54 protein-coding genes (1 of these 54 only partly in view) are annotated in these 56,689 nt (G+C 63.5%); 21 read left to right on the top strand and 33 right to left on the bottom strand.

Annotated elements, in window-relative coordinates; all coding sequences use genetic code 11:
- The first annotated feature begins 249 nt into the window (after positions 1-249).
- Both HCN50_RS13525 and HCN50_RS13520 read left to right on the top strand, forming a co-directional pair.
- Positions 250-831, top strand: coding sequence for an alpha-ketoglutarate-dependent dioxygenase AlkB (locus HCN50_RS13525; protein ID WP_171710162.1), 582 nt, complete (start codon positions 250-252; stop codon positions 829-831).
- Between the two features lie 55 nt (positions 832-886).
- Entirely contained in the window at positions 887-2,125 is a 1,239-nt protein-coding gene (locus HCN50_RS13520; protein WP_171710161.1) for a DUF763 domain-containing protein, read from the top strand.
- A gap of 146 nt (positions 2,126-2,271) precedes the next feature.
- On the opposite strand, the gene HCN50_RS13515 is transcribed toward HCN50_RS13520, so the two are convergent.
- The 11 genes from HCN50_RS13515 to HCN50_RS13465 form a co-directional block, all read right to left on the bottom strand.
- Positions 2,272-3,939, bottom strand: a complete 1,668-nt coding sequence (locus HCN50_RS13515) for a mucoidy inhibitor MuiA family protein (protein ID WP_171710160.1) — start codon at positions 3,937-3,939, stop codon at positions 2,272-2,274.
- A gap of 245 nt (positions 3,940-4,184) precedes the next feature.
- Complete coding sequence (gene serA / locus HCN50_RS13510) at positions 4,185-5,774, bottom strand: phosphoglycerate dehydrogenase (protein WP_171710159.1); 1,590 nt, start codon at positions 5,772-5,774, stop codon at positions 4,185-4,187.
- Positions 5,775-5,938: 164 nt separating this feature from the next.
- Entirely contained in the window at positions 5,939-7,111 is a 1,173-nt protein-coding gene (locus HCN50_RS13505) for a phosphoserine transaminase (protein WP_171710158.1), read from the bottom strand.
- A gap of 79 nt (positions 7,112-7,190) precedes the next feature.
- Entirely contained in the window at positions 7,191-7,385 is a 195-nt protein-coding gene (locus HCN50_RS13500; protein ID WP_171710157.1) for a hypothetical protein, read from the bottom strand.
- 228 nt (positions 7,386-7,613) lie between these two features.
- Positions 7,614-8,084: a GNAT family N-acetyltransferase gene (locus HCN50_RS13495; RefSeq protein WP_171710156.1), complete on the bottom strand. Its 471-nt coding sequence runs from the start codon at positions 8,082-8,084 to the stop codon at positions 7,614-7,616.
- Between the two features lie 17 nt (positions 8,085-8,101).
- Complete coding sequence (locus tag HCN50_RS13490; protein ID WP_171710155.1) at positions 8,102-8,692, bottom strand: glutathione S-transferase family protein; 591 nt, start codon at positions 8,690-8,692, stop codon at positions 8,102-8,104.
- Between the two features lie 84 nt (positions 8,693-8,776).
- Positions 8,777-9,604: an outer membrane protein gene (locus HCN50_RS13485; RefSeq protein WP_171710154.1), complete on the bottom strand. Its 828-nt coding sequence runs from the start codon at positions 9,602-9,604 to the stop codon at positions 8,777-8,779.
- A gap of 211 nt (positions 9,605-9,815) precedes the next feature.
- Positions 9,816-10,658 carry an outer membrane protein gene (locus HCN50_RS13480; protein WP_171710651.1) on the bottom strand — a complete coding sequence of 281 codons (843 nt, stop codon included), beginning with the start codon at positions 10,656-10,658 and terminating at the stop codon, positions 9,816-9,818.
- Positions 10,659-10,950: 292 nt separating this feature from the next.
- Positions 10,951-12,207, bottom strand: coding sequence for an MFS transporter (locus HCN50_RS13475; RefSeq protein WP_171710153.1), 1,257 nt, complete (start codon positions 12,205-12,207; stop codon positions 10,951-10,953).
- A 148-nt stretch (positions 12,208-12,355) separates the two neighbouring features.
- Positions 12,356-13,702: a phosphoglucosamine mutase gene (gene glmM, locus HCN50_RS13470; protein WP_171710650.1), complete on the bottom strand. Its 1,347-nt coding sequence runs from the start codon at positions 13,700-13,702 to the stop codon at positions 12,356-12,358.
- Between the two features lie 211 nt (positions 13,703-13,913).
- A complete protein-coding gene (locus HCN50_RS13465; RefSeq protein WP_171710152.1) occupies positions 13,914-14,093 on the bottom strand; it encodes a hypothetical protein in 180 nt (59 codons plus the stop codon).
- 110 nt (positions 14,094-14,203) lie between these two features.
- Here HCN50_RS13465 and HCN50_RS13460 point away from each other — a divergent pair, with 110 nt between their 5' ends.
- A complete protein-coding gene (locus HCN50_RS13460; RefSeq protein WP_171710151.1) occupies positions 14,204-15,340 on the top strand; it encodes an alpha-hydroxy acid oxidase in 1,137 nt (378 codons plus the stop codon).
- A gap of 169 nt (positions 15,341-15,509) precedes the next feature.
- On the opposite strand, the gene HCN50_RS13455 is transcribed toward HCN50_RS13460, so the two are convergent.
- The 9 genes from HCN50_RS13455 to HCN50_RS13415 form a co-directional block, all read right to left on the bottom strand.
- A complete protein-coding gene (locus tag HCN50_RS13455) occupies positions 15,510-16,136 on the bottom strand; it encodes a single stranded DNA-binding domain-containing protein (protein WP_171710150.1) in 627 nt (208 codons plus the stop codon).
- 76 nt (positions 16,137-16,212) lie between these two features.
- Positions 16,213-16,791 carry a hypothetical protein gene (locus HCN50_RS13450; RefSeq protein ID WP_376700288.1) on the bottom strand — a complete coding sequence of 193 codons (579 nt, stop codon included), beginning with the start codon at positions 16,789-16,791 and terminating at the stop codon, positions 16,213-16,215.
- Positions 16,792-16,925: 134 nt separating this feature from the next.
- Positions 16,926-17,759 (bottom strand): shikimate dehydrogenase, encoded by an 834-nt coding sequence (locus tag HCN50_RS13445; protein WP_311968042.1) that lies wholly within the window; start codon positions 17,757-17,759, stop codon positions 16,926-16,928.
- 171 nt (positions 17,760-17,930) lie between these two features.
- Positions 17,931-19,979 (bottom strand): elongation factor G, encoded by a 2,049-nt coding sequence (locus tag HCN50_RS13440; protein ID WP_171710147.1) that lies wholly within the window; start codon positions 19,977-19,979, stop codon positions 17,931-17,933.
- Positions 19,980-20,181: 202 nt separating this feature from the next.
- Positions 20,182-20,802: a TetR/AcrR family transcriptional regulator gene (locus HCN50_RS13435; protein ID WP_171710146.1), complete on the bottom strand. Its 621-nt coding sequence runs from the start codon at positions 20,800-20,802 to the stop codon at positions 20,182-20,184.
- Positions 20,795-21,703, bottom strand: coding sequence for a class I SAM-dependent methyltransferase (locus HCN50_RS13430; RefSeq protein ID WP_210264916.1), 909 nt, complete (start codon positions 21,701-21,703; stop codon positions 20,795-20,797). The genes HCN50_RS13435 and HCN50_RS13430 overlap by 8 nt, the downstream gene beginning before the upstream one ends.
- 64 nt (positions 21,704-21,767) lie before the next feature.
- The gene (locus HCN50_RS13425; protein ID WP_171710144.1) at positions 21,768-22,250 is read right to left on the bottom strand and encodes a DUF992 domain-containing protein; all 483 of its coding nucleotides are present in this window, start codon (positions 22,248-22,250) and stop codon (positions 21,768-21,770) included.
- A gap of 279 nt (positions 22,251-22,529) precedes the next feature.
- Entirely contained in the window at positions 22,530-23,042 is a 513-nt protein-coding gene (locus HCN50_RS13420; protein ID WP_171710143.1) for a DUF992 domain-containing protein, read from the bottom strand.
- A 214-nt stretch (positions 23,043-23,256) separates the two neighbouring features.
- A complete protein-coding gene (locus HCN50_RS13415) occupies positions 23,257-24,459 on the bottom strand; it encodes a pyridoxal phosphate-dependent aminotransferase (RefSeq protein WP_171710142.1) in 1,203 nt (400 codons plus the stop codon).
- Positions 24,460-24,650: 191 nt separating this feature from the next.
- Here HCN50_RS13415 and HCN50_RS13410 point away from each other — a divergent pair, with 191 nt between their 5' ends.
- From HCN50_RS13410 to HCN50_RS13395, 4 genes are all read left to right on the top strand, one after another.
- Positions 24,651-25,880, top strand: a complete 1,230-nt coding sequence (locus HCN50_RS13410) for a glycosyltransferase family 87 protein (RefSeq protein ID WP_171710141.1) — start codon at positions 24,651-24,653, stop codon at positions 25,878-25,880.
- A gap of 201 nt (positions 25,881-26,081) precedes the next feature.
- Positions 26,082-26,735 (top strand): glutathione S-transferase family protein, encoded by a 654-nt coding sequence (locus tag HCN50_RS13405; protein WP_171710649.1) that lies wholly within the window; start codon positions 26,082-26,084, stop codon positions 26,733-26,735.
- Positions 26,736-26,938: 203 nt separating this feature from the next.
- Positions 26,939-27,112 carry a hypothetical protein gene (locus HCN50_RS13400; protein ID WP_171710140.1) on the top strand — a complete coding sequence of 58 codons (174 nt, stop codon included), beginning with the start codon at positions 26,939-26,941 and terminating at the stop codon, positions 27,110-27,112.
- Positions 27,113-27,179: 67 nt separating this feature from the next.
- Complete coding sequence (locus tag HCN50_RS13395; RefSeq protein ID WP_171710139.1) at positions 27,180-28,340, top strand: PQQ-dependent sugar dehydrogenase; 1,161 nt, start codon at positions 27,180-27,182, stop codon at positions 28,338-28,340.
- Positions 28,341-28,387: 47 nt separating this feature from the next.
- On the opposite strand, the gene HCN50_RS13390 is transcribed toward HCN50_RS13395, so the two are convergent.
- Positions 28,388-29,677 (bottom strand): M20/M25/M40 family metallo-hydrolase, encoded by a 1,290-nt coding sequence (locus HCN50_RS13390; protein WP_171710138.1) that lies wholly within the window; start codon positions 29,675-29,677, stop codon positions 28,388-28,390.
- A gap of 58 nt (positions 29,678-29,735) precedes the next feature.
- Positions 29,736-30,086 carry a DMT family protein gene (locus HCN50_RS13385; protein ID WP_171710137.1) on the bottom strand — a complete coding sequence of 117 codons (351 nt, stop codon included), beginning with the start codon at positions 30,084-30,086 and terminating at the stop codon, positions 29,736-29,738.
- Positions 30,087-30,286: 200 nt separating this feature from the next.
- Here HCN50_RS13385 and HCN50_RS13380 point away from each other — a divergent pair, with 200 nt between their 5' ends.
- From HCN50_RS13380 to HCN50_RS13360, 5 genes are all read left to right on the top strand, one after another.
- Entirely contained in the window at positions 30,287-31,099 is an 813-nt protein-coding gene (locus HCN50_RS13380) for a PAS-domain containing protein (RefSeq protein ID WP_171710136.1), read from the top strand.
- An 89-nt stretch (positions 31,100-31,188) separates the two neighbouring features.
- Positions 31,189-31,650: a GNAT family N-acetyltransferase gene (locus HCN50_RS13375; protein WP_171710135.1), complete on the top strand. Its 462-nt coding sequence runs from the start codon at positions 31,189-31,191 to the stop codon at positions 31,648-31,650.
- A gap of 383 nt (positions 31,651-32,033) precedes the next feature.
- Positions 32,034-32,558 carry a carboxymuconolactone decarboxylase family protein gene (locus HCN50_RS13370; protein WP_171710134.1) on the top strand — a complete coding sequence of 175 codons (525 nt, stop codon included), beginning with the start codon at positions 32,034-32,036 and terminating at the stop codon, positions 32,556-32,558.
- Positions 32,555-33,106, top strand: coding sequence for a carboxymuconolactone decarboxylase family protein (locus tag HCN50_RS13365; RefSeq protein ID WP_171710133.1), 552 nt, complete (start codon positions 32,555-32,557; stop codon positions 33,104-33,106). Before HCN50_RS13370 ends, HCN50_RS13365 begins: the two co-directional genes overlap by 4 nt.
- Before the next feature lie 89 nt (positions 33,107-33,195).
- Positions 33,196-34,134: an aldo/keto reductase gene (locus HCN50_RS13360; RefSeq protein ID WP_171710132.1), complete on the top strand. Its 939-nt coding sequence runs from the start codon at positions 33,196-33,198 to the stop codon at positions 34,132-34,134.
- Between the two features lie 68 nt (positions 34,135-34,202).
- Here HCN50_RS13360 and HCN50_RS13355 read toward each other — a convergent pair whose 3' ends face one another.
- Together HCN50_RS13355 and HCN50_RS13350 are read right to left on the bottom strand one after the other, a co-directional pair.
- Positions 34,203-35,438, bottom strand: a complete 1,236-nt coding sequence (locus HCN50_RS13355; RefSeq protein ID WP_235976953.1) for a DUF1501 domain-containing protein — start codon at positions 35,436-35,438, stop codon at positions 34,203-34,205.
- A 5-nt stretch (positions 35,439-35,443) separates the two neighbouring features.
- Positions 35,444-37,006 (bottom strand): DUF1800 domain-containing protein, encoded by a 1,563-nt coding sequence (locus HCN50_RS13350; RefSeq protein WP_171710131.1) that lies wholly within the window; start codon positions 37,004-37,006, stop codon positions 35,444-35,446.
- 100 nt (positions 37,007-37,106) lie between these two features.
- Here HCN50_RS13350 and HCN50_RS13345 point away from each other — a divergent pair, with 100 nt between their 5' ends.
- On the top strand, positions 37,107-37,304 hold the full coding sequence (locus tag HCN50_RS13345) for a cysteine-rich CWC family protein (protein WP_171710130.1): 198 nt from the start codon (positions 37,107-37,109) through the stop codon (positions 37,302-37,304).
- A 159-nt stretch (positions 37,305-37,463) separates the two neighbouring features.
- Here HCN50_RS13345 and HCN50_RS13340 read toward each other — a convergent pair whose 3' ends face one another.
- Positions 37,464-37,697, bottom strand: coding sequence for a hypothetical protein (locus HCN50_RS13340; RefSeq protein ID WP_171710013.1), 234 nt, complete (start codon positions 37,695-37,697; stop codon positions 37,464-37,466).
- Positions 37,698-38,058: 361 nt separating this feature from the next.
- Here HCN50_RS13340 and HCN50_RS13335 point away from each other — a divergent pair, with 361 nt between their 5' ends.
- Positions 38,059-38,907 (top strand): metal-dependent phosphohydrolase, encoded by an 849-nt coding sequence (locus HCN50_RS13335; RefSeq protein ID WP_171710129.1) that lies wholly within the window; start codon positions 38,059-38,061, stop codon positions 38,905-38,907.
- A gap of 158 nt (positions 38,908-39,065) precedes the next feature.
- On the opposite strand, the gene HCN50_RS13330 is transcribed toward HCN50_RS13335, so the two are convergent.
- From HCN50_RS13330 to HCN50_RS13320, 3 genes are all read right to left on the bottom strand, one after another.
- Positions 39,066-39,773: a glutathione binding-like protein gene (locus tag HCN50_RS13330; RefSeq protein ID WP_171710128.1), complete on the bottom strand. Its 708-nt coding sequence runs from the start codon at positions 39,771-39,773 to the stop codon at positions 39,066-39,068.
- A 129-nt stretch (positions 39,774-39,902) separates the two neighbouring features.
- Positions 39,903-40,136, bottom strand: coding sequence for a hypothetical protein (locus HCN50_RS13325; protein ID WP_171710127.1), 234 nt, complete (start codon positions 40,134-40,136; stop codon positions 39,903-39,905).
- A gap of 29 nt (positions 40,137-40,165) precedes the next feature.
- On the bottom strand, positions 40,166-40,927 hold the full coding sequence (locus tag HCN50_RS13320) for a TSUP family transporter (protein WP_171710126.1): 762 nt from the start codon (positions 40,925-40,927) through the stop codon (positions 40,166-40,168).
- A gap of 196 nt (positions 40,928-41,123) precedes the next feature.
- Here HCN50_RS13320 and HCN50_RS13315 point away from each other — a divergent pair, with 196 nt between their 5' ends.
- From HCN50_RS13315 to uvrB, 5 genes are all read left to right on the top strand, one after another.
- Positions 41,124-42,029 carry a LysR substrate-binding domain-containing protein gene (locus HCN50_RS13315; protein WP_171710125.1) on the top strand — a complete coding sequence of 302 codons (906 nt, stop codon included), beginning with the start codon at positions 41,124-41,126 and terminating at the stop codon, positions 42,027-42,029.
- Positions 42,019-43,239, top strand: coding sequence for an NAD(P)-binding domain-containing protein (locus tag HCN50_RS13310; protein WP_171710124.1), 1,221 nt, complete (start codon positions 42,019-42,021; stop codon positions 43,237-43,239). The genes HCN50_RS13315 and HCN50_RS13310 overlap by 11 nt, the downstream gene beginning before the upstream one ends.
- A gap of 244 nt (positions 43,240-43,483) precedes the next feature.
- The gene (locus tag HCN50_RS13305; RefSeq protein ID WP_171710123.1) at positions 43,484-43,696 is read left to right on the top strand and encodes a hypothetical protein; all 213 of its coding nucleotides are present in this window, start codon (positions 43,484-43,486) and stop codon (positions 43,694-43,696) included.
- A 107-nt stretch (positions 43,697-43,803) separates the two neighbouring features.
- Positions 43,804-43,935, top strand: coding sequence for a hypothetical protein (locus tag HCN50_RS34250; protein WP_283812078.1), 132 nt, complete (start codon positions 43,804-43,806; stop codon positions 43,933-43,935).
- Between the two features lie 115 nt (positions 43,936-44,050).
- The gene (uvrB, locus tag HCN50_RS13295; RefSeq protein WP_171710122.1) at positions 44,051-47,005 is read left to right on the top strand and encodes an excinuclease ABC subunit UvrB; all 2,955 of its coding nucleotides are present in this window, start codon (positions 44,051-44,053) and stop codon (positions 47,003-47,005) included.
- A gap of 230 nt (positions 47,006-47,235) precedes the next feature.
- Here uvrB and HCN50_RS13290 read toward each other — a convergent pair whose 3' ends face one another.
- Positions 47,236-47,664 (bottom strand): hypothetical protein, encoded by a 429-nt coding sequence (locus tag HCN50_RS13290; RefSeq protein ID WP_171710121.1) that lies wholly within the window; start codon positions 47,662-47,664, stop codon positions 47,236-47,238.
- A 157-nt stretch (positions 47,665-47,821) separates the two neighbouring features.
- Positions 47,822-48,727 (bottom strand): LysR family transcriptional regulator, encoded by a 906-nt coding sequence (locus HCN50_RS13285; RefSeq protein WP_171710120.1) that lies wholly within the window; start codon positions 48,725-48,727, stop codon positions 47,822-47,824.
- A 94-nt stretch (positions 48,728-48,821) separates the two neighbouring features.
- Here HCN50_RS13285 and HCN50_RS13280 point away from each other — a divergent pair, with 94 nt between their 5' ends.
- Positions 48,822-49,799, top strand: coding sequence for a Bug family tripartite tricarboxylate transporter substrate binding protein (locus HCN50_RS13280; protein WP_171710119.1), 978 nt, complete (start codon positions 48,822-48,824; stop codon positions 49,797-49,799).
- A 146-nt stretch (positions 49,800-49,945) separates the two neighbouring features.
- Here HCN50_RS13280 and HCN50_RS13275 read toward each other — a convergent pair whose 3' ends face one another.
- Positions 49,946-51,484 carry a L,D-transpeptidase gene (locus tag HCN50_RS13275; protein WP_171710118.1) on the bottom strand — a complete coding sequence of 513 codons (1,539 nt, stop codon included), beginning with the start codon at positions 51,482-51,484 and terminating at the stop codon, positions 49,946-49,948.
- A 466-nt stretch (positions 51,485-51,950) separates the two neighbouring features.
- Between HCN50_RS13275 and HCN50_RS13270 the strand changes: the two genes are divergently transcribed.
- Positions 51,951-55,172, top strand: coding sequence for an ATP-binding protein (locus tag HCN50_RS13270; RefSeq protein ID WP_171710117.1), 3,222 nt, complete (start codon positions 51,951-51,953; stop codon positions 55,170-55,172).
- A 51-nt stretch (positions 55,173-55,223) separates the two neighbouring features.
- Here the strand turns inward: HCN50_RS13270 and HCN50_RS13265 are convergent, their stop codons facing one another.
- Both HCN50_RS13265 and HCN50_RS13260 read right to left on the bottom strand, forming a co-directional pair.
- The gene (locus HCN50_RS13265; RefSeq protein WP_171710116.1) at positions 55,224-56,627 is read right to left on the bottom strand and encodes a Dyp-type peroxidase; all 1,404 of its coding nucleotides are present in this window, start codon (positions 56,625-56,627) and stop codon (positions 55,224-55,226) included.
- A gap of 5 nt (positions 56,628-56,632) precedes the next feature.
- Positions 56,633-56,689: the final stretch of a hypothetical protein gene (locus HCN50_RS13260; RefSeq protein WP_171710115.1), read on the bottom strand. The gene runs 702 nt beyond the window's last position; the window shows 57 of its 759 coding nt (coding positions 703-759); the start codon falls outside the window, past its right edge; it ends in the stop codon at positions 56,633-56,635.

The raw sequence follows: 56,689 nt of genomic DNA, 5'->3' as shown, positions 1-56,689 counted from the left end.
GATGGCCAGGATTACGACGATGAGACCGATGAGATAGATGAGCCCGTGCATGGCTTCCTCCATGTGTCCGCCACCATTTCTCAACCGACAATGGGCCGGCATTGGCAAAGTTCCTCCCGTTGACGGGAAAAAGATGCAGCCGGCATGGCTGATGCGGCGCCCCATTGGTCCGGACAGAATGGCGGCCGGCGCTTCTTTGTTTGCCGGCCTCGCCTCCCCATATTCGGTGCGTAGGCAAAACGCTGGGGCATGGGCTTGATCGCGCAGCTCGCATTATTTTCCGAAGAAACGGACCGGCCCGAGGGGCTGCAATACACCGCCGAATTCATCTCGCCGGCCGAGGAGCGCGAGCTGATCGCCCATGTCTCGGCCCTGCCGTTGCAGCCGTTCCAGTTCGGCGCTCATCAAGGCAAGCGCCGCGTGGCTTCGTTTGGCTTCCGCTACGACTACACACTGCGCCGGCTGCAGCAGGCCGATCCGATACCCGGCTGGCTTGAGGCCGTGATCGGAAAGGTCGAGACCCATGGTGGGCCATCGACCAGGATTGCGCAGGTGCTCTGCACCGAATACGAGGTCGGCGTCGGCATCGGCTGGCATCGCGACAAGCCGCAATTCGGCAGGATATTTGGTCTCTCGCTCGGCGCATCATGCAAGTTCCGCTTCCGGCGGCCGGCCGGCGAGAAGTGGCAGCGCTACACGCTCGCAGCCGCGCCGCGCTCGCTCTACATGATGTCGGGCGCGTCCCGGCAAATCTGGGAACACAGCATTCCTGCGGTCGAGGCCAAGCGCTATTCGATCACTTTCCGCACGATGACTGACCGAAAGAGCTGACAGCGCGGCTTCCCAGTCTGGTAGACTGGCCGCCGATTCAGATGCGCAGGAACCAATGGCAAGACGCACCGGCAGCGCTGACCTACCCCTGCATGGCGGACGCGTTCCGGCCTGGCTCGGGGTTCGCATGTCCTCGCTCGGCACGATCATCACCCAGGCGATCGTGCACCATTACGGCCGTGACGAATTCTTGAGACGACTGTCGCAGCCGTTCTGGTTTCAGTCCTTCGGCGCCGTCATGGGCATGGATTGGCATTCCTCCGGCATCACCACCAGCGTCATCGGCGCGCTAAAGCGCGGGCTCAAGCCGCTGGAAGGCGAGCTTGGCATCCATGTCTGCGGCGGCCGCGGCCAGCACTCGCGCAAGACGCCCGACGAGCTGCGCCTGCTCGGCGAACGCACCGGCTTTGACGCACCAAGATTGGTCCGGGCCAGCCGTCTCGTCGCCAAGGTCGACAGCGCCGCGGTCCAGGACGGTTTTGATCTTTATCTCCATGGCTTCTTCGTTACCGATGACGGCAAATGGACTGTCGTGCAGCAAGGCATGAACGGCGACAAGCGGCAGGCGCGCCGCTACCACTGGCATTCGGAGCAACTCGAAAGCTTCGTCGATGAACCGCACAGCGCAATCGACGGCCCGGCGCAGGGCGAGATCGTCAATCTCACCGACCACCGGGCAGCGCCTTCGCGCGCGGCGCAGCTCGACCTGCTGAGCGAGATGGGCCCGGATCGGATTGTCAGCGAACTTGCAGCGATCGACGGCAAGCAACCGGCGCAAGCGATGCTGCCTCACCTCGTAATGCCCTCGCATCACGACGTCCGATCGAGCGACGTCTTCAGCCGCCGCCTGCACGGCACACTGGCCGCCGCTGCCGAACGCGGGCCGATCGACTTTCCGGAATTGCTGCTGACGCCCGGCGTCGGGCTGCGCACCGTGCGTTCGCTCGCCATGGTCGCCGAGGTCGTCCATGGCGCGCCCTACCGCTTCGCCGATCCGGCACGCTTCTCGCTGGCGCATGGCGGCAAGGACCGCCATCCCTATCCGGTGCCGCTCAAGGTCTATGACGAGACCATCCGCGTGCTGAAATCGGCGGTGCAGAATGCGAAACTCGGACGTGACGAGGAAATGCAGGCCTTGAAGCGGCTCGATGACCAGTCGCGCCGGCTGGAGCGTACTGCGCAGGGACCGTCGCTGGACGTGTTCATCGCGGGTGAGCGCGCCGCCTCGCCGGCGCTCGACGGTCGCTCGGTGTTCGGATGGGAAGCGGAGTTGAAGGCGCGCAAGAGCGGGTGAGTGTGAAGTGGCTTTGCGCAGCCATCGCCACGAAAGCGGGCGATCCAGTACGCCGCGGCGTCTATCGGGTGCTAATTCTAACGCCGCGGATTACTGGATGCCCGCCTTCGCGGGGCATGACGAGAGCATGTGAGCGTCTTCTAACCTCACCCCGCCGGCACCACCACCACACCCTTGTCCTTGGGCCAGCGGATGCGCCAGGCGAAGTTGACGTCCCTGACTTCCCCGGGCTTGGCCTCGAAGGTCCATTCCAACACGCCGCGTCTGTCGCGCAGATTGGACGTCGTTGGCGGCGTCGTCGACGACAGCATTTCGACCTGGATTTCCTCGGTCTCGCTGACCGGCAACTGATCCTCAATCGCGACCCGGATCGGGAAATCGTGGCCGTTGCGCACGATGGTCTTGAACGCGCGCTCGTCGGTCTTCGACGTCGTCACGAGCAGGCCGGCCGATCCTTCGTTACGCTTGAGGACGGTACGTTCGATCTTGACTTTGTCATCGGCGCCGAAGCCGAGCCGCACGGCTTCATCCTTGCTTGCGGCGGCCATCTGCCCGCGGCCGACGAAGACGCCGTCGCGATAGATCGAGACGCGGCCGGGCAACAGCGGCGCGTCCTCGTTCTGCTTGAAGCTTGCTTCCAGGAACGCGGTCGGGTCCTTCACCGGCACGGCGCGCACCGCAAGCTCAGGGGCGATGGCGGCGGTGGAAACGCGCAGGCTCTTGGCGCCCTCGCTGGCACTGAGGCTGACGCGGCCGGGAATCCTGAACACCACCTGGAAGCCACTGACATCGGCGGTGGCCTGCTGCTCCTCGGCGCGCTCGACAACCGATTCCGCCATCTTGGATGCCGGAGCCGGCGCCGCACGCAGCAACTGCCTGTTGTTATCCATCGCGCCGCTGACGGACGCCTGAGGCCGCGGCGGTTGCGGGTACTGCACCAACAGCGAATTGAGCTCGGGCGCGCTGCCGCCACGCGCAGTGCGCACCGTCGAGACGCTGAGCGCGACATTGGACCAGTCCTCGCCGGTGGCCTGCGTGATTTCGGCGCGGCGCACCAGCTCCAGCGTCGGCTTGCGATCCTTGGCTCCAGTATCGAGACGGGCGTCATAGAGCGGCGACCAGCGCGCGTTGCGCACCGCATAGGTCACCCGCAGCGTCGCCTTGGTCGCAGCCGCCGCGGCAAGTTCGATCCGGACTTCCAGTCTGTTCGGCGGTTTCTGCGCCCGGTCCTGTTCGAGACGCGCAATCTCGCGGTCGAGCTCGCGCTGCTTGCGCTGGGCATCGCGGATCGCGGCATCGGCGCTGGCGATTTCTTCGCCGACCGCGGCAAACGCCGCGCGCCATTCGGCGATCGGCCGCGCTTCGCCCTTGTCGCCGATCCCGGCGGGAGAACTGTCCGCAAATCGCTCGGCGAATTTGCGCCGTGCAGTCGCCGCATCGATCACGCCCTGCAGATTGGCCCGCTCGTCCTTCAGCGCCTCGATGCGCTGGTCGAGCTCAGGCAGATTGACCGGCGGCGCCGCGCGCGGCGGCTTGGCATCGATCGCGCCGATCGTGAGTTTTGTACCCGCCTCGCCTTCGACGCGGAGCGACGACGGATCGAGCGTGAGCGGAAAATCCTTGAGAACGGCGGAATGCTCGCCGGCCGGCAGATCGAGCGTGACGACCCGCGTGATGCTCGCACCGTCCGGATAGACGGTGACGGCATCGACCGCCGAACTGGCCGGTAGCTCAGCCGCCCGCGCTCCGCCGGCTGCAAGCGCCATCAGCACGACGAGGCTCGTCGTCCAAAAACCGTTCGCAATCAATCGCATGGAATTTCTCCTGAGCTGCTCACCTGATGGCGGCGCGCGAAAGGGCCCACCATCCCCGGTGATGAGACGCAGCGAAGGAGAAACGGGTTCGATCAGGATTTGCGGCAAGACTGCGGCGGCACCGTCGCCGTGCGCGTGCGGCGGCACCACGCGCCAGCCAGGAGTCCGCAAGAATGCTGATCCTTGCGGCTCCAAGCGAGCCTCGGCTCCCATCGAGGTTCGCTCGGCGTTTTTGCGCGACGGTTTTAGAACGCCAGCGCCTTGGCCTGCTTCACCTGGGGCAATGCCTGCACCTTGCTGAGCACGTCAGCGGGCACAGGGCCGTCGATCTCGACCAGCGCGATGGCGTCGCCACCCTGCTTGACGCGGCCGAGATGGAAGGTGGCGATGTTGATCTGGGCCGCGCCGAGCAGGCTGGCAAAGCTGCCGATGAAGCCGGGCTTGTCCTCGTTGGTGACATAGATCATCGACTTGCCGAACTCGGCGTCGACCCGGATGCCCTTGATGTCGACCAGCCGCGGCTTGCCATCGTGATAGACGGTGCCGGACACCGAGCGTTCCTGCCGTTCGGTGATGACGGTGACGGTGATCAGGCTTTCATAATCACTCTGCGCCGCGCGCACGATCTCGTCCACCACCATGCCGCGCTCCTTGGCGACGACCGGCGCGGAAACCACGTTGACCTCGCCGAGCATCGGCCGCAGCAGGCCTGACAGTACCGCCGACGTGATCGCCTTGATCTTCATCTCGGCGACGGCGCCCTCATAGGTGATCTGGGTCTTCAGGATTCCGCTCTCGGTAAGCTGGCCGGCGAACGAGCCGAGCTTTTCGGCAAGCTCGATGAACGGCTTCAGCTTCGGCGCCTCTTCCGCCGTGATCGAGGGGAAGTTCACCGCGTTCGAGATCGCGCCGGTGAGGAGATAATCGGACATCTGCTCGGCGACCTGCAGCGCCACGTTCTCCTGCGCTTCGGTAGTGGAAGCGCCCAGATGCGGCGTGCAGATCACGTTGGGATGGCCAAACAGCACGTTGTTGGTGGCGGGCTCCTCGATGAACACGTCAAAGGCGGCGCCCGCGACATGCTTGGAATTCAGCGCGTCGACCAGCGCCTGCTCGTCGACCAGACCGCCGCGGGCGCAGTTGATGATGCGAACGCCCTTCTTCATCTTGGCGATCGCTGCCGCGTCGATGATGTTTTTCGTCTTCTCGGTCAGCGGCGTATGCAGCGTGATGAAATCGGCGCGCTTGAACAATTCGTCGAGCTCGACCTTCTCTACACCGATGTCCTTGGCGCGTTCCGGCGACAGGAACGGATCGAACGCGACCACCTTCATGCGTAGTCCCTGCGCGCGGTCGGCAACGATCGATCCGATATTGCCGCAGCCGACCACGCCCAGCGTCTTGCCGGTGATCTCGACGCCCATGAAGCGGTTCTTCTCCCACTTGCCGGCCTGCGTGGAGGCGTCGGCCTGCGGAATTTCGCGCGCCAGCGCCAGCATCAGCGTGATCGCATGCTCGGCGGTCGTGATCGAATTGCCGAACGGCGTGTTCATCACGATGATGCCCTTGGCGGTGGCCGCCGGTATCTCGACGTTGTCGACGCCGATGCCGGCGCGGCCGATCACCTTCAGCTTCTTGGCCTTGTCGATGATTTTGGCGGTCGCCTTGGTCGCGGAGCGGATCGCAAGGCCGTCGTAGTCGCCGATGATCTCGGCGAGCTTGTCCTTGTCCTTGCCGAGGTTGGGCTGGAAGTCGACCTCGATGCCGCGGTCCTTGAAGATCTGCACGGCCGCAGGAGAGAGCGCGTCGGAAATGAGAACTTTGGGTTTGGACATCTGAATGTTTCCTTCACCCTCCCCTGGGGGGAGGGTCGGCGCATAGCGCCGGGGTGGGATGAAGCTGTCGATTTGAATTCGCTGTGCGCCGGGTTGAGAGGCTTTCGCCCCACCCCGCCGCACCTACGGTGCGTCGACCCTCCCCCTCCAGGGGAGGGTGACGATCAAGCCGCCTTCGGCAGCGCGGCCTTGGCCTCGGCGAACGCCCAGTCGATCCACTGCGTCAATAGCGCAACGTCGGAGGCTTCTACGGTGGCGCCGCACCAGATCCGCAGGCCCGCGGGCGCATCGCGGTAGTAGGCGAAGTCGTAGCCGGCGGCTTCCTTCTCGACCAGCGCCACCAGCTTCTTGGAGAACTCGGCCTGCGCATCCGCCGTCAGCGAGGTGATCGCGGGATCGACGAACTTCAGGCACACCGAAGTGTTGGAGCGGATCGCCGGATCTTTCGCCAGGAAATCGATCCACGGCGTCTTCGCCTTCCAGTCCGACAGCACCTTGGTGTTGGCGTCGGCACGCGCGATCAGGGCTTTCAGGCCGCCGATCGATTTCGCCCAGTTCAGGGCATCGAGATAATCCTCGACGCACAGCATCGACGGCGTGTTGATGGTCTCGCCCTCGAAGATGCCCTGGTTGAGCTTGCCGCTCTTGGTGAGACGGAAGATTTTTGGCAGCGGCCATACCGGCTTGTAGGTCTCGAGCCGCTCCACTGCGCGCGGCGAGAGGATCAGCATGCCGTGCGCGGCTTCGCCGCCCAGCGCCTTCTGCCAGGAGAACGTCACCACATCGAGCTTTGCGAAATCGAGTGCCTGCGCGAAAGCGGCCGAAGTCGCGTCGCAGATGGTGAGGCCTTCGCGGGTCGGGCTGATCCAGTCGGCGTTCGGCACGCGCACGCCCGAGGTGGTGCCATTCCAGGTGAAGACGATGTCGGACGCCGGATCGACCTTGCTGAGATCGGGAAGATCGCCATAGCCGGCATGCAGCTTGGTGACGTCTTTCAGCTTCAGTTCCTTGACGATGTCGCTGACCCAGCCCTCGCCGAAGGATTCCCAGGCGATCGTGGTGACCGGGCGCGCACCGAGCAGCGACCACAGCGCCATTTCGACCGCGCCGGTATCGGACGCCGGAACGATGCCGATCTTGTAATCGGCCGGCACTTCAAGCACTTCACGCGTCAGTTCGATCGCGAGCTTGAGCTTGGCCTTGCCGAGCTTCGCGCGATGCGAGCGGCCGAGGGCAGCGTCCTTGAGATTTTGGGGATTCCAGCCGGGGCGCTTGGCACAGGGGCCGGAGGAAAAATGCGGCACGTTCGGCCGCGAAGCGGGCTTCGCTACGGTCATGATCTACCCTTCCAGATAGTAAGCCTCCCGTTGGGGGGAGGTGTCCCGCGGCGGTCATTAAGGGAATCACGCCGTCCCGTCAAGGAACTTCAGGCGAATCACAGTCGATTGATGAGGACTCGTCCACGTCAGGCGCCGCCTCCTGCTGCAGGAGTTCAGCGGCATCGGTGACCAGTTTGGCCGCTTCCCGGCGGCTTGCGACTTTCAAAATACTGCTCTCGCCAGCCTGCACGACATACTCACTTCCGATCCTGACAATCGAATATTTTTTCATCGGAAATCCCCAAGCTGCCCAAGCCCCGAGGCAGACGCCGGAATAGCGGAGACGTTCCTGTCCGTAAAATCACGGACGCATGCGTAGTTTATCGGTTGTTAACCGGATCCGATAGCGACGACTACCTCAGGCGGTCATCGCAAAGGTACCTCAACCGCAGTTGGCTGAGTTTGTTCTGAGGCGCTTTCTTTATGCGAACGGCCACTTCGCTCGAAAACGCTATGGCGATCAAAATCGCAAGGTCATGCCGACATGGCTGCGCGCAAAGCCCAATCGTTCGTAAAATCGCTGCGCATCGACGCGGGTCTGATGCGTCAGCAATTCGACCAGCTTGCAGCGGTTCGCACGCGCTTCCGCAACCGCCCACTGCACCATCTGCTCGCCGATGCCGCGGCTGCGGCAATGGCTGGCGACGCGGACATCCTCGATCAGGCCGCGCGAGGCGCCTTGCGAGCTCAGCCCCGGCAGGATGCATAGTTGCAGGCAGCCGACCACGGCGCCCTCGCCGTCCTCGGCGACGACCAGTTGAATGTTTGGGTCGCGCTCGACCATCTCGAACGCTGTGAAATAGGATTGCGGCAGCGGATCTTCGATCCGCTCACGCGCGCCGCCGAGCGGATCGTCTGCCAGCATGGCAACGATGGCGCCGACGTCCGCGCGGCGCGCACGGCGGATGGTGACTTTCGCAATCTCAGTCATGATGCATTCCGGTGAAGTCAGCGCGCCGGCGGCAGGGCGAGGAACTTTTCGGTCTCGCCGATCCAGCGGCGCACCGCGACGCAGCCGTCGAGATGGAAGCCGCCCTCATGGGCCACGCGGGTATAGGCCAGCAGCGATATGTCGGCGAGCGTAACGGCATCGCCGACCAGAAATGGCGTCAGCGCGAGCTGGTGCTCCATCCGCGCCAGCGCCGCGTAGCCGCGCTTGACCTTGTCGGGATCGAGATCGGAAGCCGGCTTCCTCAGATAGAACATCTGGAAGCGGCAGATGGCGATGTAGGGCTCGTGGCTGTACTGCTCCCAGAACAGCCACTCGTCCATCTTGGCTTCCGCGAACGCATCCGTAGGGATCAGGCTGGAGCCGCGGGCAAGGTAACGAATGATCGCGTTGGATTGCGCCAGTGAGCGGCCGTCGTCGAGTTCGATCGTCGGCACCTGGCCCGCGCCGTTGCGCTTGAGAAATTCCGCCGTCCGCGTCTCGCCCTTCAGCGTATCGATCGCGATCCAGGTGTAGGGCAGCGCGAGATGGTCGCACACCCACTTCACCTTCAGACAATTGCCGGAATTGGTATCGCCGTAGACCTTCATGCGCCGTCGTCCTTGCTAGAGCGACACTGCAACAAGCGGCGACAAATCTGTCAACGCGCCGGATCGGCCCCGTGACCGGCGAGATCAGAATTTGTAGCCAAGGCCGGCGCGGACCGTGTTGATGGTGGTATCGACAGTCGAAGTAAACCGAAGATACTCCCACTCGGCGCGAAGGAAAAGGCCCGCATATAGCATCACATCGACGCCGACACCGCCGGCGAAGCCGGTGATGAAATGAGAGTTGGCGTTGTCCGTCAGACTGGCGGCGCCCGCGTAATCGGGACGCGGCGTAAGGGGACTACCGACATATCGATAGTAAGCGGCATAATCGGCCCTGCGGTTGATGTTCGCCTGCCCCATTGCAATGCCGGCAAATCCGTAGGGCAAGAAGCTGTCGATCGCGTATCCGCCGCGCACCCGCAGCGAGCCGTAATCGGTGACCTTCATCGAGGCGCTCGAGGATACGGTAGCGGAGGACACGTAGTCGGTCGGATACTGAAACGAGCGGGCTTGCGAGCCGCTGTTGGCTCCAAAGAAATTGCCATGGGTATAGTTCAATTCGATGGCAACGACGGCTTCAGTCCACTGCCAATTGTAACCGACGAACCCGCCGTAGCCGCTGCCTTGCATATGGGCCTTGCCAGCCAACGGCCATTTCGAGATGTTGAACTGCGATTCCAGATCGATATTGTTCAAGAGCTTGGCGAGCAAGTCCTGGCCGGAATTGGTGAAGTCCATGTCCGCCGCGCCGTGAGAAGCGTGGCCACCGATATAGCCGCCTCCCCAGTTGACGTTGCTTCTGCTGAGTCCCTCGGTGAAGCTGCCTCGGAGAAACGGCAGGTCCGACATATCGGCCGCCTGGGCCACACTCGCCGTTCCACACATCACAGCCACCAGCAAGAATCGACGCATCGCAACGCTCCATCGGAAACTCTAAACTTGCGCTGATCATCGCCTGTTAACCTTAATCAATCGTTGTCGCGCCCTCTGATTGGCGCAATCTTGCCGGAAAATGAGCAAACATTTTCCGCCGCCCGCGCCGCCCTCATCGCCCCGGTCAAAAGCAAACGGCGCGGGAAGTGCCCCGCGCCGTTCGGCAACCGTTAAGGAATGGAAGTCGCGATTAACCTTTGCGCACCACCGGCGGCGGCGCATAGACCTGCGGAGATTCCAGATTCCAACGCACGCCGAGCTTCAGATCGTGCGAGGTGATGTCCTTGAACTTGAAAACGTTGTTAGTAGTCACGCCGTTGAAGTCCGAGAGAATGCCGGTCTGTCCCTCACCCAGGTTGACATAGCTGTAGGCAAGTTCGAGCACGAGATTCGGATTGACGCTATAGGCAAGACCGGCGTGGGCTGCCCACGCGAAATTCCACTTCGAGCCGGCCGGCGCGCTCGCGAAGCTCGTCGTTGTGAATGGCAGGCTGTTCGTTCCCGTATCGGTAAAATTCGAGATCGTCACGCGCGCGCCGCCGACGCCGGCACCGATGAACGGGGTAATGCACCACCAGGTGCCGAGATCGACATAGGCATTGGCCATCACCAGCCACTCGGACTTGCTGCCACCGTAGTTGTCGATCCCATTGTAAGCGACGCCGCCGGCCGTTCCGGTGAACCGGTCGGTCGCTTTAAAATTGGCGTTGCCACGATACTGACCGGTCACGTCAGCCCGGAACCAGTTGTTGATCCGGTACCCCACACCGACACCAAAGATGCCCGCAGTGTCGAACGCAGACTGCTGCTGGAACGAGGTGAGCTGCGAGTAGGCGGATTCACGGCCATAGTGAACGTCCTTCACGCGCTGATTGGAAAAGCCGATGTCGCCGCGCAGATACCAGCCGCCGAAATCCTCGACCACCGGAGCCGGAGCATAAGGGGGCGGCGCAATCGCCATGTCGGCAGCCAAAGCCGCCTGGGACAACAAAGTGGCCGCACCGGCGGCAATGAAAGACTTAACGCTACGCATCGGCTTGTCCTTTGTCCGGTGAGGCTGACTGCAAACGGGCCCCACTTCAAAAACTCACGGATTGGACGATGCCATCAAATGCTTAAGCGGCGCTTAACCCTAATTTTTAAGGTTGACAATCTCTGACTTTTTTCACGGCGCGGTTTGCGACACGAATCTCCGATGCACTTGCAACAACGACAAATGAGCGGACACCGCCATACGTCCTAATGATGTGTTGATGAAGCGCGAGTGGCGAATAGTGACTGGCGAGTAGAGAAGCACCCTTTTCTTGTGCGCTACTCGCCACTCCCTATTCGCTGCTCGCCGGCCGAATCTTCGGCAGGAACACCGCAAGCAGACCGAGCGCGGGCAGGAACGCGCAGAGGTGATAGACGAAGGCGATGCCGGTATGGTCGGCGAGCTTGCCGAGCACGGCCGCGCCAAGTCCGCCGATGCCGAAGGCGACGCCGAAGAACACGCCCGAGATCATCCCGAAGCGATGCGGCATCAGCTCCTGCGCGAACACGATGATCGACGACGTGGCCGAGGAAATGATCAGGCCGATGAACACCGTCAGCACGGCGCTCGCATAGAGACCGGCATATGGCAGCGCCAGCGTGAACGGCAGCGCGCCGAGGATCGAGAACCAGATGACGTATTTGCGCCCGAAGCGATCGCCGAGCGGACCGCCAAAGAACGCGCCCACCGCATTGGCGGCAAGAAACAGGAAGAGGTAGAGCTGGGCCGCCTGCGTCGACACCTGAAACTTGTCGATCAGATAGAAGATGTAATAGCTCGACAGGCTTGAGACGTAGAGCTGTTTGGAGAATAGCAGCGCCACCAGCACCGCGAGCGCTGTTCTGACGCGCCGGGAATCCGGCAGGTCCGGATGGCGCTCCACCGCAGCCGATTTCTTCGGCGTGATCTGCGGCTTGTACCAGACGCCGATCCGCCACAGGATCACGATCGCCAGGAATGCGATCGATGAAAACCAGGCGATGCTCGGCTGGCCGAACGGCACCACGATCAAGGCCGCCAGCACCGGCCCCATCGACGTGCCGAAACTGCCGCCGAGTTGAAACACCGATTGCGCGAAGCCGTAGCGCCCGCCCGAAGCGAGGCGCGCGATCCGCGCCGATTCCGGATGAAACACCGCAGAGCCAAGCCCGACCAGCGCCGCCGCGACCAGGATGACAGGATAGAGGTGCGCGATGCTGAGCAGCAGCAATCCAAAGAAGGTGAAGCCCATGCCGATTGCGAGCGAGAACGGCTGCGCCTTCTTGTCGGTGAAGTGCCCGACCACGGGCTGCAGTAGCGATGCGGTGAACTGGAACGCCAGCGTGATCATGCCGATCTGCGCATAGTCGAGCGCGTACGCGTCCTTCAGGATCGGATAGACGGACGCGATCAACGACTGCATGGTGTCGTTGAGAAAATGCGAGAAGCTGATTCCGGCCAGCACGATATAGGCCGGCCCTGCCGCCTTGGCGACGCGACCCGGCGCGACGTCCGCGACGATCACCGGCGTGGTCGCAGCTTCCTCTGACACGATAACGGACTTGTTCAACGGCGCGTTCCTGCAAGCATTCTGCGGACGGGCGATACCAGTCTCTTACGCCGCACGCCTGGTGGCGACCAGCATCAATAGCCGATAGCTGCGATGCGCCACTGCGCACCGCCGATCAACGATTCTGCGCCGGCAGGATAAAGCGCGCTTATGCCGCCGCGGCGTGGCCGAGCGCGTTGACGATCTGGTCGACGACGTCCTCGACCAGGTCACGGTCGTCGCCCTCGCCCATCACGCGGATCACGGGCTCGGTGCCGGACGAACGGACCAACAAGCGACCATGGCCGTTAAGGCGATTCTCGCCGTCTGATATCGCCGATTTCACCTCGGCATGGTCGAGCGGCTTGCCGGAGCGGTAGCGCACGTTCTTCAGAATCTGCGGCAGCGGGTCGAACCGGTGGCAGACTTCCGACACCGGACGGCGAAGCTTCTGCACCACCGCCAGCACTTGCAGCGCGGCGACGAAGCCGTCGCCGGTCGTGGCATAGTCGGAGAGGATGATATGGCCCGAGGGTTCACCGCCGAGATTATAGCCCTGCGCGAGCATCTGCTCGAGCACGTAGCGATCGCCGACCGGCGTGCGCACCATGCCGAGCCCCTGCGCTTCGAGGAAACGCTCGAGGCCGAGATTGGACATCACGGTGGTGACGATGCCCGGCTTGGCGAGCCGGCCCTCTTCATTCCAGCTCTGCGCGATCACCGCGAGCAACTGGTCGCCGTCGACGACATGGCCGCGCTCATCAACCAGGATGACGCGGTCGGCGTCACCGTCGAGCGCAATGCCGATATCGGCGCGCATTTCGCGCACCTTCTTGGCAAGCGTTTCCGGCGAGGTCGAGCCGCATTCTTTGTTGATGTTGAAGCCGTCAGGGTCGACGCCGATCGCGATGACATCCGCGCCCAGTTCCCATAGCGCCTCCGGCACCACCTTGTAGGCCGCGCCGTGCGCGCAATCGATCACGACGCGCAGACCGTCGAGCGAGAGCTCGCGCGGCAGCGTGCGCTTGGCGAATTCGATGTAGCGGTCATGGACGCCGTCGATGCGGCGGGCGCGCCCGAGGCTCGCGCTCTGCGCCAGACGCCGATCGATCGGCTCGTCGAGTAATTGCTCGATCTGCTTCTCGACGTCGTCGGATAGCTTGAAGCCCTGCGGGCCGAACAGCTTGATGCCGTTGTCTTCGAACAGATTGTGGGAGGCCGAGATCATCACGCCGAGATCGGCGCGCATCGACTTGGTCAGCATCGCGACGGCCGGCGTTGGCATTGGACCGAGCAGCAGCACGTCCATGCCGACCGAAGTGAAGCCGGCCACCATGGCGTATTCGATCATGTAGCCGGAGAGGCGCGTGTCCTTGCCGATGACGACACGGTGGCGATGATCGCCGCGCTGAAACACCAGGCCGGCCGCCTGCCCCACCTTGAGCGCGAGCTCCGGCGTGATCAAACCATTGGCGCGGCCCCGAATTCCGTCGGTACCGAAATATTTGCGGCTCATGTGCCCCCCAGCCATTCCGGGACTTCCTTTGAGGCCACGAAGGCCACCCCGAACGCGCTCCATCGTAGCGTGCATCGGTTATAATTCCTCGGCCGCCAAAATGACTTCAAAAAATATGATGAATCATTACGGCAGCCATCGGCAGCTTTTGACATATAACCAGTTGTTGTAAATGGCTATTTTGGAAAAAAGATGGTCCCGCGGCGCGCCGCTAGTTCCATCGCTTGACGTGGCGGTCCGCTTTTGACGGCGCTGGCTGTATGACATTGACCGGATCGGACGCCGGAAAGGTCTCTTCCAGCCCCTCCTCTAGGGCATCGTCAAGCCGGCGCTTTTCCTCGCGATCCGCCGGGCCGGGCTTGGCAGGGGCAGTGGGGCGCGGGCCGGTCATGGGATGTCCTCCCCGGTCGGAAATGGCCTATCGTGATGCGATTTGGCTCGCCATCCAACCATGCTAGATGACGACACCACCGCGAAATTCAAGAAGGGGCCGGGACGTCCATGAAGCACATCACCTGCATTGAGGATCTGCGCCAGTTGCACAAGCGCAGGGTTCCCAAGGCGTTTTTCGACTACGCCGACCGCGGCTCCTACACCGAGGATACGCTGCGCGCCAATTCGGAGGACCTGCAGCAGATCAAGTTCCGCCAGCGCATCCTGGTCGATGTCTCCAAGCGCGACCTCTCCACCACGATCCTCGGCGAGCCGGCCGCAATGCCGTTGATTCTCGCGCCGGTCGGCCTGCTCGGCATGCAGCATGGCGACGGCGAGATCCACGCCTGCCGCGCGGCGCAGGCCGCTGGCATTCCCTTCACCCAGAGCACGATGTCGATCTGCTCGATCGAGGACATTGCCGCCGCCGTCGACAAGCCGTTCTGGTTCCAGCTCTACGTCATGAAGGACCGCGGCTTCATCAAGGCGCTGATCGAGCGCGCGATCGCCGCCAAGTGCAGCGCGCTGGTCTTGACCGTCGACCTGCAGGTGATCGGGCAGCGCCATCAGGACATCAAGAACGGCATGACCGTGCCGCCGGAATGGTCGCTGGCGAAGCTGATCGATTTCGCGACCAAGCCGGCCTGGGTCTCCGGCGTGTTGCGCGGCAAGCGCCGTACCTTCGGCAATCTCGCAGGCCACCTCAAGGTGAGCGAGGACATCACCGCGCTGTCGACCTGGATCAACTCACAGTTCGATACGTCGTTGAACTGGAAGGACATCGACTGGATCCGCTCGATCTGGCCGGGCAAGCTGATCCTCAAAGGCATTCTCGACGTCGAAGATGCCGAGATCGCGGCCAAGACCGGCGCGCAGGCGATCGTCGTCTCCAACCATGGCGGGCGCCAGCTCGACGGCGCGCCCTCGTCGATCGAGGTGCTGCCTGAAATCGTCGACACCGTCGGTTCGCAGATGGAGATCATGTTCGACGGCGGCATCCGTACCGGCATGGACGTGGTGCGCGCGCTCGCGCTCGGCGCCAAATCCTGCATGATCGGCCGGGCCTATGCCTATGGCCTAGGGGCTGCCGGCGAGGCCGGCGTCGCCAAAGCGATCGACATCCTCGCCAAGGAAATGCTCACGACCATGGGGTTGTGCGGCGTCAACACGATTGCCGAGATCAATGACAACGTGCTGGCGGTTTGAGGTGGGACTCTATCCATCGTCCCGGCCAAGCGAAGCGCGAGCCGGGACCCATAGTCACCGATGTTGATGATGTGCGAAGCTGTTGCTCCAGCTCGTCCAACAATGAACATTGGTGGTTATGGGTCCCCGCGTTCGCGGGGACGACGTGTGGATAGAGCCACGCCCGGCATCACATCGGCGGTGTAATTCCGTCGCGGCCGACATTGACGCGATTGGCTTCCAGCGTGCCGTCATCCTTCTTCACCGCGCCGAAGATGATGATCTTGGCGCCGGGCTTCAGCTCCGACTTGTCGCCGGCGACGAAGGTGACGATCGGAGTACCCGGCGGCACCACGACTTTCTTTTCGCCGTCCTTGTACTTGACCAGAATGTTCTGGCCCTCGGTGCCCTTCACCGTCTGGGCGACGGTGGCGTTGGTCATGGTCGAGTTCGGCCGCTGATCCCAGGGCCGAAAGCCTTCGGCGGCGCCGCGCTGGTTCTCCGGGAAGATATGCACCGCGACCGCCCGCTGCGTGCCGTCCGGTTCCGGCATGCCGGTGACGCCGATATAGGAGCCTTCCTTGATTTCCGACAGCTCGGTCTTGGCGACGCCGAACACCGCGACATTGTCGGTCATTCGCACTTTCATGTCGGCGCCCTCGCGCGACTTGATCGAGAGCATCGGCCCGTCGACGGCTTCGATGGTGCCGCGAATGCGCACCGTCGGCGGCTGCTGCGCGATAGCCTCCGTTGCAAACAGAGCGACAAGGCCGAGCGAAGCCGCGAGCACCCGCGGCCATGAAGAAGATTTCAGCATGGTATTCCTCCCGAGGTGTTTTGGCGCCCAACTCAACGCAAACACCGCACGGGAGCAGGTATTCCGGGCAGCGCCTTCACATCGGCGGGGTCAGCCCGTCGCGACCGACGTTGACGCGGCTGGTCTCGAGCGAACCGTCCGGCAGCTTCTTCATGAAGGCAATCACCTTGGCGCCTACCTTGAGGTCGGACTTGTCGGCGGGAACATAGGTCACGACCGGCGTCTCCGGCGAGACCACGACTTTCTTCTCGCCGCCCTGGTATTTGATCGTCAAAGTGTGACCGTCATTGCCGACCACGGACTCGGCCACCGTGGCGTTGGTCATGGTGGAGTTGGGCCGCAAATCATAGGGCCGCGAGCCCTCGCCGGTGCCGCGCATGCTTTCCGGAAACACATGCACCTCGACGGCGTTCTGGCTGCCGTCTGATCCCGGCACCGTGGTGGTGCCGATGAAGGAGCCAACCTTGATGTCGGACAGCGCGATCTTGCTGATCCCGACGACGTTGACATCGCCGGTCATATGCAGCCTGACATCCTCGCCGCCGCGCGACTTGACCGCGAGCACGTCGCCATCGACGGCTTCGACGGTGCCCCGAACGCGCGTCGGCGTCGGCGGTTGCTGGGCGATGGCGTAGAGCGTGGAACCCGCCAACATCGCAAAGGCGACAAGCGGGCGAACGAGCTGAAACTGACGGACGGGCATGCTGGGATCTCCGGTGGCGGCACAGACGTAGCCACTCACCCCCGCCCTTCAAAAATATTCCGGCTCAAATGTCTGCGATCGGCCGATCATGTATTCGTGAGATCGGCTTCGACGAGCGCGCGAAGCTCTGCCGTTACCTCGGGGCGCCGCCCGAACCACAGCTCGAAGCCGCGCACCGCCTGATGCAAGAGCATGCCGAGCCCGTCGGCTGTCTTTAGCCCGCGCGTGCGTGCTAAGGCCAGCAACGGCGTGTCGAGCGGCACATAGACGAGGTCGGCGACGATGGCCTGCGGCGGCAACTGTCCGACATCGAGTTCGAGCGGCGGCTGACCTTTCATGCCGAGCGAGGTCGTGTTCACCAGAAGCCCGGCGCGCGGCAGAAGATCGCCGAGCGCGTCCCACGCGACGGGCACAACGCTCGCGCCGAACTGATCCGCCAGCGCGCGGGCGCGCTCGGGTGTACGATTGGCGAGATGAATGCGCTTGATGCCGCGGTCGAGCAGGCCGAACAGAACGGCGCGCGACGAGCCGCCGGCGCCGAGCACCAGTGCTTGATCGCATCTGTCCCAACCGCCGGCGCAGGCGTCGAGATTGTTGATGAAGCCCTCGACGTCGGTATTTGTCGAGCACAATTCACCGTCCGCGAACCACAGCGTATTGGCGGCGCCGACGGCGCGGGCTCGCTCATCCGCTTTCGACAGCGCCAGCGCGCGCTCCTTGTGCGGGATGGTGACATTGGCTCCGACGAAGCCGCGGAGCGATAGCCGGAAGATGAAATCCTTGAATTCATCGGGCGGCACCGCCTCGATGACATAACCGCCCTCGATGCCGAGGGTGCGCAGCCAGTAATGATGGATCAGCGGCGAGCGCGAATGCGCGGCCGGCCATCCGATCAGGCAGGCGGCGGGAGGCTTAGGCACGATCGTTCTCGGTGGCGCGAGCAGGCATGACTTCTTCCACGAAATTGGAAGGCGATCCATTTCGTGTCCTGCCGCGCATGTCAAGCGGACGGATGGTGCCGCTGCTTGCCTTGCTCTCCCGGCCAAGCGCGGTGCGCTCCCTCTCCCCGTGAAGAACGGGGAGAGGGAGGCTCACGCCGCGACGCGGTGCGCGGCGATGATCTGGTCGGCGGCGCGGCCGGTGACCTCGGCCATGCGGTCGAACTGGCGCGTGAAGCTGCCGGCGCCGGCGGTGGCCGAGCGCAATTCCACGATCAGGTCGCCGATCTCCGCTTCCGGCATAGTGGCGCGGACGCAATCCCATCCCGGCCAGCCCTCGCGGGTATCGAAGCCCAGGATCTGGCCGCGCCGGGCCGACAGGATGGCGTTGATCTTCGCCGTGGCGTCGCTCGGACAGACGATCTCCACCATATGGATCGGCTCCAGCAGCACCGGCTGGCACTGCGGCAGTCCCTCGCTCATGCCGATCCGCGCCGCGGTGCGGAACGCAAGGTCGGAGGAATCGACGCTGTGGTAGGAGCCGTCCGTCAGCGTCACCTGCACGTCGATGACGGGGAAGCCGAGCGGACCCTTGGCAAGACCATCGACCACGCCCTCCTCCACCGCGCCGATATAGTTGCGCGGCACCGCGCCGCCGACCACCGTTTCGTGGAATTCGAAACCGGTGCCGCGCGGCATCGGCTTGATTTCCAGCACCACGTCGCCGAACTGTCCGTGGCCGCCGGACTGCTTCTTGTGGCGGCCGCGCTGGGTGATCGATTTGCGGATGGTCTCCTGATAGCCGATCGCGGGCGGCTGAGACTTGACGTTGACGCCGAAACGGTCGCGCAGACGCTCGAGCGCGACGCGCAGATGCATCTCGCCCTGCCCCCACAGCACGATGTCGTGGGTGCGCGGATTCTGGATCATCGTCAGCGACGGGTCCTCCTCGTTCAGCCGCAGCAGCGCCTGGCCGAGCTTGACGTCGTCCTTGCGGTCGGTCGCCGACAGCGACATCGCCAGCACCGGCGGCGCCGGCGCAATCTGCACCAGCGCGGACGGCGCGGTCTTGCCGCCGGACAGCGTGTCGCCGGTCTTGATCGCGTCGAGCTTGCCGAGCGCGACGGTGTCGCCGGCCTCCGCCGAAGGCCGCTTGGTATCGTGCGCACCGTTGACGGCCAGAATGCCGGACACGCGTCCGGCTTCGCCGGAGGAGGATTGCAGCGTCGCGCCGTCATCGAGATGGCCGGCGAGCAGCCGCACTAGCGACAGCTTGCCGCCGTGCTGCAGATGCACGGTCTTGAACACATAGGCCAGCGCGTCCTTTTGCGACGAGGCGCCAAGGCGCTTCGCCGTCTCGGCGACGCCGGGCGCTTCATGCCGCAGCGCCTTCATCAGCCGCAGCACGCCGTTTTCGCGCGCGGCCGCGCCAAGCAGCACCGGACAGATCAGGCCTTCGCGCAATTCGCGGGCGAGATCGTCGAATACTGCATCACGCGGCGGCTGGATATCCTCCAGCAACTGCTCCATCAGTGCATCGTCGTGGTCGGCGAGCTTCTCCAACATCGAGAAGCGCGCTTCCTTCTCGCGGTCGAGATTGCCCCCTTCCAGCGCGATGACTTCGGACGGCTTGTGCTCGCGGTAGACGAAGGCACGTTCGAGCGCGAGATCGACGAACCCTTCGATCAGATCGCCGTTCCAAATCGGTATCTGCCGCAGCACCAGCGGCACGCGCGAGGCCGGCTGCAACGTCGCCAACGTTTCGCGGATGCGCTTGTTGGCGCGATCAATCTTGTTCAGAAACAGAAAACGCGGAATGCCGAGATCCTCCAGCTCGCGCAGGATGATCTGCAGTTGCGGCAGCTTCTTCTCGTCCGCCTCGCAGACCACGACCGCGGCGTCGACCGCAGGCAACGCGGCGCGCATGTCATGCGCGAACTCGACCGAGCCGGGACAATCGATAAAGGTGTAATTGTCGCCCATGAAGGTGGTGGTGGCGGCGCTTAAGCCTACCCCCATCTTGTGATGGCGCGCCTCGGGGGTGGCGTCGCCGACGGAAGTTCCGGCATCGACACTGCCGGCATTTTTAATGGCGCCCGTTCGCGCCAGTATGGCCTCTAGAAGTGTGGTTTTACCGCTTTGGAAAGGGCCCACCAGTGCAATGCACCGTGGACCTTGGGGACTTCTGACGTCCTGTCCCATTGCCGCCTCCCTGTTTGGAGCTCGGCCCGTGATTGGGTCGGCGACCTCTGATGCTCCGCCTGTCCTGAGGTTTTGGCAAGCGGGAAAACGTCGCTGCACTGCATACAGTCGTTTATGGCGTCCACCTCGGCCACGCCGGGAATCAGATATGCTTTTGCGTCCGCTCACCGCCTTCCCGGTCCGGAACTCAGACTGATCCCGCTCAACCGGTCGCCGCACCCGATCCGTCCGAACACGGATGGAGCATGATCCGCAGCGCAATGGCGATGCGCTCGATATCGACGCGCTCATCCCAGGCAAGCTGCAGCGAAATGCCCTGCAAGACCGCGACCATGACGCGGGCGGCCGACGCCGGATCGAGATGCTGCGGCCAACGGCGTGCTCGTTGCGCCTTTGCGATCATCGGCGCCAATACGTCCACGGCCTGAGAAACCCCCGCAAGCGCTTCGCGCCTTAATCGTGGATTGGAAAGGCTCTCCGCCCAAAGCTGCACGGCTAGATGGCGCCATCGCCTTTCCTTGGGATTGCGCAATTCGAGCACGAATCCTTCGACGAGGCGCCGCAGGCTTGTGTCGATATCCGGCGCGGCCAGCGCAAATTCCATGCGCCGGCGTTCCATGGCGTGGCGTTCGGAAGCGATCGCCATCGCGATGTCGGTCTTGCCTTTAAAATATCCGTAGATCGCGCCGGGGCTGAGCCCTGATTCTTCGACGATGTCCTGAACGGTTGCTGCATGAAAGCCTTCGCGCGCAAAGCATGTCAAAGCAGCATCGAGGATGCGCCCGCGCTGCTCGTTGGCGCGTGCCGCGGATATCCTAGGCATCGCCGACTTCCGCAAGCACCGTGTGATAGAATCTATAACCGTGCATGTGGCGGCCGGCCTGCCCCATCACCCGCTCCCGGTATTGATCGGCGTCGAAATCGCTCATCAGTCTCAGCCCGCGCTCACGCAGGAAGTCCGGCAATTCGTTGGGCAGCAAGCCGAAGCGCCAAGCTTCACCCGAACCGTCGACCTTGGCGATGACCTTATCTGCGCCATCGAACGCGACGCTGCCGTCGATCGCGCCCTCATGAACATAGGTGAAGATGAACCGGCTGCGGGGCGCAAGCCGGCCCGCCCAGCGCATTACGCCGCAGACCGCCTCGCCCGTCAGATACTGGCTGACGCCTTCCCACACGACGATCGTGCGCCGCGCCGGATCGAAGCCGGCGTCGCCCAGACGCTGCTCGAAATTATCGATCTCGAAATCGACGGCGACGAAGGTTGCCCGGTTCAGATCGGCTCCGGCAGCCTGCAATCGCTCCCGTTTCACCTTTGCCGTTGCAGGGTGATCCACCTCAAAAACCTTGACGGAACCGAGCGCGGCGAGCCGCCAGGCCCGCGTATCGAAGCCGGCACCAAGCAGCACGACCTGCTCGGATTGTCCGATCGATTCCTCGATCCAGTCGTCGATCAGCCGCGTGCGCGCGATGCCGGAGGTTCGCGCACCCGGCCATTGCCGGTCGATGTAGCGGGCAAGCACTTCACCCACTGGACGTAGCGCGAGCAGTTTGGCGGATAGCCGCCAGCTTCCTGGCAACAGTGCGATGGCCAGTGGATCGGTAAACACACGTCGTCCGGCACCCTTCGCATGCTCCGACGCCCGGAACATGGCCATGTATTCGGCGGTCCGGCTTGGCTGATGCTGCAGCAATTTCGCGACCTCCTTAAAAAGAACATTCATTCTTTTTAAGACCGTCACCGGCACAGGTCAAGATGGCCCGTGGTGAAAATGAAGTGCGGTTAGCTCAGCGTCCCGGCCGGAGTTCGAGGCTTTCCAATCCGGCAGCAATGCTGACGCCAACCTGACCCTGCAGACTGAGTGGCTGCAGCGCGATCGAATTGGCGGAGCCGCCGACCAGCACGTTGCCGCCGACGCCGACGCCGAGCGTCGCGCTGCCTTGCGCGCCGACGTAATCGCCGGAAAGGCCGCCAGGGCCAAGTCGCGCGACGGGTGCGAACACGCCCCAGGCCAGCGCCGATTCCTGGGTGATGCCGAGATCGAGCCCGACCTTGCGGATGGTTGCGATATAGCGGTCCTCCGGCATCCCTTCCGCGCGCAGCACGCAGCCGAGATTGGTGACCGAACCGACGACAAAACCGACGCTGGCGCCGCCGCGGCACTCCAGCACGCCGACCTGCACCCGCTGCACCTGCTGCGCACCGACGCTGCCGAACGACCAAGCCAACGTGGCGAGCGCGGCAGCAGCAATGATGAGGGCACGACGCATGAGGTAATCTCCGGCTGAAAAAGCTGATGCGAGCAGAGAATCAAGAACAAGGCGTGCCCGCGGCGCTCGCCGTTCTATGCCACAACATCACACGCCGTGCCAGAATTTGCCAGAGGAGTCGTTGTTTGCCGACGTCATTCCGGAGGATGCGCAGCATCGAATCCAGAATCTCGATCGAGTAAAATCATCTCTAGATTCCGGGTTCGCGCTTCGCGCGCCCCGGAATGACATCCATGGAAAAGGCCCGCTTGCGCGGGCCCCTTACCTCACGTGTCATTCTCAGCCGCGGCGGTGATGCCGGCGAACGTGCCGGCGCGGGCCGAACTGGACCGGCTGCAGTTCGAGGCCGGCGATGCCGGCGGTGACGTTGATCCCGGTCTGTCCCTGCAGGCTGATCGGCTGCAGCGCGTAGGCATTGGCGGGGCCGCCCACCAGGAAGTTGCCACCGCCGCCGATGCCGACCGATGCGTTGGCGCCGACGCCGCCATAGCTGCCGGCGAGTTCGCCGCGCCCGAGCCGGCTGGTCGGCGCATTGACCGCCCAGGACAACTGGGTCTGCTCGGTGACGCCGAGGTCCAGGCCGATACGTTGCACCTTGGCGATGTAAGGTTCGGGACGGCGGCCTTCGCTGCGGAACACGCATTCGAGACTCGCCACCGAGCCGACCACGAAGCCGACATTTTGGCCTCCCTGGCATTGCAGGATGCCGGCACGAACCGGCGGCGCCGCGTCAGCGCTTGTGATCGGCGCGATCAGTGCCGCCGTGGCGAGTGTCAATGTCAGGAGTCGCATGTGTCCCAGTCTCCGCATGTTGATGAATAAATTTAGCGGAGCGGACAGGATGGAAGCGCCGTGTCGAAAACATGGCGCTTGATCAAGAGGCCGTCAAAACATTGCGTGTTCGTTCACGTGCGATGTGACTTGACGACCGTCCTTTTGACGCGATTGCTCGTGCGAACCGTAACCCGTCCCGCCCAACTGCGGAACGGGCCTGTGTGGCGAATGCTTATTTCAAATTGCCGCAGAAGCGCTGGATGCGCTTGCAGGCATCGTCGAGATCGGAGGTTTTGGTCGCGTAGGAGATGCGGAACGCCGGGCCCAATCCGAACGCGGACCCCTGCACGACGGCGACGCCTTCGCTCTCCAATAGCTCGGTGACAAAATCCTCGTCATTGGCGATCACCTTGCCGGACGGCGAGGTCTTGCCAATGGTGCCGGCGCAGGACGGATATACGTAGAACGCGCCTTCGGGCCGCGGGCATTCGATTCCCTTGGCCTGATTGAGCATCGACACCACGAGGTCGCGGCGTTCCTTGAACACCTTGTTGTGCACGGGGATGAAGTCCTGCGGACCGTTCAGCGCCTCGACCGACGCCCACTGCGCGATCGACGACGGGTTCGAGGTCGACTGCGATTGGATTGTCGACATCGCCTTGATCAGCTCGGCCGGCCCGCCGGCATATCCGATGCGCCAGCCGGTCATGCAATAGGCCTTCGATACGCCGTTCACCGTCAGCGTGCGCTCATACAGTTTCGGCTCGACCTGCGCCGGTGTTGCGAACTGGAAGTCGTCGTAGACCAGGTGCTCGTACATGTCGTCGGTCATCACCCAGACATGCGGGTGCTTCACCAGCACGTCGGTGATCGCCTTCAATTCAGCGCGCGTATAGGCGGCGCCGGTCGGGTTCGACGGCGAGCACAGGATGATCCATTTGGTCTTCGGCGTGATCGCCTTTTCCAGGTCTTCGGGCCGCAGCTTGAAGCCGCTCGACGCCGGACACACGACCGGCACCGACTCGCCGCCGGCGAGCGCCACCATCTCGGGATAGCTGACCCAGTACGGCGCGGGAATGATCACCTCGTCGCCGGGGTTGAGCGTCGCCATCAGCGCGTTGTAGAGCACCTGCTTGCCGCCGGTGCCGACGATGATCTGGTTCGGCTTGTAGGTCAGGCCGTTCTCGCGCTGGAACTTGGCGATGATGGCTTCCTTCAGCTCGGGAATGCCGCCGACATCGGTGTACTTGGTCTTGCCGGCCTCGATCGCGCGGATCGCCGCCAGCTTGATGTTGGCGGGCGTGTCGAAATCCGGCTCGCCGGCGCCGAGGCCGATGACGTTGCGGCCCGCCGCTTTCAGCGCGCGCGCTTTGTCCGTGACCGCGATCGTCGCGGACGGCTTCACACGGGCGAGCGAGGCAGACAGGAAGGGCATCATCATCTCCTGGCAAACGTCGTGACGCGAAGGACGGCACGACTCTTTCTGATGGGATCGGCGCACCCTAAGGCGCAGGACGCTGCATCGCAAGAAGCTTGGCCAAATAACGGCGAACTTTAGGGAACGTTAAAGCGCGCTCGGTACGGTCGGAGCAATACGGCGCAATATTCGTAAAATTCCGCAGTGAAATGACTCATATCTGGCAAGGGTTGCGATCCGGCAAATGGCTGACGGCTTTGCGCATGCGCGCCTATTGCCTGATCCTGCTCGCCCTGTCGGTCCTGATCTTCGCCGCCTGGATCGCGGTTTCCGACGGCCCCATTGATCGCACCGGCCAGCCGATCGGAACCGATTTTTCGAACGTCTATGCGGCAGGCTTGTTGACGTGGCAGGGCCGCGCTGCGGACGCCTATGCGCCTGCGCTCCAGCACGCGGCGGAGAAGGCGGTGTTCGGTGGCCGTGATGTGCCGTTTTATGGCTGGCACTACCCGCCGTTCTTCTTTGCGATCGCCGTGCTCGTCGCCGCCCTTCCCTATGCTGGGGGTCTGGCGCTCTGGCTGGCCGCCAGTTTTGCCGCCTTCCTCACAGCGATCCGCGCCATCCTGCCGCGTCAGGAAACGTTGCTGGTCGCCGCCGCATTTCCCGCAGTGCTCATCAATGTCGGCCATGGTCAGAATGGATTTCTCACCGCGGCGCTGCTCGGCGGCGCGCTGCACTGGCTCGATCGACGACCATGGCTTGCCGGCGTGCTGATCGGCCTGCTCGCCTACAAGCCGCAATTCGGCGTGCTGATCCCGATCGCGCTTCTGGCGGGCGGGCGCCGGCGCACCATCGGCGCCGCGGCCGCCACGGTCGTCGCGCTGGTCGCGATCAGCTTCGCGATGCTCGGCAGCGGCATCTGGCATGCCTTCGCCGACTCCATGAATTTCACGCAGACGGTCGTGCTCGAACAAGGTGGTACCGGCTGGCAGAAAATCCAATCGATCTTCTCGGCCGTCCGCGCATGGGGCGCGAACGTGCCGACTGCCTATGTGGTCCAGGCCTCGCTGCTTGCTCTGCTCGCGACCAGCCTCGCCTGGCTGTGGCGCAGCGATGCCGCCTTCGAGCTCAAGGCGGCAGCGCTGGCGCTGGGCAGCCTGCTCGCAACACCCTACGTGCTCGACTACGACCTCGTGGTGCTCGCGGTCGCGATCGCATTCTTTGCTCGACACGCGCTCAACAACGGCTTTCGCGACTTCGAGATCAGCCTGCTCGCGGCGGCCTGGATCGTGCCGCTGCTGTCGCGCAGTATCGCCGGCGTCAGCTACATACCCTTAGGGTTACTGGTGGAGCTGGCCTTCTACGTGTTCGTCCTGCGGCGCGCGGCCCTCGACCGCGCGAGCCATGCGCTTGGTGCGGCCCGCGTCGCGCAAGCGTGATCTTTGTTGTTCCAGCGTGTTGATGGAATCATTCTGCACGCGTGCAGTGCGGCAGAGGTTTTCGACTTTTTCCATTCTGCGGGCCTTGCGAGGCAATCGTATCGGCATCATTGTTTAGCCGCGTTGCGGTGCGAACCGCTGGCAGCGCGGGCGCGCAACCGAGGCGTGCGTGCTTCCTCGATCGGGGTGAAATCCAAGACGATGTACAAGCTCTATTCGATGCAGCGCTCCGGCAACAGCTACAAGGTCCGCCTTGCGCTGGCGCTGCTCAACGCGCCCTATGAGGCGGTCGAAGTGGACATCCTCCGCGGCGAAAGCCGCACGCCGGAGTTTCTGGCGAAGAACCCGAGCGGACAGGTGCCGCTCCTGGAAGTCGCCGAGGGGCGTTATCTCGCCGAGTCCAACGCCATCCTGTGGTACGTCTGCGGCGGCACGTCGCTGGCGCCGGAATCAAGGGTCGAGCGCGCCGAGGCGCTGCAATGGATGTTCTTCGAGCAGCACGCGCTTGAGCCCAATATCGGCGCCGCCTATTTCTGGCTGTCGCTGGTCAGGGGTGGCCGCGACCTGCAGACGCATGCGCTGGAGGACTGGATGGAGCGCGGCTATGCCGCGCTTCAGGTGATGGAAAACCACCTCAAGACCCGTGCCTATTTCGCTGCCGGACAACTGACGGTCGCCGACATCGCGCTGTACGGCTACACTCACGTCGCCGATCGCTGCGACTACGATCTCGCGACCTTTCCCGCCATCCGCGCCTGGCTGCGCCGGGTCGAGCAGACCCCTGGTTTCGTGACGATGGACTGGCGGCCGGAGGCCGAAATCGACGACCAGGCCGGTGTCGCCGCCGGCGCATAACCGGCGCCACGCCTGTCGCCGGCGTCCTCACTTTCGCGCGAGCGCGCCGCCAAAGGTTAAAAATAGCGGGTATAACGTTGGCCTTTGCCGCGATTCCGCCATTTTCAGCCTCTGGTCGCCGCAATGTTGCCGGTGATCGTTGCAAGATTTTCCTGACGTCGTGAGTCGCGGGTGATTCGTCCCGCGTTACAAGGATTTAGACCATGATACGGTCACCCGGCACAGCCGGCTTCGAGGGCTGTCGTGCGCCCGTTGCATCTTCCCGATTGCTTGGTGCCATCGCCACCTCGCTCGCAATCGGCACGCTCTCGCTTTGCCTCGTGGTCACCATGACGGTGCTCTCGATCAAGGCTACCGTCGCGATGCCCATTCCATAATGGTTGCGTCCTTTTTCGTTTGCATCATTAGCGAACGCGCGATGATCGACATCGCGACTGGACTGGGATGAAGACGCCCGTCGGCCTTGTGACCGCCGCCTTGACGGTAGCGATTCTGCTTGCCGTCTCGTTCCTGATCGCCACCGGCACCCGCGGCGAGCAGCCGGCGTTCGACTCCTCGGCGGGCGAGCTCGAGGTCCGGACCATCGCAAGGGGCCTCGTCAATCCATGGGCGCTGGCGTTTCTACCAGACGGAACGATGCTGGTGACCGAGCGTCCCGGCCGCATGCGCATCGTCACGGCGGAAGGACAAGTCTCCGCGCCGCTTAAGGACGTGCCTGATGTGTGGGCGTCAGGCCAGGGCGGCCTGCTCGACGTTGTCACCGACAAATCCTTTGCCCAGAACAGGACCATCTATTTCTGTTATGCCGAGCGGACCGAGGGTGGAGGGCGCACCGCGGTCGCGCGCGCCAAGCTCAGTGAGGGCAAGGACCGACTCGACGATGTCAAGGTGATTTTCCGCCAGCAGGGGCCGCTGTCGTCAGGCAACCACTACGGCTGCCGCATCGCGCAGGCCGATGACGGCAATCTGTTCGTCACGCTCGGCGAGCATTTCTCCCATCGCGATCAGGCACAAAGTCTCGGCAATCATCTCGGCAAGGTGATCCGGATCGCCCCCGATGGTTCGGTGCCACCAGGCAACCCGTTCGCCGGCCGTTCCGACGCCAAGCCGGAAATCTGGAGCTACGGCCATCGTAACGCGCAAGCGCTCGCGATCCACCCGGCTTCCGGCGAACTCTGGGAAATCGAGCACGGCCCGCGCGGCGGCGACGAGGTCAATCTGATCGACAAGGGCAAGAATTATGGCTGGCCGGTGATCGGCTACGGCATCGATTACTCCGGGGCGAAGATCCACGACAGCACGGCGAGGCAGGGCATGGAGCAGCCGCTCAAATACTGGGTGCCGTCGATCGCGCCGTCGGGCATGGCCTTCTATACCGGCAAGCTGTTTCCGAAATGGAACGGCAGCCTGTTCACGGGCGCGCTGCGTGGCGCGATGCTGGTGCGGCTGACACTGAATGGCCATGCAGTGACGTCGGAGGAGCGCCTGTTGCAGAACCTGCACGAGCGGATCAGGGACGTCCGCCAGGGGCCGGACGGCGCGCTGTGGCTGCTTACGGATAGTTCGAACGGGCGCGTGTTGCGGTTGGGCCCGGCGGCAAAATAACTCCGCGTCGGTGATGACCGCGGATGGCACGGGCGAATTGCTTCGACCTACTTCAACCTGCCGGTGGACATATCCATGATCAGGCGCGTGGCCAGATAAAGACGCGGCACGATGCTATCGATCTTCACATACTCGGCGTCGTTGGAGTGCGCGCCGAAGCTCGATAGCCCCATGCCTTCCACCACGGCGCCCTTGGCTTTGAGGGCGGCAAACGCCGCGTCGGTGCCGCCGCCGGTGGCCTTCTCGGCCACGTTGAGCGCGATGCCGACCTCCTGGTAGATCGCCTTGGCGTGAGCGGCGACGTGGCGCGAGGCGTCGTTGGGCTCGAGCGGCGGGCGGCGCACTTCGAACTTCAGGTCCACCTTGGCGTCGGGCAGCAGCCGGTTCCTGATCTTGTCTTGCAGCGCCTTTTCGAGCGCATCGAAATCCGCCACCTTGAGGGCGCGCGCATCGGCCTGCGCCGCGGCTTCGGCGGGGATCACGTTGCGGTTGGTGCCGGCGGTAGCGACGGTCCAGTTCAGCTTCAGGCCCTGCTCGGGCTTCGACAGATCCTTCATTTGCAACAGCTGGTGCGACAGCTCGTACAGCGCATTGACACCGCCTTCCGGCCGCGAGCCCGCATGCGATGCCTTGCCATGCACGGTGAGATAGGCCGAGCCGATGCCGCTGGTGGCCAGCCGTAGCGTGCCGTCGAGGCCGCCGCCTTCGAACGAGAACACCGCATCCTGCTCCGCACCAAGGCGGGTGATGGTGCTGCGCCAGCCGGGCGAGGAGATTTCCTCGTCGCCATTGATGAGCACCGTGAGCTCGCCATATTCCCTGAAGTTCAACTTCTGCAGTAGGGCCACCGTGTGAATGATGGTGGCGATGCCTTGCTTGTCGTCGGCAATGCCGAGCCCAAAAGCCTTGTTGCCATCGACGCGGAACGGCTGATCCTTCAGCATGCCCTTGAGGTACACCGTATCCATATGTGCGATCAGCATGACCTTCCTGCTGCCGGTGCCCTTGAAGACGGCCTGCACGGCCGGGCCCACCTTCTCGGGCGTGTCGTCCAGGCGGTAGATGTCGATGGCTTGCAGGATTTCGACGGCGCCGCCGAGCTGCTTGAGCCGGGCGGCGATGCGCGCTGCGATCTGATCGAGGCCCTCGAGATCCTTGCTTCCGGATTCGATGTTCACGAGGTCACGCAGCGTATCGAGCAACGGCTGTCGCTCGGCTTCCGCCAGCGCATGGATATCAGCCACCGGCGCCGCCTGCGCCACGGCGGCAACGAATGCCAGCGCGAGCGATGCGATCAAAGGACTAGTCCGGTGCGAAGCAGAATGCTGTCGGGGCATGTTGCGGCGGCCTGTAACTGGAAGGAAAAGAGGAGGCTATCAACGTCGTTCCTGGAAATCAAAACTTGTGAAAGATCAGAAACGCGCCGATGGCGATGAAGAGGAAGCCGAGCGCGTGATGCCAGCCCAGCGGCTCCTTCAGATAGAGCACCGAGAAGGCGGCGAATACCACGAGCGTGATCACCTCCTGCATGGTCTTGAGCTGCGCCGGCGAATACACTGCGCTGCCCCAGCGGTTGGCCGGCACCGCCAGCCAGTATTCAACGAAGGCGATCCCCCAGCTCACCAGCACGATGACCGGCAGCGGGCTCTCCTTGAACTTCAGATGCCCATACCAGGCAAAGGTCATGAAGACGTTGGAGGCAAACAGCATCAGGACCGGGAGCAGCGTGGGCGAAACGGTGGGCATTGACGTCCTCTTGCAAAATAGTATGCGCCAATCGTCGGGCGCGGTACTGCGTTCCTTAGCTCGATACCATTTGATTTCAAAAGCACGAAAATCTTACGCATGCGGGCAACGCTCTCTTAGGACTAGCGGCAGAAACGCGTGCATAATCGCAACAATCAGGCATGCTTGCGTCTTATTCCCGGCAAGTGGCGAGAACGGGCATGCAGTTAGACTGGCGCGCAATCTCCGGTCCGGCTCTTACGACAGCGACGGCGTTGATCGCCTTCCTCGTCGACCGGCATGTCGTTGCGGTCCCCAATCCCGCTCCGCTGTTTGTTTGCATCGTCGCTTTTGCCGCTTCCATCAGCGGCATCGTCTCCGGCATGGCCAGCGCCGTCATCGCAGTGGCGTCTTCCGCGCTGTTCTTCCTCAACCATCGCGCCAGCCCCGGCTACGACATGTCCGACCTGGCGCGCATGCTGTTGCTGGCGGCGACCGCCGGCAGCACCGCGCTGATCACCGGCCTGCTGCGGAAAAAGTGGGTCGACGCGTTCGCGTGGGAGAAGAAGCATCATGCTACGTCGGAACGGTTGTCGGCCGCGCTCGACCAGGTGGACATCGGCATCGTGCTGCTCGATTCCGACACCCGTGCCGAATTCATCAATCGCGCCTTCCGCGATTACTTCAAGCTGTCCGACGCACAGGCCGACGCCCAGCCGCCGTTCATCGCGCTGATGTATCACGGTCGCGACACCGGCGCCTGGCAACTGCCGGAGGACGAGTTGAGCGCGTTCATCGCCAAGCGCACCGAAATGATAAGGGTCGGCGATTCCACGCCGATCAATATCGACCTCGCCGACGGAGAGGTGTTGCGCTTCACCTGCACGGCGCTCCCCGATGGCGGACGCATGCTGAGCTACACGCCGGTCACCGACCTGGTCCGCCACTCCGACGATCCCGGCAGCGCCGACTACTATCGCGCGCTGCGCGGCAGCCATCGCAGCCTGGCCCGGCACCTCGGCGCCGCGGAATAGCGGCACTCCTAAGAGTTGATCCCCTGCTGCGCTGTCTGTACTAATGACCGTTGCACCTCCGTCTCCCTTCATCACAACGGAAATCGCGCATGGCCAGCGACCTCACCATCCGCTTAGTTACCCGCCAGGACTATGCGCAATGGCTGCCGTTGTGGGACGGCTACAACGCGTTCTACGGCCGCTCGGGCCCGACCGCGCTGGCGCCCGAGATCACCGCGATGACGTGGGCGCGCTTCTTCGACGCCTATGAGCCGGTGCATGCGCTGGTCGCCGAGAGCGGCGGCGAGCTGCTCGGGCTGACGCATTATCTGTTTCACCGCTCTACGACCATGATCGAGCCGAATTGTTATCTGCAGGACCTGTTCACCAGTGCGGCAGAGCGCGGCAAGGGCGTCGGCCGCGCGCTGATCAACGGCGTGTACGAACAGGCAAAGCGCGCCGGCGGATCGCGCGTCTACTGGCAGACGCACGAGACCAACCACACCGCGATGCAGCTCTACGACAAGGTGGCGGAGCGCTCCGGGTTCGTGGTGTACCGCAAGATGCTGTGAAGCTTGCTCTTCCCGTCGACGGCCGCCCTGTGGATAAATTCCGCTTGTCACGGCCCCGTAACAGAGCGCGATTAGGTTTTAGTCGCGTCTGATCAGGCCCCCGTCTCGGATCACACGCCCAAGCGGTCCCCGTCAGTCGCCGCGTCTGACCGGGGCCGCATCTTTTTGTCCAGTGTCCAACTCACCGAAATGGTCGCGCCGTTGCGGGGCACCCATCGCGCCACTTCATCGGCGATCGATCCGCGACAAGGTCGATATTCATGCTATGAATATAGGTTATCCAGCACATGCGCTGGCGCAATCCCATGCGCAGTACTAGCCTTCGCTCGCAGAGGAACAAAGCGATGCGAATTGCTCCCGTCAGTCCGCCCTACGCCCCAAACGTGCAGGCGCTGTTCGACCGTCTTCCGGCCTCGTGGTCTCCTCCGTTCAAGCTCTTCACCGTGCTCGCTCGCGATGAACGCCTGCTGTTGCGCTTCACGGGCTCGGCGGTCAGCTACCTCGAGCCGAGCCATGTGACGGTGCGGGAACGCGAAGTGTTGCTCCTGCGGGTCACGGCGCGGTGCCGCTGCGCCTATGAATGGGGCATGCGCGTTCACTACTTCGCCGATGAAGCGGGCCTGACCGAAGCCCAGATCTACGCATCGGTGTATGGCGACGCCGACGACGCCAGTTGGCAGCCAACCGACAAGGTGCTGGTCCGACTAGCTGACGAATTGCACGATACCGTGTCGGTCAGCGAGCAGCATTGGACGGCGTTGCGCACGAAGTTCTCGGACGAAGCCATCATCCAGCTTTTGTTGATGGCCGGCAATTATCGCACCGTCGCCTATATCGCCAATGGATTGCGGCTTCCGCTCGAGCCTGAGGTCGGACGGCCCTTCCCCGCAAAACTCGAGTCATCATGAGAATTGATCCGGTTCTGCCGCCATATTCCGCCGAGGTGCAGGCGCAGTTCGATCAGTTGCCGCCGTCCTGGCAGCCGCCGTTCGAGCACTTTACAATTCTTGCTCGCGACCCGCGTCTCCTTCGGGCCTATCGGCTCGGGTCTGTCGCCTACCTGCAACCTAGTCATCTCACCCTTCGGCAGCGCGAAGTGTTCCTGCTGCGCGTCACCGGGCGATGCCGCAACGCCTTCGAATGGTGTTTGCGCGCGCATTACTTTGCCGAAGAGGCGGGCATGAACGATGATCAGCTCGATGCATCAGTCCATGGCACGGCCGACGATTCCTGCTGGGAGGCCGAAGATCGCGTGCTGATACGTCTCGCGGACGAACTTCACGACGCCGCCGCGATCAGCGATGCGCTCTGGGCCGACCTGAGCGGCGCCTTTGCCGAGGAAGCCATCCTCCAACTGCTTCTGCTCGCCGGCCATTACGGGACCAACGGATATATTTCCCTTGGACTGCAGGTCCCGATCGACGCGCGGGTCAAGCGGCGATTTCCGGCCGCATAGGTGGATTGGCAACCTTCACCCGCCCTTGCAGCCTACGCGGACGCGCGCCACAATCCACCGCTCCAGCGCTCTTTCTACAGGATCAATCCATGCAAATTCGCAACCTCGGCGGCTCCGGCTTGCGTGTGTCCGCCGTCGGCCTCGGCTGCAACAATTTCGGTCAGCGCACTGACCTCGAGACCTCGCGCAAGGTCATCCACAAGGCGATCGACCTCGGCATCACCCTGTTCGATACCGCCGACATCTATGCCGCCATGGGCGGCTCGGAGACCGTGCTCGGCACCGTGCTCGGGGATCGCCGCAAGGACATCGTGCTGGCGACGAAGTATGCCAAGCCGATGGCGACCGACGGCACCAAGCAGGGCGCCTCGCGCCGCTACATCATGTCCGCCGTCGAGGCGAGCCTGAGGCGGCTGAAGACCGACTACATCGATCTCTACCAGCAGCATGAGTACGATCCGATGACGCCGATGGAAGAGACGCTGCGCGCGCTCGACGATCTCGTCCGCCAGGGCAAGGTCCGCTACATCGGCAATTCGAACTTTCCGGCCTGGCGGATTGCGGAGGCCGAAATGCTGGCGCGGCAGATGAACGTTGGCCGCTTCATCTCCTGCCAGGACGAATACAGCCTTTTGGTGCGCGGCATCGAGAAGGATTTGTTGCCGGTCGCAACGGAATACCAGCTCGGCTTGCTACCGTTCTTCCCGCTGGCGAGCGGGCTTCTCACCGGCAAATACAAGCGCGGCACCGATGCCCCCGCCGATACCCGCTTCGCCAAGGCGCCGGCGCTGAAGGACCGCTACGTCACGGCACGCAACGAGGACATCGTCGAGCAGCTGCAGGCCTTCGCGCAAGCGCGCGGCCACACCCTGCTCGAACTGGCCTTCTCCTGGCTCGCCCAGCGCCCGCAAGTCGCCAGCGTCATCGCCGGCGCCACCCGTGTCGAACAGGTCGAGCAGAACGTGAAGGCGATCGGCTGGACGTTGAGCGCGGAGGAAATGGCGGAAGTGGATCGGATTACGAAATAGCGGCAACGGCGCTCTCTCCGCTCCCTCTCCCCGTCCTTCACCGCAAAGGGCGGGGACAGGTTTAAGAATTATCCCACCAATCCCTGCATCGGCTTCACCGTGCCGCTGTCCGGAAACACGCTCTCCGCCAGCACACGATCGGCCAGGCCGAACTGGTCCTTCAGTACGCCTTTCATCACCGCGCGCAGGTCGGCGGTCGGTGCAAGATCGCGGCCCTGGTAGAGGCTGGCCGGCTTCAGTCCGGGCCAGTCCGCAATCACCCGGCCACCGTTCACAGCGCCGCCGGCAAGCAGCGCGATCGTGCTGGTGCCGTGGTCGGTGCCCTGCGTGCCGTTGATGCGCGCGGTGCGGCCGAATTCGGTGGCGACCACGATCACGGTGTCGCGCCAGCGCGGCCCCAATCCGCTTTCGAATTCGGCGAGCGCGCCGTCGAGGCCGCCGAGCAGTTGCGCCAGCCGGCCCGCCGGGCCGCCTTCATTGGCATGCGTGTCCCAGCCGTCGAAGGCGAGCGCGCCGATCCGCGGGCCGTTGTCGGCCGCCATCAGCCGCGCGGCGCCGCGCGCCACCAACCGCATCACGGCGGCACCGTTGGCACCGGGCTTCGGTTTCATGTCGTCGCCCTGCGCCATCTTGTCGAGCGCGAGGCCCTGCTTCAGCGCCGACGCCAGCGCGGCATCGCGGTGAGAGTAGAGTTCGACGAGCCGCATCGCCGTGTCCTCGCTGGCCTGCGGCAGCGCCAGTGGCGCCCAGCCGACGGTCGGCGCCGCGCCGCGCAGCACCAGCGGCGTGGTCGGCCCCACCGCCAGCGCGCTCGTCACCCGCTCGCCTTTCGGCAGGCCTTCCAGCGCACGGTTAAGCCAGCCGGACTGCACCCGGCCGGGTCCGGCGAAGCCGCTTTCCAGCACGTCCTGTCCGTCGAAATGCGAGCGGTCGCGATAGGGCGTCGCCACCGCATGGATGACTGCAGCCTGCTTGTCGCGATACATCCGCGCAAACTCCGGCATCGCCGGATGCAGCGAGAAGAAATCATCGAGCGGCACCGCCGCATTCGGTCCGCTCGACGACAACGCGATCGAGCCATGCAGGCCGGCATAGTCGGGATCGCCGATCGGCGCGACGGTGGCGAGCCCGTCCAGCGCGCCGCGCAGGATGACAACCACCAGACGCGGATCGCGGCCGTCGGCTCCGCGCGCAAATTTCGGCAAATACGCCCATGCCGCAAAGGATGCGCCGCCGAGCAGCACGGCACGCCGTGAGATCGCTGATGCCCCCAGGTCTTCGCAGCAATCCATTGTGCTTCCCATGGATGTCATCTCCTCTGGAATTCCGGCGACATCAATAACAGCGTCAGCGCCTGCTGCCGTGATTCCGCGCGCTCGACGGTCCGCCGCGTCTCCACCGAGGCCGTGTCGCCGACGGCGAGTTCGAGCAGGTCGCGCGGATCGACGCCCTCGGCGAGCCGTGACGCAATCTGGGTGGAGATATCGAGGCGCAGCTTCATGCCCTCCGGCGCCAGCCACGCGGCGTTGCTGTCGGGAAAGCCGTTCGGCCCGGCCGGCGACCATAGTGGCTGGCCGAGCGTCCTCAGGCCGCCGAGATAGAGGCTCGGATTGTTCGGAATCTGCGCCAGCAGGCGGCCGGCCGCGATCAGGAATTCGTAGGGCGAACGCATCTTGGAAAGTGGCGCCTTCCAGGCCTCGTCGGAGTCGACGAGCGCCACAGCCAGCGCCTTGAGATCGCCGTCGGTTGTCGTGAAGACATCGGCCAGCTGCGCCACCAATGCCTGTGGCGGATCGTCGGACACAAAATGGCGCGCGAATTTTCCCGCGATGAATTTCGCGGTCGACGAGTGACGCGCGAGATCCGCCAGCACCGCCTCGCCCTGCGTCACGTGGGCGGCGTCATAGATCTTTCCCATCACCCGCTGTGCGCCCGGCTGGTGCGCATTGGCGTTGAACACGAAGGTGCCGGGCGCGCCGAGTTGGCCCTGCCTTCCGGCGTAGGTCCAGCCGGTGATGACGTTCGCCAGCGCCGTGACGTCCTCCTGCGAATAGCCGCCGCCGACACCGAGCGTATGCAGCTCGAGAATTTCGCGGGCGAGATTTTCGTTCAGTCCGCGGTTGCGATTCTTCCCGGCGCGCGAGTCCGGACCCAGCGATTGCTGGTTGTCGAGGAAGAACAGCATCGCCGGATGCTGCTCGACCGCCTTCAGCATGTCGCCGAAGCGTCCCAGCACATGAGGCCGGATCGCCTCGCGCTCGAACGAACCGGCCCACATCTGCGCCAGCCCGCCCTTGCCGGCGGAAATGCAGAAATGATTCGACCAGAACACCACCAGCCGCTCGACAAATCCGCTGTCGGTGATCACGGCGCGCTGCAGCCGCGCCAGTGCCTCGGCGCGAAAGGTTTTCTGGATGATGTTGAGCTCTGCCGGCCGCGGCGGCGACGGCTTTGGTGTGTTGGGCTGCATCGTCTCGGCAGGCGGCGCCGTTGCAGCTTCCGGTGGTTTCGCGGGCGTCTCCTTCGGCGCCATCTCCATCGCGATGCTGCTCAGCGAAAGGTTTCGCCGCTGGCCCTTTGCCTCCGGTGGCGGCGTTGCGCCTTCACCTGCGGCAGGCGGCGCGGCGGATTTGGCCGCTGCATCGCGCGCCCGCTGCACCTCGAACTGGTAGTCGAACGCCGCCTTGCCGAGCGCCGGCGTCGACTGCAACCCCGGCACTTCGAGCAGCGCGCCATTGGGACGGCCAAGATCCGCCTTGACGAAACCGCGCGGATCGGATGCGGCGTTGAGAAAATCGCCGGACGCCCCGCCGCGCGCACCGAAACCGAAGCGATTGAGCGCGACAAGGGCGGCTTGCGAATCGCGGGCCATCGGATTTCCCTTGCGTTTTTTCCGGGCGTATAGTGGCGGAGTATAACGCGCCTCGGTGTGAGCCCGGGATTAATTCGGCGTCAGGATGCGGCCCTCATTGATGACAAATCGTTTGAAAAATCAGTCCTCGCGCCGGCTCGCCTGCGAAGCTTGCGGCACCGAATTCGGCTGCAACCTGTCCGGCCCCTGCTGGTGCAATGACGAGGCGTTCCGGATGCCGCTGCCGGTGGACGGCAACGATTGCCTCTGCCCGGATTGCCTGCGCAAACTCGCAATGCAGCGCGCGGGGGCAGCCTGAGCCGCAATTGGAACGTCGGTGCCGTCCTGCTCGATATGGACGGCACTTCAACACCGATCGGGTTTGTTTCAATAGCTGGTCGCCGCGCACGCTCATGGCTATACCGACGACGGCGTAATCATCCTGCTCGCGGGAGATCCGCCGGCCTTGACGAAGGCATCAATGCGTGGATTGCGCGCCGGCCGCCGGTCTATCGCGGCCATTGACGGCAGGCGTGGTATTCGCTGCTGACAATGCGATCACCGTCCGCATGTCGTCCGCCAGTTCGCGGTAATGCACGCCGAGGCGCGAATATAGCTCGCGCTTTGCCCCATGCACCGTCAACTTGCTGATCAGTTCGCATTCGGCAGCGAGAGTCTCAAACCGCTCCAACCTGGCTTCAAGATCGGTCATGACGCGTCTCCCCTAACGGCCACCAAGGGAATCAGCTTACGCCTTCATTTTACGTCACAGCTAACATCGTTATCGGATAGAACTAATTTACAGCCTCGGCGATAGCGCGGACGCAGCAGCAATCATTGCCTGCTGATTTGCGTCCGACGAACGTCATCATACCCAACGCGCGGTAAGCCGCCTGGCCGGCTCTCCGGAGAGAGGCACGCCGGAGAGCATCCGGCGCACGGCCGATCAGCGGGCACGAGTGTGCCGGATACAGAAGTTGGCTCACCTCTGCTGGTGCGAGCAGATATTTGCCACCGGAAAGAACGGCAATGTGCTATCATGTGGCCGACCTCGCAGATGAGGCGGTGCTCAGATGATCACAATCCCGGAACTGGTGGCGCAAGCCTTGGGGTCGTTTTTGGCGTCGGACACCAAAAGCCGGTTTGGATCCTCCCACGCCCGGCTAGCTGAATTTCTCCCCTATGCAGCCAGGCTCACATTGGAATGCATCGGCAACAGCGACGCCCTGTATCACAACATCGAACACACCATGCTCGTAACCCTTGCCGGGCACGACATTCTCATGGGTCGGGCGATGCTGCGGTCGATGACGGCGGATGACTACGCCAATTTCATCCTGGCGTGCCTCACCCACGACATTGGATTCGTTCGTGGAATTGTCCAGGGAGATGATGGGGATTCCTATGTCGCAGATCTCAGCGGCCGAACCATTCGCCTGGCGCGAGGTTCATCCGATGCTGCGCTGGGACCCTATCATGTTGACCGCTCGAAGCTGTTTGTGTTCGAGCGGTTCGACGCCGCCGAAGAAGTTGATGCGAGCCGGATCGCCCGGGCGATCGAGTATACGCGATTTCCGTATGCTGCATCATCGTCGAATGACGAGCTGACCGAAGAAGAGGGCCTGTTGCTGCGCGCGGCCGACCTCATCGGGCAACTCGGCGACCCCAACTACCTCAAAAAATCGAATGCCCTGTTCTACGAATTTGAAGAAGTCGGTATGAACAAGACCCTCGGCTACGAGACGCCGGCAGACGTTGTTTACAAATATCCGCAGTTCTATTGGAACAACGTCGCGCCGCAAATTCAGACGGCAATACGCTACCTCAACGTCACGTCGAGCGGACGGCAATGGATCGCAAACCTGCACAGCAACGTTTTCCGGGCCGAGCGCGAAATGAACCTGTCCGGCCCGCAGCCGTAATAGTGGCGGCTTCCGATGCCGCTGCGCGCGAGCCAAGCGCCTTCCGCCTGTGATAGCATGTCGTCATTGCCGGGCTCGACCCGGCAATCCATCCTTCTAGAAGATGGATACGGGGGCAAGCCCGCATATGACGAGATGAGTTCGCCGCGCCAGCCTGCCTACCGCACCACCGCCGCGGTCTGGCCGAACAGAATTCGGCGCTCCTCCTCGGTGCGGTTCACCGGCTGGCCGAAATTCGGATTGACCTCTTTGGCCCTGGCATAGGCGCGCTCGGTGGCCGGCCGCGCGCGGATGGTTTCCAGCCAGCGCTTCAGATGCGGGAAATCGTCGATGTTCTGGCTCTGGTTCTTGTACGGCACGATCCAGGGATAGCTCGCCATGTCGGCGATCGAATAGTCGCCGGCGATGAACGCGCGGTCCGCAAGGCGCTTGTTGAGCACGCCGTAGAGGCGGTTGGTCTCGTTCACGTAGCGGTCGATGGCGTATTTGATCTTGTCCTGGGCATAGTTGGAGAAGTGGTGGTTCTGCCCCGCCATCGGGCCGAGATTGCCCATCTGCCAGAACGTCCACTGGATCACGTCATAGCGGCCGTAGAGATCGGAGGGCAGGAACTTGCCGGTCTTCTCGGCGAGATAGAGCAGCATCGCGCCGGATTCGAAGATCGAGATCGGCTTGCCGCCGCCCTTCGGCTCATGATCGACCATCGCGGGGATCCGGTTGTTGGGCGCAATCGCCAGAAACTCCTGCTTGAACTGCTCGCCCTTGCCGATGTTCACCGGGAAGATCTTGTAAGGCAGCCCGGTCTCCTCGAGGAACATCGTGATCTTGTGGCCGTTCGGCGTGGTCCAGTAGTGAAGATCGATCATCGGGCGATCCTTGCTGTGCGTTGATTTCTTGTTTTCGCAAGAAAGATGCGACTGCATGAATTTGGGCGGATAGCAGGCGGAAAGTCAATCGGTGCTGGCAGGTGCGCGCGCGAATGTGATGGAGGCGGACTAATCGCTGCGGCCGTGCTCACGCAGGAACTGGGCGCCGCTTTCGGTGACCGCCACGCGCACGCCATCCGTCGCCGGCTGGCGCGCGACATAGCCGCGGTCGATGGCATCTTCCCAGATCGTCAGCCGCGGGCATGAAGTGCGCCAGGTCTCGATCACCTCGGAATAGAGTCTGGGCTCGCGCGCGATCCACTCAACGAGGTCGAGGACCAGGGGATCTGTCGTCTCGCTCATCAGCGCCTCCCGATCAGAAGCGGCGCAACTCAGAACGCCAGCGCGCTCGCGCGCGTCGCCAGCAGCCAGCTTCCATAAAGAATGTAGTAGCCCGCCACCGTCGTAATCAGCCGGTGCGCCCAGGTACGAAACTGCGCGTCGCTCATCGCCTCAAGTATCCGTCGCGCCACCGTGGTGCCGAGCATCGAGGCTGCGATCGCAACCGCGGCGAGCACCGGATCGAGCGTGGCGGCCTGGTCGATGATGCCGCCGAAATAGATCAGCTTGGTCAGATGGCTCGCGACCTGACAAGTCGCTTTGGTGGCGACCACCTCGCGGCGTCCGAAATTGCCGCCGAGAAAGAAGGTGTCCATCAAGGGGCCGGACACGCCGGTCATCAGCATCAGCCCCATGCAGATGAAGCCATAGAAGGAGCCCTGCCAGATGCTGTCCGGGTTCGGCTTGAGGTTCTTCGGCATCAGCCGCGCCATGAACGGCGTCACCCCGAGCAGCAGCAATGCAATCGGCTTGTCCGGCACGTAGCGGGTGAGTGACCAGACCCCGAGCGCCAGCCCGCAGCCGATCAGATAGACGAACACCGGCCGCCAGCGGATATGCGCGCGCCACAGGAACGCGCGCCAGCCGTTCGACGCCATCTGCGTGATCGCGTGCAGCACCATCGCGGTCGGCAGCGGCATCAGCATCAGCAGCACGCCGATCAGGATCATCCCGCCGGCCATGCCGAACAGCCCCGACAGGAACGCCGTCGCGACCATCAAGGCACCAAGGGCTGCAATCACCAGCGGCGTCACGAAAAGTCTCCTTGCGCAAGCGCTCAGTTGAAACGCGGGCGGCGCTGCCCCTGCTTCCTCTCCCCGCGAAGAGCGGGGACAGGTTGAACAACCCGGCACCGCTTCAACCTGAAACCACACCCATTCTTGTGCCTCGCTTGCCGCACATAGGCAAACCGAGTTATCTTGCCCTGGCATCAGTTTTCCTGAGGGTCATGTGCGGCGGCTGCTCTTTCTCAATGGCATCAAGGCGTTCGAGGCCGCGGCGCGCACCGGCAGCTTCGCTGCCGCCGGCTCCGAACTCAACGTGTCGGCCGCCGCCGTCAGCCGGATGGTGCATCTTTTGGAAGAGCGGCTCGGCGTGGCCCTGTTCGAGCGCAAGGCCAACCGCCTCGTCACCACGGCGGCGGGCCGCGCCTACCAAAGCGGGCTGACCCCGATCTTCGATGCGCTGGCGAGCCTGACGGCGCAGGTCACCGCGCCTGCCAGCGTCCGCGTGCTGACCATCGGCGTCGGTCCGACCTTTGCGATGAAGTGGCTGATCCCGCGTCTGGCGGATTTCCGCAAAGAGGAGCCCGACATCGACGTTCGCATCACCACCGGCGGCGCCGCGGTGCCGTTCGGCGAGGACTGGAGCTGCGGCATCAAGCTCGGCGACGGCGAATGGCCCGGCCTGATCGCTGAGCCGCTGTTCGCTGCCGATTTGCTGCCGGTGTGCGCGCCGCGCCTGGCGAACGCACTCAAGCGTCCGGCCGACCTCAAGGGACCTGCCCTGCTGCGGGTGGCGCATTCGCCCGATGACTGGCCGGCATGGCTCGAGGCCGCCGGCGCCGCCCGCATCACCGCGCGCGGAACGGAGTTCGAATTTTACGGCCAGGCGTTGCAGGCCGCGGTCGACGGCCTCGGCATTGCCATGGGCATCCGGCCCTATATCGACGACGACCTCGCCGCCGGCCGGCTGGTCGCGCCATTTGCGTTAAGCGTGCCGAAAGGCATGCGCTGGTATCTGGTCTATCGCGGCTTCAGTACGGGGCAGCGCGATTTCGCCGCGTTCCGGCGCTGGATCATTCGCGCGGCGGCAGAACCCGCCACGCACCGCAGGGGCCACAGACATGCCGGATGAAATAACGCAAACACTCGTGATCGGCGGTGGCCAGGCCGGCCTCGTGATGAGCCATCGCCTCAAGCAGCGCGGACTGCCGCATCTGGTGCTTGAGCGCCACCGGATCGCCGAACGCTGGCGCAGCGAACGCTGGGACGGATTGAAATTCCAGTTTCCGAACTGGTCGGTGCGGCTGCCGGACTTTCCGTTTCCGCACAGCGATCCCGATGCCTTTTCAGATACCGACACCATCATCCGATACATCGAGGATTATGCCGCGTTCGTCGAGCCGCCGGTCCGCTGCGGCGTCGAGGTAACGCGGCTATCGCAGCGCGACGGCGGGCGCTTCGTCGCCGAGACCACCGGCGGCAGCATCGAGGCCGATAATGTCGTGGTCGCCACCGGTCCCTATCAGCGCGGCGTTATCCCGGACGTGTTGCGCGAGCTTTCTGTGTTTCAGGTCCACGCCGCGGCCTACAAGAATCCCGAGCAGCTTCCGCCGGGCGCGGTCCTGGTAGCCGGCGGCGGCGCGTCGGGCGCGCAGATCGCGGAGGAATTGCTGCAGGCGGGCCGGCGCGTCTATCTTTCTATCGCACGGCACCGCCGCCTGCCGCGCCGCTACCGCAGCCGCGACCTGATCTGGTGGCTCGCTGAAATGCAGCTCGACCAGATCACGCCGGAGGAGCGCGGGCCCGCACGCCTCGGCCCGGTGATTTCAGGCGCCTATGGCGGCCGCACCATTGATTTCCGCGACTTCGCCGCCCGCGGCATGGTCTTGCTCGGACGTCTCGAGGCCGCGCATGATGGTGCAATCGACATCGCGCCGGGGCTCGACAAGAGTCTTGCCGACGGCGATGTCTCCTACACCACGTTCCTCGATACCGTCGATGAATATGTCAAACGGCGGCGGCTGGAACTGCCCGAAGATGCCGGCGCCCGCGTGACGTTGCCCGAGCCGCCGTGCATCGCCGCGCCGATCCGCCGCCTCGACCTGGCCGCGGAAGGCATCACGTCGATCATCTGGGCTACCGGTTATGGCGTCGATTTCGGCTGGATCGATCTGCCGGTGCTGGACGCGCGCGGCGAAGCGATCCACCGCAACGGCATCTCGGCCGTGCCCGGGCTGTATTTCCTCGGCCTGCAATGGCTGTCGAAAATGAGCTCTTCGTTTCTTTCCGGCGTCGGCGACGACGCCGCCGTGCTGGCGGATCATATTCTGGCGCGGCGGTGATTTTCCGTTTTTCGGCGCTCGCAACCCAAACACGACCTCATACGCGAAAGCGGGGTATCCAGTATGCCGCGGCAGCAGTGATGAAACCGCGACGGCTCTGGAATATTGGATCGCCAGCATTCGCATTCGCGGGCGATGACAGCCGATTTGTCCAAAAAAACCTTGGCGACATGTGAAACCCTTCACATCTGCCTTCGCCGCACCGTGCTCTCCTCGCCCCATGGGTAATTCCGGGAGACGCGCCATGATCTATGGCGGCTTTGAAATTCAGTCGTTCGAAGCAGGAAGAGGGCTATGGCACGCCAGGATTCAACGGGCCGATCAGGCGCCGGTGGTGATCGATGGCATGGCGTTCCCGACCCTCGAAGTCGGTTTCGCGTGGTCGAATCCGGAAGCGGCGATTGCGGACGCAAAAGCCCATATCGACCGTTTCGGCCCGCGGCTCACGAATCCATAGACGCGGCCGGCGCGCTGCCTGGCCGAATCTCCGTTCCCTCTCCCGAACAGACCCTGCAGGCCACGCCGCTCCTCTCGACCTGCCCGCATTGCAGCGCTGCGCTCGCGGTGCTGCGCATCATTCCCGGCCGCGCCGGTGCCGAATACTGGACCATGCGCTGCACGCGCTGCGGCAGGATTCATCTCGACATCGTCAAGAACGCGCCGGTCAGGGCTGACAATGACGACCTTCGCGCCTGAGGCGTGTAACGGTTCCGAACTCGCGTCTGCTGACATCTGCTGACACACGACAGCGCGCCCGTTCGCGCGGCCATTTGCCCTTTTCTCACCGGCTGACTCGTCCCATATTCGCCGCATGGCGAAGAAACCAGACGCTCCCAAAAAATCAGGCAAAGCCCCCAAATCCAAGGCGCATCGGCCCGACATTCAGCCGATCGGGCCGACGCTTGCGGAACTGCTCAATCCCGCGATCAACCGCGGTGACGCCGGCACCGGTTCCGGCACTGGCCTGCAGCCTCCGCCCGACAATTCCTGGGACCGCCGCGCTGGCGGCGAGGCGGCGGCGCATCGCGCGCGCGCTTCGACCAAGGGGACGGGCGATGACCTCGCCAAACGCGATGCCGGACGCGGCCTCGACGAAGCCCCCCAAGCCAACTACGGCACCGCGGCCAGCATCCCGACCCTCGACCCTGAGCTTGCGCGCCAGCTCGGCCTGCCCACCGCCGAAGACGATGAGGAAGCGCTCGCTCGCCCGCCGCGCAACAAGATGGAATCGCTCGGCGTCAAGGCGACCGCCGAGGCGCTGGAGAGCCTGATCCGCGACGGCCGCCCGGAATTCCGTAAAGACGACGGCTCGATGAAGGTGTGGACACCGCACCGGCCGCCACGCCCGGAAAAATCCGAAGGCGGCGTGCGCTTCGAGATCAAGTCCGAATACCAGCCGAAGGGCGACCAGCCGACCGCGATCGCCGAACTGGTCGAGGGCATCAACCGCAACGACCGGACCCAGGTGCTGCTCGGCGTCACCGGCTCCGGCAAGACCTACACCATGGCCAAGGTGATCGAGGCGACGCAGCGCCCTGCCCTGATTCTCGCGCCGAACAAGACGCTGGCCGCCCAGCTCTACGGCGAGTTCAAGAACTTCTTTCCCGACAATGCGGTCGAGTATTTCGTCAGCTATTACGACTACTACCAGCCCGAAGCCTACGTCCCGCGCACCGACACCTATATCGAAAAAGACTCGTCGATCAACGAGCAGATCGACCGCATGCGCCACTCGGCAACGCGTGCGCTGCTCGAGCGCGACGACGTCATCATCGTAGCTTCCGTCTCCTGCATCTACGGTATCGGCTCGGTCGAGACCTACACCGCGATGACCTTTGCGCTGAAGAAGGGCGAGCGCATCGACCAGCGGCAGTTGATCGCCGATCTCGTGGCGCTGCAGTACAAGCGCACGCAGGCCGATTTCACCCGCGGCACTTTTCGCGTGCGCGGCGACGTCATCGACATCTTCCCGGCGCACTATGAGGACCGCGCCTGGCGCGTGAACCTGTTCGGCGACACCGTGGAAAATATCGAGGAATTCGATCCGCTCACCGGCCACAAGCAGGACGATCTCGAATTCATCAAGATCTACGCCAATTCGCACTATGTGACGCCGCGCCCGACCCTGGTGCAGGCGATCAAGTCGATCAAGTCAGAACTGAAGCTGCGGCTCGACGAGCTCAACAACCAGGGCCGTTTGCTCGAAGCGCAGCGGCTGGAGCAGCGCACCACCTTCGACCTCGAAATGATGGAAGCGACCGGTAGCTGCGCCGGCATCGAGAACTATTCGCGCTACCTCACCGGGCGCCGCCCCGGCGAGCCGCCGCCGACGCTGTTCGAATACGTGCCCGACAACGCGCTGGTGTTCGCCGACGAAAGCCATGTCACCGTGCCGCAGATCGGCGGCATGTTCCGCGGCGACTTCCGCCGCAAGGCGACGCTTGCCGAATACGGCTTCCGCCTGCCCTCCTGCATGGACAACCGTCCGCTGCGGTTCGAGGAGTGGGACATGATGCGCCCGCAGACGGTCGCAGTGTCGGCGACGCCGGGCGGCTGGGAGCTCAACGAAAGCGGCGGCGTGTTCGTCGAGCAGGTGATCCGCCCGACCGGCCTCATCGATCCTCCCGTGGATATTCGACCGGCGCGCACGCAGGTCGACGATCTCGTCGGCGAAGTCCGCGCCACCGCCGCGGCCGGCTACCGCTCGCTGATCACGGTGCTGACGAAACGGATGGCGGAAGACCTCACCGAATATTTGCACGAGCAGGGCATCCGCGTCCGTTACATGCACAGCGACATCGACACCATCGAGCGCATCGAGATCATCCGGGATCTGCGCCTCGGCGCGTTCGACGCGCTGGTCGGCATCAACCTCCTGCGCGAGGGCCTCGACATTCCCGAATGCGCGCTGGTCGCGATCCTCGACGCCGACAAGGAAGGCTTTTTGCGCAGCGAGACCTCGCTGATCCAGACCATCGGCCGCGCTGCGCGCAACGTCGACGGCAAGGTGATTCTCTATGCCGACCAGATGACGGGCTCGATGGAGCGCGCCATCGCCGAGACCAACCGCCGCCGCGAGAAGCAGGTCGAGTACAATGAGGCCAATGGCATCACGCCGGAGAGCGTGAAGAAATCGATCGGCGACATCCTCAACTCCGTCTACGAGCGCGACCACGTCCTGGTCGAAATCGGCGACGGCGGCATGGCCGACGACGTCATCTCGATCGGCCACAATTTCGAGGCCGTGCTGAACGACCTCGAAACGAGAATGCGCGAAGCCGCCGCCGATTTGAACTTTGAGGAAGCGGCAAGGCTGCGCGACGAAGTCAAACGCCTGCGCGCGACGGAGATGGCCGTAGTCGACGATCCCACGGCGAAGCAGCGCGCCGTGCAGAGACAGGCCGGCGCCTATGCGGGCACCAGGAAATATGGTGATGCCGCCAACCTCCCCGTCAGCGCCATGAAGAAGCGCAGCGCCTCTTCACCCTCCCTTGCAGGGGGAGGGTCGACCGCCGCAGGCGGTCGAGGTGGGGTGAGCCGCAGCGGCAGTCCCTCAAAAATCCACAAACCCCATCTCGACGAAATGGCCGGCCCGGAATCCCTGCCCTACCGCCCCGACGCGGCAAAGCCGCGCAAGCCCGAGTTGGGCAGCGGCAGCAAGATCTTCCAGCCGACCAACTCGCGCGAGTCAGGACCGGAGTTCGGGCCCGCGCCGCGGTCAAGCGGCGGCGCGCCGGGACATAGGGGTGGGTGGAAGAAGAGGTAAACGCCGACTGTCATTGCGCGCGAAGCGACTTGTCCGCCGCAGCTCGAAGAGCGAAGGCGGAAGCAATCCATCTCGCCACAAGGGAATGCATGGATTGCTTCGTCGCGGAGCCTGTCATCGGACGCGCATCCGCCTGAAAGGCCAGAAGGGCCGGTTCGGCGCGACGTCAGCCCGATATTTCCCGGAACCCAAGGGCGTTGGATAGAAGCTCGTTAGTACCGCGTGACTGATCAGCACGGTCGATACATCTCCTGCAGCGGCTTTCCGCTCAGAAAGATCGTGTGAGGAGTCAGACCGCCCCTGCGAGTGATCCAGCGGCGCACCGGCGTCGGATAGGTCGAGTACAGCATGAAGGTTGCTTCGGGATCGGTGAAGGCGCGACCATTGGCGCCGTAGTTCCAGGCCGCATGGAAGCCGAGCGCCGCGCGCGAAGTTACGCAGATTTTGTCGCGAGGCAGCGCGCTGAGGACCATGGTGCATGCCGAGGCACAGAGACCGTCGATGACCACGGATTCGCCCGATGAGGCCAGACGCTGGTATTTAACGATGTAAGTCGCGATCAGACCGCCTCGATCATTCGCGATGCGTACTGCAGAACTTGCCTCTGACCCATTCAGGAATAGCAGAATGGCCGCAAGGATTCCCGTCCCATACTTCATGTCCACCCCTTCGTTCGAGCAAATCGATTTGGATCGCTTTGCGTGATGCGCGAAGCTGTGACAGGCTTGTTCAAGTTCATGGCATTGTCTGGGCACAAACCGCAGGTCGGCAACCCGGGTTCCCTGACTGCAACTCGGCACCAGTGAAGAGATCAAATCACACCGCCGAGCGTCGCTTTGCCTCACTGCGAACCACATTGATAAACTGCTTGAGCACCGGCGAGGGGTCGTCTCGCCGCCAGGCTAGCCCAAGGAATGCCTTCGGAGCGGTCTCACGCAGGCGCCGATAAACGACCCCGGCCATGCGTACGCTCTGCATGGTCGACGGCACGAGAGCGATACCCAAGCCGGCCGCGATCAGGCCAAGCGTCGACGTAATTCGTGGCGTAGGCTGGCCAAGACGCGGAACAAATCCGGCCTCTCGGCACGCCGCGACAGTCTCATCATGCAAGCCAGTACCCGGCGGACCGATCATGATGAACGGGTCATTCGCCAAACTCTTTAACGGCACGACCTTCGATCTGCTTGTCGCCATCGCGTGGCGGCTTGGCAACGCCGCGACCAGCGGCTCCTCCTGAAGCGGAGTGACGAGGACGCCATCCGCGTGGAGTTGGGGCGCACGCACGAATGCGACGTCCATCTGTTCATTCTCGAACTGTGCCACGATCTCGTTGCTCAACCCTTCTTGCAAAACCAGAGAAACCATCGGAAAGCCTGCGCGAAAAGTGCGGATGGCAACTGGGACCAGTGGATTGAAAGGCGCCGTAGGTGCAACGCCGACGCGGAGAGTGCCCTGTTCTCCACGCGCGGCACGGCGAGTTGTTTCGAGCGCGCGATCAAGCAGAGCCAGCAGCGCCTTGCCTTCGCGGAATAGCGCCTGTCCCGCGCTGGTCAACTCGACGCCGCGGGGCAAGCGACGAAAAAGCTGAACGTTCAGCTCCCGCTCTATCAGACTGATCTGTCGGCTGAGAGGAGGCTGCTGCATGTCGAGCCGCTCGGCGGCGCGAGTGATATGCCCGGCCTCCGCGACCGCAATGAAATACCTAAGGCGTTGCAAGTTCACTGGCATACCCAAAAAGTATCGTAATCACTCCAAGCATATCATGGCTTAAGGCCTGACAAATCTTTATTTGGATGTCTCTGGCACGGAGGATGATATGCATTTGCGACGGCGAGAATTCTTGCGACTGACGTTGGCCGCGATGGCGGCGCCAGTCTTGCCCGGCATCGCTACGGCTCAAATCTATCCATCACGATCGGTGCGACTTCTCGTCGGATTTCCCGCCGGCGGGCCGGTCGATATCGCTGGCCGGCTCGTTGCGCCGTGGCTGTCACAACGATTCGGCCAGCCGTTCGTGGTCGACAATCAGCCGGGCGAAAGCGGAAATGCCGCGACCAGGTCGGTCGTCAGGGCAGAGCCCGATGGGCATACGCTTCTCATTTGCGGGCCGGTCAACACGATAAATACGACGCTGTTTGAGGCCATCGATTTCAGTTTTGAACGCGATATCACGCCGGTCGCTGGGCTATACCGCGTTCCCCTTGTCATCGAGGTGCATCCCTCCGTTCCGGTCAGGACGGTCTCGGAGTTCATCGCCTATGCGAAGGCCAATCCCGGAAAGATCAAGGTGGGATTTGCGGGCCAAGGCACGCCACAGCACATTGCCATCGAACTGTTCAAGACGATGGCAGGCATCGACTTGACGCTGATACCCTATTTGGGCTCGGCACCCGCCCTTGCCGATCTTTTGAACGGCAGCATCCAAGCCATGTTCGATCCAATGCCCTCGTCCATCGCGCACATCAAAGCAGGCACGCTCATCCCTCTGGCGGTGACGACGCCGACCAGGTCCGCGAACCTGCCAGATGTCGCGGTCGCGGCCGATACTGTGCCTCGCTACGAGGCAGGATCGTGGTTCGGCATGGGCGCACCCAGGGGAACGCCAGAGGTCATCGTCGAAAAGCTGAACCAGGAGATCAACGAAGCGCTGAAGGACGCCGGCATCAAGACAAGACTCGCAGAGCTCGGTGCGATTCCAATGCCAGGTCCACCGGCACAATTCGAGAAGTTTATCGCCCAAGAAACCGAAAAATACGCAGAGATAATTCGATCAGCGAGCATTACGGCAAGGTGATCTCAATGTTTGCTTGTGGCCCCGTTCCTGACGCCGCTTGATCTCGACCGGTCCGGAATGCGTCCCCAAAGCGGGTTTGCGTTCTATCTCGAGCGCTTCGCGCGCTCGCGACAACCGCCCCTGCCCAAGGTCAGCGTGCCAGCGTCTCACCACCAGCGCGGTTGCATCGGTTGATAGTACTGGCCGCCGCGCCGGCGCGTATAGCCGGGCTGCCAGTAGGAATTGCCCTGTGAAGAGAAGCCAAAGCCGTCGTCATTCCAGCCCTCGTCGCTCGCAATGACATCGGGCGTCGTCGGCCGGCGCGTAATGAAGCCGCCCTGGGGCTGGTTGCTCAGCACCGCGACGAATTCAGTGCGATAGTTGGTCTCGCTGCTCAGCGGCTCGTCCGAGATGATGATCGACGATCGCGGCAATGCGGTCGGGACGATGCGATCGAGCACGTCCTGCGGAATGGTGATCCGGTCGAGCGCGCCCTTGGCGTCGTCTCCGTGGTCGATCGTGACCACGGTCCAGCGCAGGCCCGAATTGTTGGGCGCCATGGCCGTGAACACATGCGTGCCGATCGGTCTGTCGGGATTGCGGATCGTAACCGGAACCTCGATGCTCGAATCGAACATCTCACCCCCGTCCGGCAGCGGCTTGTGCGTGTTGCGCCGCACGTAGAGCTTCTGCGTTGCGCGGCTGATATAGACCGAAACCGGCTCAAGCGCGAGCTTCGCCTCGCTCGCCGCCTTGGCGGCGTCAGTCTTCCTGGTTTCCGCTGCCTTGGCGGCGTCCTTTGCGGCTGCGGCGGCATCGCGCTTCGGTGTGACGTCGGCCCTGGCAGCATCGAGCTGCGTCCCTGCGTCGGCAGCCTTGGCGGCGGCCTTCTGCTTCGCCTCCTCGGCCCGCGCCCTGGCCTGGTCCGCCTTTGCGGCGGCAAGCATCTTGTCGGCGAACGCGAGCTCGGCATCGGCGCGGGGCTTGAGCCGCTCCAGCTTGCGCAGCGACGCCGTGAGCGCGGCTGCCTCGCGCGCCGCCGTCGCGGCGACTTGCTTCGCCTCGTCGGCTGTCGTGGCGGCCTCCGCGGCCCCGCGGAGAAGCGTCTCCGCGCGCGCCGAAGCAGCCACAATGGCCTCCTTGTTCGGCATGAACAGCGCCGGGTGGGAAAACGCGACCGGGGCTGCGTCGTTCGGCGAGATGATCACCCGCATCCCGATCTGCGTCTTGTCGAACAGCTTCTCCGCAAATCCGTAGGGCATCCGCACGCAGCCGTGCGAGGCTGCGTACCCCGGCAGCGGTCCGCCGTGCAGCGCGATGCCGTTCCAGGTGATCCGCTGCATGTTCGGCATCTCGGCATCATCATACATGTTCGAGCGGTGGTCCTTGTTCTTCTCGATGATGGCGAAGACGCCGGCGGGCGTTTCGCGTCCCGTCGTGCCGGTCGATACCGGCGCGCGCAGGATCCAGCCGTCTGCGTCGTAGAAAGTGACCTGCTGGCTCTTGATCGACACGATCGCCATGATCGGCTCGCCGGCCTCGCGCGGCGCCGTCGCCTCGGTGGGGGCCGAAGGGCGCGCCTGCCTCGCCGCGGCATCTGCGGTCAGCGCCGTCAGCATGGCCATCGCAGCGAGCGTGATAAGACCGGGAGGCCCCCGACGCCGCATCGCCACAGCGGATTGCGCCACGTAAATTCGATTCACCATGCCATGCCCCCGGTTGAAATGCCTTGTCCACGCTTGCGTCGATCACGTGTCACATCGCGATCGTTGGATTGACTCACCGCCGCCACCATCAACTCTGGAGACATCAGGCATGTTCCGGTGGCAAATCTCTCATATACGACAGCCCTCGCAGGAGGAAGCTGGCTCGCTGCTCAGATTGGCCCAAGGCAAGGCAGCCGGGAATGCGGCATCGCGTCCGCGATCAAGGCGTCTTGCGAATTCGCTTAGCGCTGGCGGCCTTCAAGACAAGACGGTGAGCGTGGCGAAGGCTTGGAAGCATGGCCATTCCAAGGCCTGTCGTAGAATGGGCTGTACGACTGCGAGCACATGGTGTTCAATCCACGGAACTACCTGCCCGAGCGCAGGCCGCGCGGCAGCGTCAACCGGATGCGGCTCGCCGTCTATCTTGACTCGCGGCAGGTACGGCAGAAACTGAACACGGTGGGTCATGAGCAGCGAGCCAAAGCCCGATCGTTCGGGCGGACTTCAGCGGACGCAGGCGCCGCTGAATGTCGAGAATGAAGCTCTGCATGCCGAACGCCGGCAGCTCACCGTGGCATTTATTGACATCGTCGGTTCGACACCCCTGAGTGAGCGGATCGATCCCGAGGAGTTCTTCGCGGTTATCAGAACTTACCGCGATATCTGCGACGAGCAAATTCGCCACTACGGCGGTCATATCGCCAGAATGATTGGTGACGGGTTGCTCGCATTTTTTGGCGTCCCGCAAGCCCATGAAAATGATCCTGAACGCGCGGTCCGCGCCTCTCTGGCGATTGCCGCGGCGATCAAGGAACACAAGTTTCTGCTGTCGGACGGTAGCTTCGTTCGCCTGGGCGTGCGCATCGGGGTTAACACCGGGGTGGTCGTCGTCGGCAGCGTGCCCGGCGAGCCCCCTGATCGACGGGAGGTATTCGGCAGCTCGGCACATGTCGCTGCCCGCCTGCAAGGGCTCGCCAGCGAGAACGGCGTCGTGGTCGGTTCGAGCACATACGAGCTGACCCGCGGAACGTTCAGCTACGCGCCGCTTGGCAGACGACCGCTCAAGGGCGTGGAGGAGCCGGTCGAAGCCTGGCGTGCAGAGGCTCTTGCCTCCAGCGAAAGCCGGTTCGACCGCGCGCGGAGGTCGCCGCTTGGCCCAATGATAAATCGAACCAGCGAAAGTGCATTGCTGGCCGAGATGTGGCAGCAGAGTCTCGCCGGCTCGGGGCAAGTTGGCGTTATTTCCGGCGAACCCGGCATCGGCAAGTCACGTTTGATCCGCCAGTTCCGCAGTTCCCTTGATCCGTCTCCACGTGATGTTCTGTCGCTGCAATGTTCGCCGTTCCACGTCAACACGCCGCTTGCCCCGGAAATCGAGCGGCTCACGCGCGCGACCGGCATCCAGGAGACCGACGACCCTGACCTCGCATTGGCAAAATTGCGTTCGCTTTTGGCAAGAGCCGTCACCGATGTCGAGCCGGCGCTTCGTTACTACGGAGCGGTGCTGTCGATACCCGCATGCTCGGGATACGAGCCCGCGGATTTCGGATCTCCTTCGGAGCGCGAGCGTGGCTTTCAGGTGCTCGTCGATGCTCTTGTCGCCGCCTCGCGCAAGGGGCCGGTCCTCGTAATCGTCGAGGACGTCCAGTGGATGGACCCGACCTCCATCGAACTGCTGGTACGCGTGATAGCTCACTGTCCTGGCGAGCGGCTTATGGTCCTGATCACGCATCGCGATGATTACAGGGCCGACTGGTTGTCAGGCCCGGCAATTCGACGGATTGCTCTGCAAAAGCTGGCAGTCCATGAATGCGAGCAGATGGTCGCAGCCGTCGCGGGCAGCGATTTCGTGCCGCGCCGGATTACGAGCCAAATCGTGGAAAGAACTGACGGCGTGCCACTCTTTGTCGAGGAGTTTACGCGGGCCGTCGTCGATTCCGGTGCAGTCCTGCTGGCCGCTGAGAGCCCTATGCCGAGCGGCAAGTTGCCGGAAGCTCTGGTGCCGTCAAGTATTCAAGATTCACTGATGGAGCGCCTTGATCGTCTCGGTTCTGCCAAGCGCGTCGCTCAGATCGCCTCTGTTTTCGGAAGGCGCTTCAACTATGAGGGCATTTTCAGCGTGCTTCCAGGTAAAGGCGAAACGCTTGAACACGCGTTGCGGGCGCTCGAGAGAGCCGGGATCGTGTATCGTAGCGAGGAGTCTCAAGGTACGGTTTTCACGTTCAAGCACGCGATGATACAGGGAGTCGCCTACTCCTCGTTGCTCAACGAAGAGAAGCGTGAGCTCCATGCGCGCGTCGCATCGTGGCTGCTCCAGGAAGCCGCCATCGAGGAGAGCAGCCGGCCCGCGGTGCTCGGTTATCATTATGCACGCGCAGGCAATATTCCGGAAGCGATCGAGGCCTGGCTTCAGGCAGGCAAATCCGCGCTCCGCCGCTCGGCCACCAAGGAGGCCGTGGCTCATCTTCGCGAAGGCCTCTCGCTGATACCCAAGATGCCGGCGTCACCACGGCGCTTCGAGGCTGAAATCGCGCTGCAATCCAATTTGGCGATGGCGTACACCGCCAACGCAGGGTGGTCCGATCCGAACGTCTATGGTCCCTACAGTCGTGCACTCAAGCTTTGCGTGAGCCATGGCACCATTCGCGAGAAGGCGACGGTGCTGTGGGGAAGTACCATAGCCAAGCTGGTCAACTGCGAGCTCACCAAGGGCCTCGAACGCGCGCAGGATTTCGTCCGGCGGGCAGAAGAGTGGCGCGACGACGAGGCTGCCCTCATGGCCTACACCGCTGCCGTGATCGCCAATTTCTTTCTCGGTCGTTTGGAGCAGGCGAGTGAGCTCGCGGCTCTGGTCAGCGCTCGCTACAATCCGCGTGAGCACGGCAAGCTGGTCCAGACTTATCAGCATGATCCATTGATCGTATCGCTCGTCTATTCCGGACACATCGAATGGTTGTTGGGCCGACCAGGCCGGGCCAGAGAGTGCTGCGTGACGGCGCGGCAGCTCGCCAATGAGATCGGGCACCCGTTCATGCTGGCTTTTGCCTCCATTCTTGGCGTCTCCGATCACTGGTATGAGGGCGATCTTGCGGCTAACCTTGCCAGCGTAAAGCGCGGTCTGAAGGTCGCCGATGAGTATGGCTATCCGATGTACCAGGTCATCGGCCCATTGTGGGCGACCGCTGCGTTGGCGGCACGAGGCCCCGCGCCGGAAGTGCTCGAAAAATTATGCGGCTTGCTCGGTAAACTACCGGCCGAGAATCGGTGCATACAGATGCCGCTCTATCGAATTCTGCTCGCCACAGAATTCGGGCGGATCGGGCAGATAGAAAGGGCTCGGAGCTTCGCTGAATCGGCTGAGGCTCTGGTGAAGCAAACCGGCGAGCGCTGGGCTGCTCCCGAGATCTATCGGATCCACGGCTCGCTGCTGTGTCGCGAACCATCGCGAGACGACCGGGCTGCCATGCGCTTGTTCAGACGCTCGCTTGCCTCTGCCAGGAAGCTCGGAGCGGTCGGTTGGGAATTGCGCACGGCGATCAGCATCGCGCGCTTGGTCAGCGCCGGCGGGAGCGCATCCGGACGCGCCGAAGCACGAGACCTGCTGATATCGACCCGGGCGAAATTTTCCTCCGCGGAAACTTCCCGCGATCTGCGCGAGGCTGATGACCTGGTGAGAGTGTTGAACTAGTGAATCACGCCGTACAAGGGCCGCCGAATGGTCCTCGCCTGTTTGGTCGACTCATATCGTCGGCGATCCCAAAAAACGGATCGCCGAGAGGCTCGGCAGGAACGTATAGGCGCCGCCCCGCGTCCGGACAAATTGCGGCAATCCTCGCAACCGGATCGAGCCGCCGGATTTGAGCGGCAAGTCGAACCAGCTCGTGCCGGCATCATTGGCGCCTGCGATCGGGTCGTTGGAGCCGGTAATGCGCGGATCCTGCAGGCCAAGATTCAGCCAGTCGCAGGACATGGCCTCGAACTGGGCGCCGAGGCTCGCCCCGATGAAGTTGCCCAGCAGGCCCCGTTTCGGCTCGTCTCGATCACCAGGCTTCGCCGGATCATAGGCCGGTCCATAGGGCACGCCGCGCCGAACAAGGCGCCGACTGTTGTTCGCCACGCGTTGCACGATCTGCCCGCCCCGCGGATTGCATCGCCGGATATGGGCTCCGTAGGGGCAGCGGGACTCGCCGACGTAGTCAAAGTCCGTCAGATCGGCTTTGGGATCGGGTGCATCCGCGGACAGTGCCAGCGGCGTGCCATCGCGCCACCGGCCGCACAGGTTGGCGGCGACGATCTCGCGCAAAGCCGCGCGACGTGACAGGCCTTTGCCGATTTTCTCTTCAGCGCCGTGCGGCAGCAACTCCTCGACTTGCGGGTGCTCGAGCAAATCGGATGCTGCGCGATCGAGATACTTTTCGAAGCCTGCCACGTCCTGCTCCAACACGCGAAAGGCGTTGAAGGTGCCGTTGTGTCCCAACGCTGCGGGCAGGGGGACGCGCCACTTCAAACCTTCCAGGTTTGTCGGATGCCCCAGCAACACGGTGCCGAGCGGAGCCCTGGGTTGTTTGTCGGGGTACCGCTCTGGGTCGTGAACCCCCTCGAACCTCGGTTGCGTGATGTTGTCGCGATACCCGAAGTGAACGACGTCGTCTGGGAAGCTGCAGCCCTCGCGTATAGCGAGCAGCCTCAAGGCCCTTCCATCGGTGAGGGCGCGCTCCTGGATTTCGTCCAGCTGCTCGACGTTCTCGGCGTAGATGGTCGCGATGAGATGAATCCGCTTGGGCTCATTGAAGGGAGCTGGCCAGTTTTCCGGGGCGCTCGGCCCGACATCCCCGAGCTTCCAGGCGCGAGCGGTCATGCCTTCGACGAATTCGTTCGGGAACATTTCAAGCGAAGCGCTCGGCGTGCCGAGGGCGCGCAATCCCTCGTAGGTCAGGCCAATGTTGAAGCAGGTGTCCGGCCTGTTTGCCCCCCAGTTCCCGGTCGTGATCTGCGGAACGCCGTCGCTGCGGCCGGATACCGAGGCGGCTAGCCAACGCCGGGCTGCGATGGGATCGGCAACTTCCAGGATGAGGTAGCGCACGTGCGGCTTCTTGGTGTAGCCACGCAAGATATTGCCCTGCAGATCAGCGAGATCGAACATAGCACTCACCAGCCTAACCCCAGTTGCTTGCGGACCTGAGCCACCGAGAATCCGGGATAGGC

Source organism: Bradyrhizobium archetypum (assembly GCF_013114835.1).
Lineage (GTDB): Bacteria > Pseudomonadota > Alphaproteobacteria > Rhizobiales > Xanthobacteraceae > Bradyrhizobium > Bradyrhizobium archetypum.
This window is presented reverse-complemented; position numbering and strand designations above follow the sequence as displayed.

Coding starts and splice junctions, on each gene's coding strand:
- HCN50_RS13525 (WP_171710162.1), top strand. CDS start 250: ATGGGCTTGATCGCGCAGCTCGCATTATTTTCCGAAGAAACGGACCGG.
- HCN50_RS13520 (WP_171710161.1), top strand. CDS start 887: ATGGCAAGACGCACCGGCAGCGCTGACCTACCCCTGCATGGCGGACGC.
- HCN50_RS13515 (WP_171710160.1), bottom strand. CDS start 3,939: ATGCGATTGATTGCGAACGGTTTTTGGACGACGAGCCTCGTCGTGCTG.
- serA (WP_171710159.1), bottom strand. CDS start 5,774: ATGTCCAAACCCAAAGTTCTCATTTCCGACGCGCTCTCTCCTGCGGCC.
- HCN50_RS13505 (WP_171710158.1), bottom strand. CDS start 7,111: ATGACCGTAGCGAAGCCCGCTTCGCGGCCGAACGTGCCGCATTTTTCC.
- HCN50_RS13500 (WP_171710157.1), bottom strand. CDS start 7,385: ATGAAAAAATATTCGATTGTCAGGATCGGAAGTGAGTATGTCGTGCAG.
- HCN50_RS13495 (WP_171710156.1), bottom strand. CDS start 8,084: ATGACTGAGATTGCGAAAGTCACCATCCGCCGTGCGCGCCGCGCGGAC.
- HCN50_RS13490 (WP_171710155.1), bottom strand. CDS start 8,692: ATGAAGGTCTACGGCGATACCAATTCCGGCAATTGTCTGAAGGTGAAG.
- HCN50_RS13485 (WP_171710154.1), bottom strand. CDS start 9,604: ATGCGTCGATTCTTGCTGGTGGCTGTGATGTGTGGAACGGCGAGTGTG.
- HCN50_RS13480 (WP_171710651.1), bottom strand. CDS start 10,658: ATGCGTAGCGTTAAGTCTTTCATTGCCGCCGGTGCGGCCACTTTGTTG.
- glmM (WP_171710650.1), bottom strand. CDS start 13,702: ATGAGCCGCAAATATTTCGGTACCGACGGAATTCGGGGCCGCGCCAAT.
- HCN50_RS13465 (WP_171710152.1), bottom strand. CDS start 14,093: ATGACCGGCCCGCGCCCCACTGCCCCTGCCAAGCCCGGCCCGGCGGAT.
- HCN50_RS13460 (WP_171710151.1), top strand. CDS start 14,204: ATGAAGCACATCACCTGCATTGAGGATCTGCGCCAGTTGCACAAGCGC.
- HCN50_RS13455 (WP_171710150.1), bottom strand. CDS start 16,136: ATGCTGAAATCTTCTTCATGGCCGCGGGTGCTCGCGGCTTCGCTCGGC.
- HCN50_RS13450 (WP_376700288.1), bottom strand. CDS start 16,791: ATGTTGGCGGGTTCCACGCTCTACGCCATCGCCCAGCAACCGCCGACG.
- HCN50_RS13440 (WP_171710147.1), bottom strand. CDS start 19,979: ATGGGACAGGACGTCAGAAGTCCCCAAGGTCCACGGTGCATTGCACTG.
- HCN50_RS13435 (WP_171710146.1), bottom strand. CDS start 20,802: ATGCCTAGGATATCCGCGGCACGCGCCAACGAGCAGCGCGGGCGCATC.
- HCN50_RS13430 (WP_210264916.1), bottom strand. CDS start 21,703: ATGAATGTTCTTTTTAAGGAGGTCGCGAAATTGCTGCAGCATCAGCCA.
- HCN50_RS13425 (WP_171710144.1), bottom strand. CDS start 22,250: ATGCGTCGTGCCCTCATCATTGCTGCTGCCGCGCTCGCCACGTTGGCT.
- HCN50_RS13420 (WP_171710143.1), bottom strand. CDS start 23,042: ATGCGACTCCTGACATTGACACTCGCCACGGCGGCACTGATCGCGCCG.
- HCN50_RS13415 (WP_171710142.1), bottom strand. CDS start 24,459: ATGCCCTTCCTGTCTGCCTCGCTCGCCCGTGTGAAGCCGTCCGCGACG.
- HCN50_RS13410 (WP_171710141.1), top strand. CDS start 24,651: ATGACTCATATCTGGCAAGGGTTGCGATCCGGCAAATGGCTGACGGCT.
- HCN50_RS13405 (WP_171710649.1), top strand. CDS start 26,082: ATGTACAAGCTCTATTCGATGCAGCGCTCCGGCAACAGCTACAAGGTC.
- HCN50_RS13400 (WP_171710140.1), top strand. CDS start 26,939: ATGATACGGTCACCCGGCACAGCCGGCTTCGAGGGCTGTCGTGCGCCC.
- HCN50_RS13395 (WP_171710139.1), top strand. CDS start 27,180: ATGAAGACGCCCGTCGGCCTTGTGACCGCCGCCTTGACGGTAGCGATT.
- HCN50_RS13390 (WP_171710138.1), bottom strand. CDS start 29,677: ATGCCCCGACAGCATTCTGCTTCGCACCGGACTAGTCCTTTGATCGCA.
- HCN50_RS13385 (WP_171710137.1), bottom strand. CDS start 30,086: ATGCCCACCGTTTCGCCCACGCTGCTCCCGGTCCTGATGCTGTTTGCC.
- HCN50_RS13380 (WP_171710136.1), top strand. CDS start 30,287: ATGCAGTTAGACTGGCGCGCAATCTCCGGTCCGGCTCTTACGACAGCG.
- HCN50_RS13375 (WP_171710135.1), top strand. CDS start 31,189: ATGGCCAGCGACCTCACCATCCGCTTAGTTACCCGCCAGGACTATGCG.
- HCN50_RS13365 (WP_171710133.1), top strand. CDS start 32,555: ATGAGAATTGATCCGGTTCTGCCGCCATATTCCGCCGAGGTGCAGGCG.
- HCN50_RS13360 (WP_171710132.1), top strand. CDS start 33,196: ATGCAAATTCGCAACCTCGGCGGCTCCGGCTTGCGTGTGTCCGCCGTC.
- HCN50_RS13355 (WP_235976953.1), bottom strand. CDS start 35,438: ATGGGAAGCACAATGGATTGCTGCGAAGACCTGGGGGCATCAGCGATC.
- HCN50_RS13350 (WP_171710131.1), bottom strand. CDS start 37,006: ATGGCCCGCGATTCGCAAGCCGCCCTTGTCGCGCTCAATCGCTTCGGT.
- HCN50_RS13345 (WP_171710130.1), top strand. CDS start 37,107: ATGACAAATCGTTTGAAAAATCAGTCCTCGCGCCGGCTCGCCTGCGAA.
- HCN50_RS13340 (WP_171710013.1), bottom strand. CDS start 37,697: ATGACCGATCTTGAAGCCAGGTTGGAGCGGTTTGAGACTCTCGCTGCC.
- HCN50_RS13335 (WP_171710129.1), top strand. CDS start 38,059: ATGATCACAATCCCGGAACTGGTGGCGCAAGCCTTGGGGTCGTTTTTG.
- HCN50_RS13330 (WP_171710128.1), bottom strand. CDS start 39,773: ATGATCGATCTTCACTACTGGACCACGCCGAACGGCCACAAGATCACG.
- HCN50_RS13325 (WP_171710127.1), bottom strand. CDS start 40,136: ATGAGCGAGACGACAGATCCCCTGGTCCTCGACCTCGTTGAGTGGATC.
- HCN50_RS13310 (WP_171710124.1), top strand. CDS start 42,019: ATGCCGGATGAAATAACGCAAACACTCGTGATCGGCGGTGGCCAGGCC.
- HCN50_RS13305 (WP_171710123.1), top strand. CDS start 43,484: ATGATCTATGGCGGCTTTGAAATTCAGTCGTTCGAAGCAGGAAGAGGG.
- uvrB (WP_171710122.1), top strand. CDS start 44,051: ATGGCGAAGAAACCAGACGCTCCCAAAAAATCAGGCAAAGCCCCCAAA.
- HCN50_RS13290 (WP_171710121.1), bottom strand. CDS start 47,664: ATGAAGTATGGGACGGGAATCCTTGCGGCCATTCTGCTATTCCTGAAT.
- HCN50_RS13280 (WP_171710119.1), top strand. CDS start 48,822: ATGCATTTGCGACGGCGAGAATTCTTGCGACTGACGTTGGCCGCGATG.
- HCN50_RS13275 (WP_171710118.1), bottom strand. CDS start 51,484: ATGGTGAATCGAATTTACGTGGCGCAATCCGCTGTGGCGATGCGGCGT.
- HCN50_RS13270 (WP_171710117.1), top strand. CDS start 51,951: ATGAGCAGCGAGCCAAAGCCCGATCGTTCGGGCGGACTTCAGCGGACG.
- HCN50_RS13265 (WP_171710116.1), bottom strand. CDS start 56,627: ATGTTCGATCTCGCTGATCTGCAGGGCAATATCTTGCGTGGCTACACC.